Source organism: Actinacidiphila sp. bgisy145 (genome assembly GCF_057708125.1).
Map to the genome: position 1 here is coordinate 57,672 of NZ_JBYIRL010000009.1, position 54,535 is coordinate 112,206.

At 73.4% G+C, this 54,535-nt stretch carries 52 protein-coding genes and 7 tRNA genes (2 of these 59 only partly in view); 29 read left to right on the forward strand and 30 right to left on the reverse strand.

Translation table 11 applies throughout. The annotated features are described in order from the left end of the window. The 4 genes from AC3ERT_RS10300 to pgsA form a co-directional block, all read right to left on the reverse strand. Positions 1–370, reverse strand: the 5' portion of a protein-coding gene (locus AC3ERT_RS10300) for a LemA family protein (RefSeq protein WP_435173709.1). The gene continues 179 nt to the left of window position 1, outside the view; only the first 370 of its 549 coding nucleotides appear in the window; it begins with the start codon at positions 368–370; the stop codon falls past the left edge of the window. 62 nt (positions 371–432) lie between these two features. Continuing rightward, positions 433–1,572 (reverse strand): glycosyltransferase family 4 protein, encoded by a 1,140-nt coding sequence (locus tag AC3ERT_RS10305; protein ID WP_335975747.1) that lies wholly within the window; start codon positions 1,570–1,572, stop codon positions 433–435. Further along, positions 1,569–2,579 carry a phosphatidylinositol mannoside acyltransferase gene (locus AC3ERT_RS10310; RefSeq protein ID WP_435173710.1) on the reverse strand — a complete coding sequence of 337 codons (1,011 nt, stop codon included), beginning with the start codon at positions 2,577–2,579 and terminating at the stop codon, positions 1,569–1,571. The genes AC3ERT_RS10305 and AC3ERT_RS10310 overlap by 4 nt, the downstream gene beginning before the upstream one ends. Continuing rightward, a complete protein-coding gene (gene pgsA, locus AC3ERT_RS10315) occupies positions 2,576–3,253 on the reverse strand; it encodes a phosphatidylinositol phosphate synthase (RefSeq protein WP_335975738.1) in 678 nt (225 codons plus the stop codon). The genes AC3ERT_RS10310 and pgsA overlap by 4 nt, the downstream gene beginning before the upstream one ends. A gap of 185 nt (positions 3,254–3,438) precedes the next feature. On the opposite strand from pgsA, the gene AC3ERT_RS10320 reads away from it, so the two are divergent. Further along, positions 3,439–5,682 (forward strand): elongation factor G-like protein EF-G2, encoded by a 2,244-nt coding sequence (locus AC3ERT_RS10320; RefSeq protein ID WP_435173712.1) that lies wholly within the window; start codon positions 3,439–3,441, stop codon positions 5,680–5,682. Between the two features lie 57 nt (positions 5,683–5,739). Continuing rightward, entirely contained in the window at positions 5,740–7,449 is a 1,710-nt protein-coding gene (locus AC3ERT_RS10325) for a hypothetical protein (RefSeq protein ID WP_435173713.1), read from the forward strand. 212 nt (positions 7,450–7,661) lie between these two features. On the opposite strand, the gene AC3ERT_RS10330 is transcribed toward AC3ERT_RS10325, so the two are convergent. After that, positions 7,662–8,219: an HIT family protein gene (locus tag AC3ERT_RS10330; RefSeq protein WP_335975724.1), complete on the reverse strand. Its 558-nt coding sequence runs from the start codon at positions 8,217–8,219 to the stop codon at positions 7,662–7,664. 66 nt (positions 8,220–8,285) lie between these two features. Here AC3ERT_RS10330 and AC3ERT_RS10335 point away from each other — a divergent pair, with 66 nt between their 5' ends. Then, a complete protein-coding gene (locus AC3ERT_RS10335) occupies positions 8,286–8,945 on the forward strand; it encodes a potassium channel family protein (protein WP_435173715.1) in 660 nt (219 codons plus the stop codon). 43 nt (positions 8,946–8,988) lie between these two features. On the opposite strand, the gene thrS is transcribed toward AC3ERT_RS10335, so the two are convergent. Continuing rightward, entirely contained in the window at positions 8,989–10,971 is a 1,983-nt protein-coding gene (gene thrS / locus AC3ERT_RS10340) for a threonine--tRNA ligase (protein ID WP_435173716.1), read from the reverse strand. A gap of 277 nt (positions 10,972–11,248) precedes the next feature. Between thrS and AC3ERT_RS10345 the strand changes: the two genes are divergently transcribed. After that, positions 11,249–11,686, forward strand: coding sequence for a nuclear transport factor 2 family protein (locus tag AC3ERT_RS10345; protein ID WP_435173718.1), 438 nt, complete (start codon positions 11,249–11,251; stop codon positions 11,684–11,686). A 69-nt stretch (positions 11,687–11,755) separates the two neighbouring features. Here the strand turns inward: AC3ERT_RS10345 and AC3ERT_RS10350 are convergent, their stop codons facing one another. Beyond that, positions 11,756–12,358 (reverse strand): TetR/AcrR family transcriptional regulator, encoded by a 603-nt coding sequence (locus AC3ERT_RS10350; RefSeq protein WP_435173719.1) that lies wholly within the window; start codon positions 12,356–12,358, stop codon positions 11,756–11,758. A 144-nt stretch (positions 12,359–12,502) separates the two neighbouring features. On the opposite strand from AC3ERT_RS10350, the gene AC3ERT_RS10355 reads away from it, so the two are divergent. Further along, positions 12,503–13,216 (forward strand): SDR family NAD(P)-dependent oxidoreductase, encoded by a 714-nt coding sequence (locus tag AC3ERT_RS10355; protein ID WP_435173721.1) that lies wholly within the window; start codon positions 12,503–12,505, stop codon positions 13,214–13,216. A gap of 39 nt (positions 13,217–13,255) precedes the next feature. On the opposite strand, the gene AC3ERT_RS10360 is transcribed toward AC3ERT_RS10355, so the two are convergent. The 3 genes from AC3ERT_RS10360 to AC3ERT_RS10370 form a co-directional block, all read right to left on the reverse strand. Then, a complete protein-coding gene (locus tag AC3ERT_RS10360) occupies positions 13,256–13,876 on the reverse strand; it encodes a GNAT family N-acetyltransferase (RefSeq protein ID WP_435128193.1) in 621 nt (206 codons plus the stop codon). Between the two features lie 79 nt (positions 13,877–13,955). Beyond that, positions 13,956–14,177 (reverse strand): DUF397 domain-containing protein, encoded by a 222-nt coding sequence (locus AC3ERT_RS10365; protein ID WP_435173722.1) that lies wholly within the window; start codon positions 14,175–14,177, stop codon positions 13,956–13,958. Continuing rightward, positions 14,174–14,998 (reverse strand): helix-turn-helix domain-containing protein, encoded by an 825-nt coding sequence (locus tag AC3ERT_RS10370; RefSeq protein ID WP_435173723.1) that lies wholly within the window; start codon positions 14,996–14,998, stop codon positions 14,174–14,176. The genes AC3ERT_RS10365 and AC3ERT_RS10370 overlap by 4 nt, the downstream gene beginning before the upstream one ends. 127 nt (positions 14,999–15,125) lie before the next feature. Here AC3ERT_RS10370 and AC3ERT_RS10375 point away from each other — a divergent pair, with 127 nt between their 5' ends. Continuing rightward, the gene (locus AC3ERT_RS10375) at positions 15,126–15,809 is read left to right on the forward strand and encodes a hypothetical protein (RefSeq protein WP_435173724.1); all 684 of its coding nucleotides are present in this window, start codon (positions 15,126–15,128) and stop codon (positions 15,807–15,809) included. 35 nt (positions 15,810–15,844) lie between these two features. Here the strand turns inward: AC3ERT_RS10375 and AC3ERT_RS10380 are convergent, their stop codons facing one another. Further along, positions 15,845–16,444 carry a TetR/AcrR family transcriptional regulator gene (locus AC3ERT_RS10380; protein ID WP_335975680.1) on the reverse strand — a complete coding sequence of 200 codons (600 nt, stop codon included), beginning with the start codon at positions 16,442–16,444 and terminating at the stop codon, positions 15,845–15,847. A gap of 162 nt (positions 16,445–16,606) precedes the next feature. Here AC3ERT_RS10380 and AC3ERT_RS10385 point away from each other — a divergent pair, with 162 nt between their 5' ends. Continuing rightward, complete coding sequence (locus AC3ERT_RS10385; protein ID WP_435173725.1) at positions 16,607–17,770, forward strand: epoxide hydrolase family protein; 1,164 nt, start codon at positions 16,607–16,609, stop codon at positions 17,768–17,770. A gap of 97 nt (positions 17,771–17,867) precedes the next feature. On the opposite strand, the gene AC3ERT_RS10390 is transcribed toward AC3ERT_RS10385, so the two are convergent. Next, positions 17,868–19,397, reverse strand: a complete 1,530-nt coding sequence (locus AC3ERT_RS10390; RefSeq protein WP_435128204.1) for an MFS transporter — start codon at positions 19,395–19,397, stop codon at positions 17,868–17,870. 26 nt (positions 19,398–19,423) lie between these two features. Here AC3ERT_RS10390 and AC3ERT_RS10395 point away from each other — a divergent pair, with 26 nt between their 5' ends. The 6 genes from AC3ERT_RS10395 to AC3ERT_RS10420 all read left to right on the forward strand — a co-directional run bounded on the left by AC3ERT_RS10395 (position 19,424) and on the right by AC3ERT_RS10420 (position 25,682). Continuing rightward, positions 19,424–19,813 carry a winged helix-turn-helix transcriptional regulator gene (locus AC3ERT_RS10395; RefSeq protein ID WP_335975672.1) on the forward strand — a complete coding sequence of 130 codons (390 nt, stop codon included), beginning with the start codon at positions 19,424–19,426 and terminating at the stop codon, positions 19,811–19,813. Between the two features lie 76 nt (positions 19,814–19,889). Then, complete coding sequence (locus tag AC3ERT_RS10400) at positions 19,890–20,633, forward strand: class I SAM-dependent DNA methyltransferase (protein ID WP_435128207.1); 744 nt, start codon at positions 19,890–19,892, stop codon at positions 20,631–20,633. Positions 20,634–20,803: 170 nt separating this feature from the next. Continuing rightward, entirely contained in the window at positions 20,804–21,916 is a 1,113-nt protein-coding gene (locus AC3ERT_RS10405) for a patatin-like phospholipase family protein (RefSeq protein WP_435128209.1), read from the forward strand. Continuing rightward, entirely contained in the window at positions 21,903–24,266 is a 2,364-nt protein-coding gene (locus AC3ERT_RS10410; RefSeq protein ID WP_435128211.1) for a protein kinase family protein, read from the forward strand. The genes AC3ERT_RS10405 and AC3ERT_RS10410 overlap by 14 nt, the downstream gene beginning before the upstream one ends. Positions 24,267–24,410: 144 nt before the next feature. After that, positions 24,411–25,139, forward strand: coding sequence for an HAD family hydrolase (locus AC3ERT_RS10415; RefSeq protein ID WP_435173727.1), 729 nt, complete (start codon positions 24,411–24,413; stop codon positions 25,137–25,139). 126 nt (positions 25,140–25,265) lie between these two features. Then, positions 25,266–25,682 (forward strand): hypothetical protein, encoded by a 417-nt coding sequence (locus tag AC3ERT_RS10420; RefSeq protein WP_435173728.1) that lies wholly within the window; start codon positions 25,266–25,268, stop codon positions 25,680–25,682. A 54-nt stretch (positions 25,683–25,736) separates the two neighbouring features. Here AC3ERT_RS10420 and AC3ERT_RS10425 read toward each other — a convergent pair. The 3 genes from AC3ERT_RS10425 to AC3ERT_RS10435 all read right to left on the reverse strand — a co-directional run bounded on the left by AC3ERT_RS10425 (position 25,737) and on the right by AC3ERT_RS10435 (position 26,481). Continuing rightward, positions 25,737–25,808, reverse strand: a tRNA-Val gene (locus tag AC3ERT_RS10425). A gap of 37 nt (positions 25,809–25,845) precedes the next feature. Further along, positions 25,846–26,307 (reverse strand): SRPBCC family protein, encoded by a 462-nt coding sequence (locus tag AC3ERT_RS10430; RefSeq protein WP_435128213.1) that lies wholly within the window; start codon positions 26,305–26,307, stop codon positions 25,846–25,848. A 102-nt stretch (positions 26,308–26,409) separates the two neighbouring features. Beyond that, positions 26,410–26,481, reverse strand: a tRNA-Val gene (locus tag AC3ERT_RS10435). Positions 26,482–26,825: 344 nt separating this feature from the next. On the opposite strand from AC3ERT_RS10435, the gene AC3ERT_RS10440 reads away from it, so the two are divergent. Then, complete coding sequence (locus tag AC3ERT_RS10440; protein WP_003959770.1) at positions 26,826–27,239, forward strand: SsgA family sporulation/cell division regulator; 414 nt, start codon at positions 26,826–26,828, stop codon at positions 27,237–27,239. Between the two features lie 193 nt (positions 27,240–27,432). Beyond that, entirely contained in the window at positions 27,433–28,008 is a 576-nt protein-coding gene (locus tag AC3ERT_RS10445; RefSeq protein ID WP_435128215.1) for a CGNR zinc finger domain-containing protein, read from the forward strand. Positions 28,009–28,064: 56 nt separating this feature from the next. Here the strand turns inward: AC3ERT_RS10445 and AC3ERT_RS10450 are convergent, their stop codons facing one another. Next, positions 28,065–28,337 carry a hypothetical protein gene (locus AC3ERT_RS10450; protein ID WP_435173729.1) on the reverse strand — a complete coding sequence of 91 codons (273 nt, stop codon included), beginning with the start codon at positions 28,335–28,337 and terminating at the stop codon, positions 28,065–28,067. Between the two features lie 499 nt (positions 28,338–28,836). Beyond that, positions 28,837–29,319, reverse strand: coding sequence for a hypothetical protein (locus tag AC3ERT_RS10455; RefSeq protein ID WP_335975646.1), 483 nt, complete (start codon positions 29,317–29,319; stop codon positions 28,837–28,839). A gap of 184 nt (positions 29,320–29,503) precedes the next feature. On the opposite strand from AC3ERT_RS10455, the gene AC3ERT_RS10460 reads away from it, so the two are divergent. Then, on the forward strand, positions 29,504–30,004 hold the full coding sequence (locus AC3ERT_RS10460; RefSeq protein ID WP_435173730.1) for a DsbA family protein: 501 nt from the start codon (positions 29,504–29,506) through the stop codon (positions 30,002–30,004). Between the two features lie 50 nt (positions 30,005–30,054). On the opposite strand, the gene AC3ERT_RS10465 is transcribed toward AC3ERT_RS10460, so the two are convergent. The 3 genes from AC3ERT_RS10465 to AC3ERT_RS10475 all read right to left on the reverse strand — a co-directional run bounded on the left by AC3ERT_RS10465 (position 30,055) and on the right by AC3ERT_RS10475 (position 32,952). Continuing rightward, positions 30,055–30,891, reverse strand: a complete 837-nt coding sequence (locus tag AC3ERT_RS10465) for a GNAT family N-acetyltransferase (protein ID WP_435173731.1) — start codon at positions 30,889–30,891, stop codon at positions 30,055–30,057. Positions 30,892–30,908: 17 nt separating this feature from the next. Next, the gene (locus tag AC3ERT_RS10470; protein ID WP_435128223.1) at positions 30,909–31,730 is read right to left on the reverse strand and encodes an aminotransferase class IV; all 822 of its coding nucleotides are present in this window, start codon (positions 31,728–31,730) and stop codon (positions 30,909–30,911) included. An 82-nt stretch (positions 31,731–31,812) separates the two neighbouring features. Then, the gene (locus AC3ERT_RS10475) at positions 31,813–32,952 is read right to left on the reverse strand and encodes a chorismate-binding protein (protein WP_435128225.1); all 1,140 of its coding nucleotides are present in this window, start codon (positions 32,950–32,952) and stop codon (positions 31,813–31,815) included. Positions 32,953–33,175: 223 nt separating this feature from the next. Here AC3ERT_RS10475 and AC3ERT_RS10480 point away from each other — a divergent pair. The 5 genes from AC3ERT_RS10480 (at position 33,176) to AC3ERT_RS10500 (ending at position 33,633) form a co-directional block, all read left to right on the forward strand. Continuing rightward, positions 33,176–33,248 (forward strand) — tRNA-Gly (locus tag AC3ERT_RS10480). A 32-nt stretch (positions 33,249–33,280) separates the two neighbouring features. Beyond that, positions 33,281–33,354, forward strand: a tRNA-Cys gene (locus AC3ERT_RS10485). Position 33,355: 1 nt separating this feature from the next. Continuing rightward, positions 33,356–33,427, forward strand: a tRNA-Val gene (locus AC3ERT_RS10490). 42 nt (positions 33,428–33,469) lie between these two features. Continuing rightward, positions 33,470–33,541 (forward strand) — tRNA-Val (locus AC3ERT_RS10495). A gap of 20 nt (positions 33,542–33,561) precedes the next feature. Next, positions 33,562–33,633 (forward strand) — tRNA-Val (locus tag AC3ERT_RS10500). Positions 33,634–34,413: 780 nt separating this feature from the next. Here the strand turns inward: AC3ERT_RS10500 and AC3ERT_RS10505 are convergent. Beyond that, a complete protein-coding gene (locus tag AC3ERT_RS10505) occupies positions 34,414–34,662 on the reverse strand; it encodes a hypothetical protein (protein WP_335975628.1) in 249 nt (82 codons plus the stop codon). Positions 34,663–34,932: 270 nt separating this feature from the next. Here AC3ERT_RS10505 and AC3ERT_RS10510 point away from each other — a divergent pair, with 270 nt between their 5' ends. The 3 genes from AC3ERT_RS10510 to AC3ERT_RS10520 all read left to right on the forward strand — a co-directional run bounded on the left by AC3ERT_RS10510 (position 34,933) and on the right by AC3ERT_RS10520 (position 38,938). Then, a complete protein-coding gene (locus tag AC3ERT_RS10510; protein ID WP_435173732.1) occupies positions 34,933–36,150 on the forward strand; it encodes a serine/threonine-protein kinase in 1,218 nt (405 codons plus the stop codon). A gap of 338 nt (positions 36,151–36,488) precedes the next feature. After that, a complete protein-coding gene (locus tag AC3ERT_RS10515; RefSeq protein ID WP_335975620.1) occupies positions 36,489–37,706 on the forward strand; it encodes an acyl-CoA dehydrogenase family protein in 1,218 nt (405 codons plus the stop codon). Next, positions 37,685–38,938, forward strand: coding sequence for an acyl-CoA dehydrogenase family protein (locus AC3ERT_RS10520; protein ID WP_435173734.1), 1,254 nt, complete (start codon positions 37,685–37,687; stop codon positions 38,936–38,938). Before AC3ERT_RS10515 ends, AC3ERT_RS10520 begins: the two co-directional genes overlap by 22 nt. Before the next feature lie 55 nt (positions 38,939–38,993). On the opposite strand, the gene AC3ERT_RS10525 is transcribed toward AC3ERT_RS10520, so the two are convergent. Beyond that, positions 38,994–39,701: an SDR family oxidoreductase gene (locus AC3ERT_RS10525; RefSeq protein ID WP_435128233.1), complete on the reverse strand. Its 708-nt coding sequence runs from the start codon at positions 39,699–39,701 to the stop codon at positions 38,994–38,996. A 60-nt stretch (positions 39,702–39,761) separates the two neighbouring features. Between AC3ERT_RS10525 and AC3ERT_RS10530 the strand changes: the two genes are divergently transcribed. After that, a complete protein-coding gene (locus AC3ERT_RS10530) occupies positions 39,762–40,133 on the forward strand; it encodes a MerR family transcriptional regulator (RefSeq protein WP_435128235.1) in 372 nt (123 codons plus the stop codon). Positions 40,134–40,171: 38 nt separating this feature from the next. On the opposite strand, the gene AC3ERT_RS10535 is transcribed toward AC3ERT_RS10530, so the two are convergent. From AC3ERT_RS10535 to AC3ERT_RS10555, 5 genes are all read right to left on the reverse strand, one after another. Further along, positions 40,172–40,987, reverse strand: a complete 816-nt coding sequence (locus AC3ERT_RS10535) for a TrmH family RNA methyltransferase (protein WP_435173736.1) — start codon at positions 40,985–40,987, stop codon at positions 40,172–40,174. Beyond that, a complete protein-coding gene (gene cobA, locus AC3ERT_RS10540) occupies positions 40,980–42,308 on the reverse strand; it encodes a uroporphyrinogen-III C-methyltransferase (protein WP_435173738.1) in 1,329 nt (442 codons plus the stop codon). Before cobA ends, AC3ERT_RS10535 begins: the two co-directional genes overlap by 8 nt. Positions 42,309–42,501: 193 nt before the next feature. Next, complete coding sequence (gene cobT / locus AC3ERT_RS10545) at positions 42,502–46,281, reverse strand: nicotinate-nucleotide--dimethylbenzimidazole phosphoribosyltransferase (protein WP_435173739.1); 3,780 nt, start codon at positions 46,279–46,281, stop codon at positions 42,502–42,504. Positions 46,282–46,632: 351 nt separating this feature from the next. Further along, positions 46,633–47,859 (reverse strand): precorrin-6y C5,15-methyltransferase (decarboxylating) subunit CbiE, encoded by a 1,227-nt coding sequence (gene cbiE / locus AC3ERT_RS10550; RefSeq protein WP_435173741.1) that lies wholly within the window; start codon positions 47,857–47,859, stop codon positions 46,633–46,635. A gap of 103 nt (positions 47,860–47,962) precedes the next feature. Continuing rightward, positions 47,963–48,613 (reverse strand): GNAT family N-acetyltransferase, encoded by a 651-nt coding sequence (locus AC3ERT_RS10555; protein WP_335975585.1) that lies wholly within the window; start codon positions 48,611–48,613, stop codon positions 47,963–47,965. Positions 48,614–48,823: 210 nt separating this feature from the next. Between AC3ERT_RS10555 and AC3ERT_RS10560 the strand changes: the two genes are divergently transcribed. From AC3ERT_RS10560 to AC3ERT_RS10570, 3 genes are all read left to right on the forward strand, one after another. Then, positions 48,824–49,630 (forward strand): class I SAM-dependent methyltransferase, encoded by an 807-nt coding sequence (locus tag AC3ERT_RS10560; protein ID WP_335975579.1) that lies wholly within the window; start codon positions 48,824–48,826, stop codon positions 49,628–49,630. An 82-nt stretch (positions 49,631–49,712) separates the two neighbouring features. Then, a complete protein-coding gene (locus AC3ERT_RS10565) occupies positions 49,713–50,081 on the forward strand; it encodes a hypothetical protein (protein WP_435128244.1) in 369 nt (122 codons plus the stop codon). Beyond that, positions 50,074–50,571: a hypothetical protein gene (locus AC3ERT_RS10570; RefSeq protein WP_335975570.1), complete on the forward strand. Its 498-nt coding sequence runs from the start codon at positions 50,074–50,076 to the stop codon at positions 50,569–50,571. The genes AC3ERT_RS10565 and AC3ERT_RS10570 overlap by 8 nt, the downstream gene beginning before the upstream one ends. A 64-nt stretch (positions 50,572–50,635) precedes the next feature. Here the strand turns inward: AC3ERT_RS10570 and AC3ERT_RS10575 are convergent, their stop codons facing one another. Continuing rightward, a complete protein-coding gene (locus tag AC3ERT_RS10575) occupies positions 50,636–51,157 on the reverse strand; it encodes a GNAT family N-acetyltransferase (protein WP_335975565.1) in 522 nt (173 codons plus the stop codon). Positions 51,158–51,691: 534 nt separating this feature from the next. Between AC3ERT_RS10575 and AC3ERT_RS10580 the strand changes: the two genes are divergently transcribed. After that, positions 51,692–52,360, forward strand: a complete 669-nt coding sequence (locus AC3ERT_RS10580; protein WP_435173743.1) for a lysophospholipid acyltransferase family protein — start codon at positions 51,692–51,694, stop codon at positions 52,358–52,360. Positions 52,361–52,430: 70 nt separating this feature from the next. On the opposite strand, the gene argH is transcribed toward AC3ERT_RS10580, so the two are convergent. Together argH and AC3ERT_RS10590 are read right to left on the reverse strand one after the other, a co-directional pair. Further along, entirely contained in the window at positions 52,431–53,897 is a 1,467-nt protein-coding gene (argH, locus tag AC3ERT_RS10585) for an argininosuccinate lyase (protein ID WP_335975554.1), read from the reverse strand. Positions 53,898–54,043: 146 nt separating this feature from the next. Further along, positions 54,044–54,535: the 3' portion of an arginine repressor gene (locus AC3ERT_RS10590; RefSeq protein ID WP_335975549.1), read on the reverse strand. Its footprint extends 42 nt past the window's final position; only the last 492 of its 534 coding nucleotides appear in the window; its start codon lies off the right edge, out of view; its stop codon occupies positions 54,044–54,046.

Sequence of the window (54,535 nt, forward strand, 5' to 3'; positions counted from 1 at the left end):
GCACCGAGCGGGTCAGCTCGCCGACCGCCTCGGCGCCCCCGGGCGCCGCCTGGACCGCCGCGAGCGTGTCCGGCTCGGCGAACACCGCGCGCAGCGCCTGGCTCAGTTCGCTCTCGGCGACCTCCCGCCCGTCCGGCTCGGCCTGGCGGGCCGCGTGCGCGGCCTCGTACAGCACGATGGAGGCGGCCGGGTCCAGGACGCCCGCGGTCGCCAGTTCCTGCGCGACCGAGGCGCGGCGCAGCAGTTGCGCGTCGAGCGCGGCGCGGGCCGCGTCGATCCTGGCGTGCAGGCGGTCCAGGCGGCCCGCGGTCCAGCTGAGGTAGAGCCCGAGCAGGATCAGTGCGGCTACGACGCAAATCACGGTGGTCACCGCGGCACCCTATTCCCCCCGGGCGGCCGCGATCCGCCGCGACGGCGCCGTGCGGCGGGCGGTCAGGTGGCGGGGAAGCCCGGGCGGTCGGGGTGGACGGACTCCGTGCCGACCGTGACCGTTTCGTAGACCGAGAGGATCTCCGCGGCGACCACGGACCAGTCGAAGCGCCGTACGTGCGCCGAGGCGCGGCCGCGCAGCTCTTCGCGGCGGGCGTCGTCCCCGAGGAGGCGTACCGCGGCGTCCGCCAGCGCGGCGGCGTCGCCGTTGGGGAACAGTTCGCCCGCGCTGCCCTGTCCGAGCACCTGCGCGAAGGCGTCGAGGTCGGTGGCGAGGACCACCGCGCCCGCGGACATCGCCTCGACGAGGATGATCCCGAAGCTCTCGCCGCCGAGGTTGGGCGCCACGTACAGGTCGACGCTGCGCAGCAGCCGCGCCTTGTCCTCGTCGCTGACCATCCCCAGGAACTCGACGTGGCCGTGGAGTTCGGGCGGCAGCGGCTCCAGGGCCTCGCGCTGGTCGCCGCGCCCGGCCACCAGGAGGCGGGCGCCGGGGCGGCGCTCGATGATCCCGGGCAGCGCCCGCATCAGGACCTGGAGCCCCTTGCGGGGCTCGTCGATCCGCCCGATGAACCCGATGGTGTCGCCCTGCCAGTCGGGCCGGGGCCGCGCGGCGGCGAAGAAGCCGACGTCGACGCCGTTGGGGATGACGACCGCGTCGCCGCCGAGGTGCTCGACCAGGGTGCGGCGGGCGTACTCGCTGACCGCGATCCGCGCGCTGATCTTCTCCAGCGCGGGCTGGAGGATCGGGTAGGCCGCGATCATGGCGCGCGAGCGGGGGTTGGAGGTGTGGAAGGTCGCCACGATCGGGCCGCGGGCGGCCCAGCAGGCGAGCAGCCCGAGCGAGGGCGAGGTGGGTTCGTGGATGTGGATGACGTCGAACCCGCCGTCGTGCAGCCAGCGCCGGACCCGTGCGGCCGACAGGAAGCCGAAGTTCAGCCGCGCCACGGAGCCGTTGTACGGCACGGGCACCGCGCGGCCGGCGGAGACCGCGTACGGCGGCAGCGGCGTCTCGTCGTCGGCCGGGGCCAGCACGGACACGTGGTGCCCGAGCGTGATCAGGTGCTCGGCGAGGTCGCGGATGTGGAACTGGACGCCGCCTGGGACGTCCCAGGAGTACGGGCAGACGATCCCGATCCTCAAGGCCGCTCCGTCCCGGGGCTCTCGTCCGGCGCGGCGACGGCCGGGTCGGTGGCGGTGGCCGCGGCCGTCTCGACGGTGACCGTCCCGGCAGCGGGCTCGGCAGCGGGTTCGACGGCGGCGCGCTGCGGCAGGTCGCTCAGCCAGAGCCGTTGCAGCATGTGCCAGTCCTGGGGGTGCTCGGCGATCCCGGACTCGTAGGTGTTCGCCAGCACCTGGGTCATCACCGCGGTGCGGCTCGCCCGGTCGCCGTCGGCCGGGACCTCGACCGGCGGGTGCACCTTGCCCTGCATGACCGGCGACTGGTCGTACCAGAGGGTGACCGGCAGCAGCAGCGCGCCGGTCTGCTGGGCGAGCATCGCCGGCCCGGCGGGCATCCGGGTCTTCTCGCCGAAGAAGTCGACCTCGACCCCGCTCTTGGACAGGTCCCGGTCGGCGACGAGGCAGACCAGGCCGCCCGCGCGCAGCCGCCGCGCCAGGGTGCCGAACGCGGCGCCGCCGGTGTGCGGCAGGACCTCCATGCCCAGGCCCTCGCGGTAGGCGACGAACCGGTCGTAGAGGGTCTCGGGCTTGAGCCGTTCGGCGACGGTGGTGAACGGGGTCTCCAGCTTGGTGGTGACCCAGGCGCCGGCGAGGTCGTAGTTGCCCATGTGCGGCAGGGCGAGGATGACTCCGCGCCCGGCGGCGAGCCCGTCGGTGAGCCAGTGCACGTCCTGCGGGGCGAAGCCGGTGCGGATGCGGTCCTTGCTCCAGGCCGGCAGCCGGAAGGACTCCATCCAGTACCGCAGGTAGGAGCGCATGCCCTGGCGGGACAGCGCGCGCAGCCGCTCCGGGCCGGCGCCGGGCACCACGCGGGCGAGGTTCGCCTCCAGCCGCTGCACGCCCTTGCCGCGCTGCCGCCACGCGGCGTCGGCGACGGTCCGGCCGAGCGCGCGTGCCGCCGGCTCCGGCAGGGTCTTCACCGCGCTCCAGCCGAGCCCGTACAGGCCGTCGGTGAGGCGCTCCTTCACACGCTGCTCCCCTGGCTGACCGCCCGCTTCTCCGCCTCGGCGGCATCGGCCTCCGCGGCCTCGCGGTGCACGGTGACGACCCGCTGGATCAGCGTGACCAGGCTGCCGACGGCGACGACCCACAGGGCGATCGGCAGCACCCACTGGATGCCGGGCACCCCGAAGGTGCGGTGGAAGCCGGCGAAGCCGCACAGCACCAGGGTGATGACGAGCCGCTCGGAGCGCTCGACCAGGCCGTTGACCGCGACCTTCAGGCCGATCGCCTCGCCGCGCGCCTTGGTGTAGGAGACCACCTGGCCGCTGGCGAGGCAGAAGATGGTGACCGCGCACAGCACGAGGTTGTCGCCGCCGCCGGCGTACCAGAGCGCCAGGCCGCCGAAGACGGCGCCGTCGGCGACCCGGTCCAGGGTGGAGTCCAGGAACGCGCCCCAGCGGCTGGAGCGGCCCGCCTGGCGGGCCATGTTGCCGTCGACCAGGTCCGAGAAGACGAACAGGGTGATGACGACGGTGCCCCAGAAGAACTCGCCCCTGGGGTAGAAGGCCAGTGCGCCGGCGACGACACCCGCGGTGCCGATCAGGGTCACCGTGTCCGGCGACACCCCCTTGCGCAGGAGGAATCCGGCGAACGGCGTGAGAACACGCGTGAAGAACGCACGCGCGTACTTGTTCAGCATGGCCTTCCCGACAGGTCGGTGGAGTTCGGAACGGGGACGGGCTGCTCGACAGTCCCCGCACGCGGCGGCCAAAACGGCCGCCGGATGGCCCATCGTAGCCAGACAGGTCCCCTGGTGCCCGGACGGGCGTACCGTCGAAGGGGAACTGTACGCACCCGCGGAGTGAACCTCGGGAGGCGGGACGCATGAGCGGTGGCGGTAGGAAGGACGCGGCGCCTGGGGCCGCGGGAGGCGTAGCGGCGGCGGCTCCCGGCGGGAGCCGCCCGCGGCAGGTGCGCAATGTGGTGCTGGTCGGCCACAGCGGCGCGGGCAAGACCACCCTGGTGGAGGCGCTGGCCCTGGCGACGGGGGCGGTCGGCCGGGCCGGGCGGGTGGAGGACGGCGGGTCGCTCTCCGACCACGACGAGATCGAGCAGCGCCGGCAGCGCTCCGTCCAGCTCTCCCTGGTGCCGGTGGAGTGGGAGGGGGTCCGGATCAACGTCCTGGACACCCCCGGGTACGCCGACTTCGTCGGGGAGCTGAGGGCCGGTCTGCGCGCGGCGGACGCGGCCCTCTTCGTCGTCTCGGCGGCGCAGGACGGCGAGGGCGTCGGCGGCGCGACCCGGATGGTGTGGGAGGAGTGCGCCGCGGTCGGCATGCCGCGCGCGGTGGTGGTCACGCACCTGGAGTCGGCGCGGGCCGGGTTCGAGGAGACCGCCGCGCGGTGCGCGAGCGAGCTGGGCGGCGACGACCCGGACGCGCTGCTGCCGCTGTACCTGCCGGTGCACGGCCCGGCGGGCCCCGACGGGCACGCCCCGGTCACCGGCCTGGCCGGGCTGCTGACCGGCCGCGTCCACGACTACTCCGGCGGCGAGCGGGTCGAGGCCGACCCGGACCCGGCGCAGGCCGAGCGGATGGCGCGGGCCCGCGACCGGCTGATCGAGGGGATCATCGCCGAGAGCGAGGACGAGACGCTGATGGACCGCTACCTCGGCGGTGAGGACATCGACGTCGGCACCCTGATCGCGGACCTGGAGCGGGCCGTGGCCCGCGGCACCTTCCACCCGGTGCTGGCCGCCGCGCCCGCCGCCGGCGGCGCCCGGCAGGGCCTGGGCACCGTGGAACTCCTCGACCTGGTCACCCGGGGCTTCCCCACCCCGCCGGAGCGCGCCGTCCCGCCGGTCACCGACCCGGCCGGCCGTCCCCGCCCGCCGCTGGCCTGCGACCCGGACGGGCCGCTGGCCGCCGAGGTGGTCAAGACGACCTCCGACCCGTACGTGGGCCGGCTCAGCCTGGTGCGGGTCTTCTCCGGCACGCTGCGGCCCGACGCGGCCGTGCACGTCTCCGGGCACGGCCTGGGCGACCGCGGCCATGAGGACCACGACGTGGACGAGCGGGTGGGCGCGCTGTCGTCGCCGTTCGGGCGGCAGCAGCGCCCGGTGCCGTCGGCGGCCGCCGGCGACCTGGTGTGCGTGGCGCGGCTGACGCGGGCGGAGACCGGGGACACGCTCTCCGACCCGGACGACCCGCTGCTGATGGCGCCCTGGCAGCTGCCCGACCCGCTGCTGCCGGTGGCGATCGAGGCGCACGCCGACTCCGACGAGGACAAGCTCTCCCAGGGGCTGGCCCGGCTGGTCGCGGAGGACCCGACGATGCGGCTGGAGCAGAACCCGGACACCCACCAGGTGGTGCTGTGGTGCATGGGCGAGGCGCACGCCGAGGTGGCGTTGGAGCGGCTGCGCGGCCACTACGGGGTGCGGGTGGACGCGGTGGCGCACCGGGTGCCGCTGCGGGAGACCTTCGGGCGGGCCGCCAGTGCCCGCGGCCGGCACGTCAAGCAGTCCGGCGGGCACGGCCAGTTCGCGATCTGCGAGATCGAGGTGGAGCCGCTGCCGGTGGGTTCGGGGCTGGAGTTCGTCGACAAGGTGGTGGGCGGGGCGGTGCCGCGCCAGTTCGTGCCGTCGGTGGAGAAGGGCGTCCGCGCGCAGGCCGAGCGCGGGGTCACCGCCGGCTTCCCGCTGGTCGACGTGCGGGTCACGCTCTTCGACGGCAAGGCGCACTCGGTGGACTCCTCCGACGCCGCCTTCCAGACCGCGGGCGCGCTGGCGCTGCGCGAGGCCGCCGCCGGGTGCCCGATCCAGCTGCTGGAACCGGTCGACGAGGTCGGGGTGTCGGTGCCGGACGCCTACGTGGGTCCGGTGATGGGCGACCTGTCCGCGCGGCGCGGCCGCGTGCTGGGCTCGGAACCGGACGGTACGGGGCGGTCGTTGGTGCGTGCGGAGGTGCCCGAGATCGAGATCGGCCGGTACGCGGTGGAGCTGCGGTCGCTGTCGCACGGCACCGGCCGGTTCAGCCGCCACTACGCCCGCCATGAGCCGATGCCGGCGCAACTCGCGGCGAAAATGCACCACTTGGACCAGCCGGAACAGCAGACGGCGCGCGCGAGGTGACGCCCCGCCGGTAATGTGGTGACTGCTCCGAACGTGTGATGCGGCCTGTTACGGGGAATGGGCCGGTCGGAGCCGGTTGGCGCGCAGGGTGCGGTCGGATGGCGAGTGGGGGCTGCGGTGACAGACGGGTTCGACTTCAGCCCGGGGGCGCAGGTCCCGCTCCTGGGCACCGATGGCGAGACCGCGGCGACCCAGGCGCTCGCCTCGGCGGCGTACCGGGACTCCTCGATGGCGGCCCTGATCGAGATCAGCGACGGCGCGAAGGTGACACCGCCGCGGCTGTCGCTGTTCGAACCGAACCTCGGTGAGGCCTTCGCCCGGGCCGTGCAGGTCAGGATGCTCGGCGCGGCGCGCGGCGAACTGGTCCAGTCCTTCGGCATCGAGCCGCAGACCGTCGTCGAGCACTGCCTCGCGGCCAGCCGGATCAGGCAGGAGCGCGACGACAAGCTCAGCATCGTGATGGGCGTGTGCGGGGTGCTGTTCCTGCCGGGCACCCTGCTGTGGCTGGGCGCGTTCCAGCTGCGCAGGTCGCTGGCCACTTTGAAGGCGAAGGGCAAGCGGGCCGGCGCGCTGGGCGGCGCGGTGCTCGCGGTCGCCGCGCTGCTGGCCGTGCTGCTGGCGATCAGGCCGCCGCTCAGCGGGTTCTGGCAGCAGTACCTCCGCGTGATGATGATCGTGCCGGTGATCGGCTGGTTCCTCGCCCGCCGGATGTGCGAGCGCACCGCGAAGGACCTGCGGGCCCGCTGGGGCGACCTGGCCGGCGGCTCCGGGGTCGGTGCGAAGATCCCCGAGGCGGTGCCGCGCAACCCCAACCAGCTGCGGGCGGAGTCGCTGCGGCAGAGCCTGGCGAAGCTGTCCGCCGAGCAGAACAGCAACGTGGTCTTCTACGCCGGCCCCAAGGGGATACTCGGCATGGGCACCCGCTGGTGCAACTGGCAGATGGCCGAGGAGCTGGTCCCCCGCGAGGACATGAAGGAGATCAACCCGTTCCGCAGCTGGGACGTGGTGCGGGCGATCCACGACCGGCTGCGGATGCTGGAGCGCGGTCCCCTGCACACCGGCGGCTTCCCGAAGCCGTCGATACGGCACTGGGTGGTGGCGCCGATCAGCGCGGGCGCCGGCAGCATCTCCCGGCCCACCGGCACCGAGGTCGAGGCGTACACCGTCAAGGACTTCGAGGTGCAGCGGATCTGCAACACCCAGCAGTTCGGCAAGGGCAACCGGCACTACCTCGGCATCCAGTTCGTGCTGTGGGACGGCAACCTGGTACTGACCGTCATGGTCACCGTCACGGTGCTCGCGCAGACCCTCCGGGTCGAGATCACCGGCTACGCGCTCGGCCCGATCAAGGGGCTGTTCACCTCCAAGCCGTCGGCGCCGACCAAGACGGTCAGCAAGCAGGTGAAGTTCTGGGAGACCAGGACCATCTCGCTCCCGGTCGTCACCGCCGGCGAGGTCGTCCGGCTCACCGCCCGCGCCCCCTTCACCCGCTTCCCGGCGATCCTCGACCACCTCGGCGGCTCCCTGAAGCTCCCCGAGCCGTTCGGGCTGCGCCACACCTGGGCCGACCAGCCCTGGCAGCACCGCTTCATGGCCGACGACGCGCTGCGCGCCGTCACCCCCGTCGTCCGCGCCGTCCACGCCGCCGCGATCCAGGTCATGGACGAGAACGGGGTCGACGTCTCCCAGTTCACCAGCCGCTCCATGGCCCTCAGCGGCATGGTCCAGTCCGTCGAACCAAAGAAGGCGGACGCGTACGACGCCTAACGGGACCCTCCGGGGTGCCCCGTCCGCGGAGTTACGGGACCTTGCGGTCCGCTGTGGCTTGTCGCGCCGTTCCCCGCGCCCCTTGATAAGTGCGGCCACCACGCGGGCTCGCCCCGGACGAACCCGAGCACATACAGGGGCGCGGGGAACTGCGCGACCAGCCCCCACCGGCAGGTGGTCCCGGAGCCGACAGAACCACCCACCCCGGAGGGTCAGTGCGGCCAGGCGTCAGCCAGAAGCTTGCGGGTGTCCGCGAGAAGCTGCGGCAGCACCTTCGTGTTGCCGACGACCGGCATGAAGTTCACGTCGCCGCCCCAGCGGGGCACCACGTGCTGGTGCAGATGCGCCGCGATGCCGGCCCCGGCCACGCCCCCCTGGTTCATCCCGATGTTGAACCCCTGCGCCCCGGACGCGGCGCGCAGCGCCGTCATCGCCTGCTTCGTCAGCCGCGCGACCTCCGCCGTCTCGCCCTCGTCCAGCTCGGTGTAGTCCGCGACGTGCCGGTAGGGCACGAGCATGAGGTGCCCGCTGTTGTACGGGTAGAGGTTGAGCACCGCGTACGCCCGCTCCCCGCGCGCGACGACCAGCCCGTCCTCGTCGGTCTTCGACGGGATCACGCAGAAGGGGCACCCGTCCCCCGCGTCGGGCCCGCTCGGCTTGTTCTCGCCCTGGATGTACGCCATCCGGTGCGGAGTCCACAGCCGCTGGAACGCGTCCGGACCCCCCGCCCCGCCCCGCTGCTCCGGCTCACTCGTCATGCCGTTCAGCATATGGCCAACCCCCTGGTCCGCGTGTCGCCGGGGCCGGGGCGCATCGCCGCCCGCGATCCTGGCGGAATGGCCGCCGACCCCCGCCTGACCCGCTGGGAGGACCGCAGCGAGCTGCCCCTCTTCGCGGTGGCGCTGCTCTTCCTGACCGCGTACGCCGTGCACGTGCTGGCCCGCGGCATGCCTACGGCGGGGCACGAGGTGTGCCTCGGGGTGGTGTACGGGGCCTGGGCGGTGTTCCTCGTCGACTACGTGGTGCGCTGGCGGCTGGGCCCGTACGCCTCGCTGCTCGCGCATCTGCGCCACCACCTGCTGGACACCGCCGTGCTGGTGCTGCCGCTGCTGCGCCCGCTGCGTTTCGTGGACACCTACCAGGCGGTGCAGCAGCGCCGGGACGTGCCGAAGCTGAGCCTGTACGGGCGGGTGATCGCCTACACCGGGATCACCGCGGCGCTGCTGGGCTTCTCGGCGGCGCTCGCGGTCTACCAGGCGGAGCGGGGCGCGCACGGCGCGACGATCCGTACCTTCGGCGACGCGGTGTGGTGGATGTGCTCGACCATCACCACCGTCGGCTACGGGGACGTCACCCCCGTGACGGCGCTGGGCCGGACCGTGGCGGTGGGGCTGATGGTGTGCGGTGTGGCGCTGCTGGGCGCGGTGACGGGCGCGTTCTCGTCCTGGCTGTTCCAGGTCTTCGCGCGGGAGGACGAACGGCCCCCGGCCCGCTGACGTGGTGTCGGCGGGCCGGGGGACGGGGTACGGGTTGAGCGGCTCAGACCTGCACGCGGCGCTCCACGACGTCCACGAGCTTCGCGAGCGCGTCCTCGCGCGGGATGTTGTTCTCCTGCGAGCCGTCGCGGTAGCGGAAGGAGACCGTGCCCTGGGACATGTCGTCGTCGCCGACGATGATCATGAACGGCGGCTTCTGCCGCTGCCAGGTCCTGATCTTCTTCTGCATCCGGTCGGAGGAGGCGTCGACCTCCACCCGCAGCCCCTTGCGCTTGGCGTCGGCCGCGAACTCCTGGAGGTAGGGCACGTGGGCGTCGCCGACCGGGATGCCGACCGCCTGGACGGGGGCGAGCCAGGCCGGGAAGGCACCCGCGTAGTGCTCCAGCAGCACCGCGAAGAACCGCTCGATGGAGCCGAAGAGCGCCCGGTGGATCATCACCGGCTGCTGCCGGGTGCCGTCGGCCGCGGTGTACTCCAGCTTGAAGCGGGCCGGCTGCTGGAAGTCGACCTGGATCGTGGACATCTGCCAGGTCCGGCCGATCGCGTCGCGCGCCTGGACGGAGATCTTCGGGCCGTAGAAGGCGGCGCCGCCCGGGTCCATCACCAGTTCCAGGCCCTGCTTGCCGGCGGCCAGCCGCAGCTGCTCGGTGGCCTCGGCCCACTCCTCGTCGGTGCCGATGAACTTCTCGGAGTCGCCGCGGGTGGACAGCTCCAGGTAGAAGTCGCTCAGACCGTAGTCCCGCAGCAGGTTCAGCACGAAGGTGAGCAGCGAGTCCAGTTCGTCGGGCACCTGCTCCTTGGTGCAGTAGATGTGCGAGTCATCCTGGGTGAAGCCGCGGGCGCGGGTCAGGCCGTGCACGACGCCGGACTTCTCGTACCGGTACACGGTGCCGAACTCGAACAGCCGCAGCGGCAGTTCGCGGTAGGACCGGCCGCGGGCGTCGAAGATCAGGTTGTGCATCGGGCAGTTCATGGCCTTGAGGTAGTAGTCCTGCCCCTCGAACTCCATGGGGGGGAACATGCCCTCGGCGTAGTGCGGCAGGTGGCCGGAGGTCTCGTAGAGCTTCGCCTTGGTGATGTGCGGGGTGTTGACGAACTCGTACCCCGCCTCCTCGTGGCGGCGGCGCGAGTACTCCTCCATCTCCTTGCGGATCACCCCGCCCTTGGGGTGGAAGACCGCCAGGCCCGAGCCCAGCTCGTCGGGGAAGGAGAACAGGTCGAGTTCGGCGCCGAGCTTGCGGTGGTCGCGCTTCTCGGCCTCGGCGAGGAAGTCGAGGTGGGCCTTCAGCTCTTCCTTCGTGGGCCACGCGGTGCCGTAGATCCGCTGGAGCTGCGGGTTCTTCTCGCTGCCGCGCCAGTACGCGGCGGCGTTGCGCATCAGCTTGAAGGCCGGGATGGCGCGGGTGGTGGGCAGGTGCGGGCCGCGGCACAGGTCCTTCCAGCACAGCTCGCCGGTCTTCGCGTCGAGGTTGTCGTAGATGGTCAGCTCGCCGCCGCCCACCTCGACGTCCGCGCCGTCGTCGGCGCCGGCCGCGGCGCCCTTGAGCCCGATCAGCTCCAGCTTGTACGGCTCGTCGGACAGCTCCTCGCGGGCGGCGTCGTCGGTGACCGCGCGCCGGGAGAAGCGCTGGCCGCGCTTCTGGATCTCCTGCATCCGCTTCTCGATGGCCTTGAGGTCATCGGGGGTGAAGGGCTGCGGGACGTCGAAGTCGTAGTAGAAGCCGTCCTTGATCGGCGGGCCGATGCCGAGCTTGGCCAGCGGGAAGAGGTCCTGCACGGCCTGCGCCATCACGTGCGCGGTGGAGTGCCGCAGGATGTTCAGCCCGTCGGGGCTGGTGATCTCCACGGCCTCGACCTCGTCGCCGTCCGCGAGCGGGTACGCGAGGTCCTTGAGCACGCCGCCGACGCGGGCGGCGACCACGGAGCGCTCGCCCTCGAACAGATCGGCCGCGGTCGTGCCCGTCGTGACCAACCGCTCTTCCGGTTCGGCGGAATCGCGTCTGATGACCACACGGAGGTCTGACACCGGTCTGCTCCTGACTTGTCGCTTACGGGCGCGGGCGGGTCGTCCGCCGCCGCTGCGCTGAATCGTACCGAGCCGGGGCGGGCGGGCGCGAAGCCGCGGGTGTGTGGCGCCGGGGGCGGGGGGCAGGGGCGGTGGGCGCTCGGGGTCGACGCGGCCGACGGCCGTGCCGCATCCTACTCAGGACCGCGAGTACGCGATCCGATGCGTGCTCGATCCGATGAGTACTCCCCGCTGAGTACCCCCCGCCAGGGACCCCAGGACCAGGAGCGCCGCCGCCATGACGTCGACCGACACCGCAGTGGACCGTTTCCGTACCGCCGTCGAGCAGCGCGACCTCGGGGCGATGACCGACCTGTTCACCGAGGACGTGCGGCTCTACAGCCCGGTGAAGTTCCGCCCCTTCGAGGGCCGCGACCAGGTGCTGGGCCTGCTCGGGGTCCTGCTGCGGACGTTCGAGGACTTCCGGTACGTCGGCCGGCTCGACGGCTCCGCCCTCACCCTCACCGACGACGGAGACACCCCGGCCGCGGTGCTGCTCTTCCGCGCCACGATCAACGGGCGTGACATCAACGGGATCGACCTCATCCACCTCGACGACGCGGGCCGCATCCGCGAGTTCACCGTCATGGTCCGGCCGCAGTCCGCGGTCCACACCCTCGGTGAGGCCGTCCTCGCCGGCCTCACCGCCGCCGGCCTCACCCCGGCCCAGCCCTGACCGGGCCCTGACCCAGACCTCGACCCCGACCCCGACCGGCCCTGACTCCGCTGCCGCCCTGCACCCGCGTCAGGTGCGGACGGCGGTCAGGCATTCGTCGTAGAGGTCGATGATGTCGCCGCGGCCGTTGTCGGCGACCCAGGCCATCGAGGCGGCGTCCAGGCAGGCGAAGGCCGTGGCGATCACCGCGCGGGCCTTGGCGCCCTTGTTGCCGGCGCCCATCCGGGGCTCGATGAGGGGCAGCAGGTCCTCCTGGAACCGCAGCCCCTTTTCGAGCCAGCCGGCGCGCAGCGACGCCGTGTTGTGCAGCAGGCGGAAGCGCCGCAGAGCCTGTTCCCGGCTGTCGTGCAGCGCCAGGAGGGCGGCGATCCCCGCGCGCAGGACCTCCCAGGCGTCGGCGTCGGCGGGCTGCGCGCCGACCGCGGCCGTCAGGACCTGCCCGAACCGCTCCTGGCCGCCGCCGAGCAGGTCCTCCTTGGTGCCGAAGTAGCGGAAGAGGGTGCGCTGGGAGACGCCGGCCTCGCGGGCGATCTGGGCGATGGTCGTCTCGTCATACCCCTGCTCGGTGAACAGCCGCAGCGCCGTCTCGAGGATCTCCTGGGACGCCAACTGCCGCGTGCGGTCCCACAGCGTGGCCGGTGCGCCCGTCGCCGCCGGGCCCTCCTTCGTCATGGCACCAGCCTAGCCCAGCACTGCCACGTCGGCAGTCACCAGAGGTTTGGCAGTCGCTGCCAGACTGACGTACGCTGCCACACAGGCGCACCGCGCCCGTCCACCACACCCGTACGCAAAACCCGTACGCAAAAGGAGCGCATCATGCCCGCACCCGCGGCCTTCATCACCGGCGGAACCAGCGGCATCGGCAAGGCGACCGCCGAACTGCTCCACTCCCGCGGCTACCGCGTCATGGTCACCGGCCTCAGCAACGTCGCCGACGCGGGCCTCCCCCCGGGCATCACCGCCGTCCGGGCCGACGCACGCTCCCTGCCCGACATCGACCACGCGCTGGACCAGGCGCGCCGCGACCTCGGCTCCCTCGACCTGCTCTTCCTCAACGCGGGCATCTCCCGCCCGGGCCCGATCGAGTCGACCGACGAGGAGGCCTTCGACGCCCTCTTCGACACCAACGTCAAGGGCACCTTCTTCACCCTGCAAAAGGCGCTCCCCCTCCTCAACGAGGGCGCCTCGGTGGTCTTCACCGTGGGCGCCGGCGAAGGGGTCGGCGCCGCCGTGACCGCCGCCAAGGGCGCCCTGCTCCCCCTCATGCGGTCCGTCGCCCTCGAACTCGCCCCCCGCCGCATCCGCGTCAACGCCGTCAGCCCCGGCCTGATCGACACCCCCGCCTACGCCAAGATGGGCGTCCCCCGCGAGATGATCGACGCCTGGGCCCGCGACATCCCCCTCGGCCGCGCCGGCACCCCCGCGGACATCGCCGAAGCCGTCGCCTTCCTCGCATCCGACGCCGCCGCCTACCTCACCGGCGACAACCTCACCATCTCCGGCGGCCTGGGCATCCACGCCAACGCCTGAGCCCGACTCCGCCGCGTCGGCCCGTTCTCCGAGGGGCGGTCAGCGGGGGGAGGGGAGGCGGGACTCCAGGCGGGTGCGGCGGGCGGGCCACTCCTGGGCGGTGATGGAGAAGATCGCCGAGTCGCGGAGCTGTCCGTCCTCGCCGGGGGCCCAGGAACGGGACCAGTTGCGGAGTACGCCCTCGAAGGTGGCGCCGACGGCTTCGATGGCGGCGCGTGAACGGAGGTTGCGGGCATCGGTCTTGAGGTCCACCCGCGCCACGTGCCAGACCTCGAACGCGTGCCGGAACAGCAGGTACTTGGCCTCGGTGTTGACGCCGGTGCCCTGCGCGGAGCCCGCCAGCCAGGTGAACCCGATCTCGACCGCGGAGAGCGCGTCCGTGGTCAGCGCGAAGCGCGGGTCCCAGAAGGAGGTCGCGCCCACCGCGCGCCCGGTGGACCTGAGCACCTGCGCGTACGGCGCGAGCCGTCCGGACGCGGCGCGGGCGAGTTGCTCGTCGACGTAACGCCCGGCCTCATCGGCCCTGGGCACCCAGGTGAAACCGTACGACGAGCGGTCCTCCTCCGCGGCCACGGCCAGATCCGGGACGTGCTGGTGCCCCAACGGCTCCAGCCGCACCAACTCCCCCTCCAGCACGGGCCATTCCCACACGAACCCCATCCCCCCGCGTCCCCTTCCGAATTCCACGCGGTGCCCCGTCCGCGCCGAACAGGGCACCCTTGTCCGTCACTCCGCGAAACTACGCGTTGTCGAATGCACCCGAAGCGACGGCGCCCACGAACGAGGCCCACGCGTCCTGGGTGAACACCAGGGCCGGGCCGTTCGGGTTCTTGCTGTCGCGCGTAGCGACAAGATCTGCGATTTGCGCGAACTCGACGCAGTCGGCGTTTTCCGACCCGCTGTACGAGGACTTGCGCCACGAACTAATCGTGGACGCGTCGGATATGGGAAGAAGGGTCATTCGGCGTACCCTTTCAGGTAGCGGCGGATCACGTCGAGGGATTCACTTACCGGCAGGGCTTGCGAGCGGACCACGTCGAAACGCTGGACGAGTCCCACCACCCGACTCGGTGACTCGACGCCGCTCCCGGAAGCGAAGCTCTCCACCAGCGCTACGGTGCTGCCATCCCGTAGGGTCAGCAGCGTCAGGCTACCACCCATCATTGGGTGGAAACCTCGCGAAAAAGGCAGCACCTGCACCGTGATGTTCGGCCGCTCCGCCATCGCCAGCAGGTGCTCCAACTGCCGCGCCATCACCTCGCTGCTGGCGCTTCCCCGGTTGAGCGCCGCCTCGTCCATGATGGCCCAATACAGCGGCGGTTCGGGCTTCCCGAGCACACCGGCCCGGTTCTTGCGCACCTCGACCCTGGCGTCCAGTTCGGGCAGCGTCTCACCGGACAGGCCGACCTTGAACGACTCGCGCACGTACTCCTCGGTCTGCAACAGCCCGGGCACGATGCTGCTCGTGAAGACCTGGATACGTATGGCGTCGCCCTCCTTCGCGACGATCTTCCTGCTGTAGTCCGCGATCAGGCTGTCCTGGGCCATGGCGAGCAGCTCCGTGATGAGGCCGTCGGAACGGAAATACGTGTCGAACGCTTCCGCGAGGGCCTCCGAGGGCAACTGCTCGCCGCGTTCGACTCGGCTGATGTACGTGTGGGGATAGCCGACGACGTTCGCCAGCGCCCGTTGGGAAAGGCCGGACGCCTCCCGTAGGCGGCGGAGTCGACGGCCGAGCATCGCGCGCGGGGTGGCAGCGGTGTCCTCGTCATGGAGTTCCATTGCTCGAACGTATCGTCAATCGGCTGTCCACACGGGGGATTTGGTGACAGCCTTTCCATGGCACGGAATTAGGCGGGGCGGCAATGTGGTGGGCCCAGCAGAATTCGCGCCGCGAGGAGTTCGTTCCATGGCACCGACCCCTGCCGTACCGAGTCATGCCGTACCGACCCGTGCCGTACCACCCCATGCCCTGCCGACCCGTCCGCTCGGCTCCTTTCCGTTGCGCGGGGTGGTGCCGTACATCACCGCGTGGTCGTCGGAGGCGGAGCAGCCGGCCGCGCTCGTGGTGCGGCGCGGGCGGCTCGGGTACGCGGACGAACACCCGCTGGACCGGGACCGTTTCGGCATCCTGTGGCGCCGGATCGGGGCGAGCCCGGGGGTCGGGGCGCCGGAGTACGGCCGGGTGCACAGCCTGCGGCAGCGCCGTACGATGCTGCGCGCGCTGTGCCAGGTGTGCGGCGGGCCGGCCGACCGCGACCGCGACGGCGTGCTGTGGCTGATGGGCCGCGCGGAGTACGAACGCGAGCCCTGGCCCGCGCCGATCGAGTCCCCGCACCCGCCGGTCTGCACCCCGTGCGCCCGCAAGGCCGTACGGCTCTGCCCGCACCTGCGCGACCACTACGTCGCCGTGCGCGCCCGCCGCTTCCACCTGTCCGCCGTCCACGGCGCCCTCCACGTCCCCACTGTCGCCCGCCCGCGCGCCGTCGCCGTGGAGACCGTCCCCCTCTACAGCCCGCGGACCGTCTGGCTGCAGGCCGGCCAGTACATCACCCGCCTCGTGGACTACCGCACGGTGCGGCTGCCGGAGTAGCTGCGGCTGCCGCGGGTAGGCGCTCGCGCCGCGGGTCAGGGCCGGTCGTCGGCGAGGGCGAGGGCGCGCGCCTCAGGAACCCCCAGCATCAGCAGGCTCGTAATCGCCGCCGCTCGGGCGCCGAGCGTCCCGTTCGCCAGGTCGCTGTCCGCGACGGCGAAGACGACGCCGTAGGCGAGCTGGCTCAGCACGGCGGCGGGCAGGTGCCGTGCGAACACCTCGGCTTCCTGGCCGCGTTGTACGAGGGCGGCGAGGAGTTCGTCGAGCGGACCGAGCAGGCCGTGGATCGCCTCGCCGTACTCGCCGCGGCGCAGCGCGAGCAGCACGCGGTACCGGTGCGCCACCGGCCAGAGGCGGGCGACGAACGCCGCCCAGGCCGCGTCCGCCGCCGGCCCGGAGGCGTCGACCTCGGTGAGCACGGCCGTCATCTCGGTGACGGCCCGTTCCGTGAGGGTTTGGATCAGGTCCAGGCGCGAGGGGAAGTGGCCGTAGACGGTGCGCCGGACCACGCCCGCGGCGGCGGCGATGTCGCCCATGCCGGCGTCGGGGTTCTCCCCCAGCACGTCGAGGGAGACGTCGAGGATGCGGTCGCGGGTCTGCTGCGTCGCGCGGGCGCGGGAGGACTCGGTGGGCACGTGTCCATTGTTGCACACCGGTGTGCAACGGCGTAGATTGCACAGTGGTGTGCAACGAAGAGTTGCGCCGTACTGCGGGCCCGACCTGCGGGTTCGACCTGCGAGCCCGTACCACAAGCCCGTACCGCAAGCCCGTCCTGCGAAGCCCAGGAGATGAAGGCAATGACCGTACCCACGCCGCCGACCTCGGCCCCCGTCCGCCCGTTCACCGTCTCGATCCCGGACGCGGAGATCGACGACCTGAAGAAGCGGCTGGCCCGGACGCGGTGGCCCGACCCGGAAACGGTGGACGACTGGTCGCAGGGGGTCCGCGTGGAGCACGCCAGGTCCCTGGTCGCGTACTGGGAGCGCGGCTACGACTGGCGGCGCTTCGAGGCCGACCTCAACCGCTACCCCCAGTTCCTCACCGAGATCGACGGCCTGGACATCCACTTCCTCCACGTGCGGTCCGAGAACCCCGGCGCGATGCCGCTGATCCTCACCCACGGATGGCCCGGCTCGAACATCGACTTCCTGAAGCTGATCGGCCCGCTGACCGATCCGGTGGCGTTCGGCGGGGACGCCGCCGACTCCTTCGACGTCGTGGTCCCCTCGCTGCCCGGGTTCGGCTTCTCGCAGAAGCCCGAGGGCACCGGCTGGAACGCCGCGCGCATCGCCGGCGCGTGGGCGGAGCTGATGAAGCGGCTCGGCTACACCCGGTGGGCCGCCCAGGGCGGCGACTGGGGCGCCGTCGTCACGACCGCGCTGGGAGCCACGCAGCCGGAGGGGCTGCTCGGCATCCACCTGACCACCCCGTTCGCCTTCCCCGCGGACATCCCCGACACCCTGTCGCCGGAAGAGCGCTACGCCGTGGACTCCCTCGCCCTCTACACCGGCGACCTCGGCGGGTCGAACCACCTCCAGGGCACGAAGCCGCAGACCGTCGGATTCGCCCTGGCGGACTCGCCCGCGGGCCAGGCGGCCTGGATCTACGAGAAGTTCCAGTCCAAGACCGACAACCGCGGGCTCGCCGAGGACGCCCTGAGCAGGGACGACATGCTCGACGCGGTGTCGCTGTACTGGCTCACCAACAGCGCGGCGTCGTCCGGACGTATCTACTGGGAGAACAGGTCGGGCAGTTTCGCGGGCCCGAAGCTGACGCTCCCGGTCGCGGTGACCGTCTTCCCGAAGGACATCCCGCTCCTGCCGCGCACCTGGATCGAGGCCACCTACAGCGACCTGATCCACTACGGCGAGGCCGAGCGGGGCGGGCACTTCGCGGCCCTGGAGCAGCCCGGCATCCTGGTCGACGAGATCCGCGCCGGGCTGCGCGGCCTTCGGTCCTGACGGCGCCGGGGCCTGCGGGCGGGGTCGGCGGGCGGCGCCGTTGCCGTAGCGCCGTTGCCGTAGCGCTGGGGCCGTACCGCGAACCGTCGGACCGGCCCTACACGGCGACCGGCTTCTCCTCGTCCGCTCGGCGCCGTACCGCCGCGGGCGACCGCAGCAGGGCCGCGGCGAGGAGGAGCGCTCCTACGACGAGGGCGGCGGCGACTCGGAAGGCGAGCCGGTAGCCGGCCGTGAGCGCCGAGGCGGTGCCCGCTCCGCCGCCCAGCAGGGCGTCCGTGTGCGAGGCGGCGAGCGTGCTGAGGACCGCGAGGCCGAAGGCGCCGCCGACCTGCTGCATGGTGTTGAACAGGCCCGAGGCGATCCCCGAGTCCCGAGGTGTGGACGCCGACATCGCGAGCGTGGCGAGCGAGGGCATCGCCAGGCCGAAGCCGAGGCCGATCGGCAGCAGCGCGGGCAGCACGTCCACCGCGTAGTTCCCGCCCGCCGGTACTCGGCCGAGCGCGGCGAGCCCTGCCGCGATGAGCGCGAGTCCCGGCAGGAGCACGGCGCGGGGCCCGAAGCGGCCGATCAGCTTGGGCGAGGCGCCGAGGGACAGTGCGCCGATCGCGACCGGGACCGGGAAGATGGCGAGGCCGGTGCGTATCTCGTCCAGGCGCAGCACCTTCTGGAGGTAGAGCACGCACAGGAACTGGAAGCTGAACATCCCCGCCACCAGGAGGGCTTGGATGCCCATCGCCGCGGAGACGTCGCGGGCGCGGAGCACGCGCAGCGGCAGCAGCGGGTGGGCGGCGCGTGCCTGGCGGGCGACGAAGCCGAGGAGCAGGGCGAGGGCGGTGGCGCCGCAGCCGAGGGTCGGTAGGGAGTTCCAGCCGTGGTCGGCGGTCCCGACGATCGTGTAGACGCCGAGCATCAGTCCGGCGGTGACCAGGAGGGCGCCCGCGACGTCGGTGCCCTGGTCCAGGCCGTTGCCCGGCTCGGCGGTGAGCACGCGTGCGGCTGCCAGCGCGGCGGCGATGCCGATCGGGACGTTGACCAGGAAGATCCAGTGCCAGCCGACGGCCTGGGTCAGGGCGCCGCCCGCGAGCAGCCCGAGCGAGCCGCCCGCGGACTGGACGAAGCTGTAGACGCCGATGGCCTTCGCCCGCTCCCCCGGCCGCGGGAAGAGGGTGACGACCATGCCGAGCGTGACCGCGGAGGTCACCGCGCCGCCGATGCCCTGGACGAAGCGTGCGGCCAGCAGCGTCGCCGGGTCCTGGGACGCGCCGCACAGCAGCGAGGCGGCGGTGAAGAGGACCAGGCCCGCGGTGAAGACGCGTTTGCGGCCGACGAGGTCGCCGAGCCGCCCGGCGAGCAGCAGCAGGCCCCCGAAGGGGACCAGATAGGCGTTGACGACCCAGGCGAGGCCCGACGAGGAGAAGCCGAGGTCCTGCTGGATGGACGGCAGCGCCACGTTCACGACGGTGCCGTCGAGGATGACCATCAACTGCCCGGCACAGAGCACGGCCAGTGCCGTCCAGCGTGACGCCGTCGGTGCGTTTTCCCGCACGGGGACCCCTTCCTTGGAGTAACTTGCCTGCGCAACCTGCTTGGTGCACTGGTTGTTACAGCGGCCATCGTCTGTAACCATGGCGCGCGGCGGAAGGAGGCACTTTCATGTCACGCGGTCACACGGATGTGTCCGACCAGGTCAACAACGAGGCGTGCCCGCTCACCGAGGTCCTCGACCACGTCGCGGGCAAGTGGAGCATCGGCATCCTCGTCGCCGCAGCCCACGGCCCGGTCCGGTTCACGGAGTTGGAGCGGGCCATTCCGGGGATCAGCCGGCGCATGCTGACGCTGAACCTGCGCAAGCTGGAGCGGGACGGCCTGCTGGTGCGGACCGTCTACCCGACGGTGCCGCCGAAGGTGGAGTACCGGCTCACGCCCATGGCCCGCGAACTGCATGCGAGCCTGACGGGGCTGGTCGGCTGGGCGGAGCGGCACCGGGCGGACATCACGGCCGCCCGCGCCACCTACGACGAGGCGGCGGCGTCGGGTTCCTGACGGGCTTACGGGAGCCGGGGGCCGGCTGCGGTAATTGCGTCGACAACTCCCCCGCCCGGCGGCAGAGTGGCCGCCCATGACGAGCAGCGAGCTGTGGACGCGTGCGATGGCCGAGCGGTACGACACCGACGAAGCGGACAGCTCCACACCCGAGGCCCTCGAACCGCTCCTCGCCCTCCTCACCGAACTGGCGGGCGACGGACCGGCGTTGGAGTTCGCGATCGGCACCGGCCGGATCGGCGTGCCGCTCCGGGAGCGCGGCGTGCCCGTCACCGGCATCGAACTGTCCGCGCACATGGCGGCCGTCCTGCGGCGCAAGGTCGACGCGGACACGCTGCCCGTCGTCCTCGGGGACATGGCCACCACCCGCGTCCCCGGCGAGTTCTCCCTCGTCTACCTCGTCTACAACACTATCTCCAACCTGCTCACCCAGGAGGAGCAGGTCGAGTGCTTCCGCAACGCCGCCCGCCATCTGCGGCCCGGCGGCCGCTTCCTCGTCGAGCTGCTCGTACCCCCGCTCCAGCTCCTGCCGCCCGGGCAGGTCGCGGTGCCCTTCGACGTCTCCGACCACCACCTCGGCTTCGACACCTTCGACCTGGCCGAGCAGATGCTCACCTCGCACCACTTCACCCGCGACACCGACGACGGCCGCTACCGCCGCGTCAACACCCGCCACCGCTACGCCTGGCCGGCCGAACTCGACCTGATGGCCCGCCTCGCCGGCCTCCACCTCGACCGCCGCACCGCCGACTGGACCGGCACCCCCTTCACCGCGACCTCCCCCAAACACATCTCCATCTACCGCAACCCCACCACCTGATCCCGGCCCAGGCGGCGGCAAGGTCGGCGGCTGACCGCGATATCACCGCGTCGGGCGACGAATTACGGGGGAACCGGGACAGCGGGAGACCGCGTCTGGCACAGTGCAGCGACAGCCGGCGCGGCGGTGCAGCGCGGCGCCGGCCAGGCGGCCGATCCAGATGGGGGATCATGCGAAGCGGTGATGTCGGGAGTGCGGACGCGTACTGGGACTCCGCCCACCCGGTCCTGGAGGTCTTACGGGCCCGCCGGGCCGAGGGCAGCCTCCCGGGGCAGCGGAGCGACGGCGCGAAAGTGGCGCTCGCCATCGAGGGCGGCGGCATGCGCGGCGTCATCTCGGCGGCGATGCTCACCCAACTCGAGGACTACGGCTTCAAGAACGCCTTCGACGCGGTCTACGGCTGCTCGTCCGGCGGCATCAACGCCGCCTACTTCCTGGCCGGCGAGACCTGGTATCCGCTGTCCATCTACTACGACGACCTGACGACCAAGCACTTCGTCGACTTCGCGCGGGCCCTGCGGCGGCTGCCGATCCTCGGCCTGGACTACGCCTTCGACCACGTGATGGAGCAGTTGAAGCCGCTGGACTACGAGGCGGTGCTCCGTTCGGACATCCCGCTGGTCGTCCCGGTTACGGACGTCGACGCGCTCGAGACGGTGCCGTTGCGGGACTTCTCCACCCGCGCGGAGCTCAAGGCGGCGCTCCGCGCCTCCGCGTGGCTGCCGATCGCCCTTCCGGGCACGGTCACCATGGCCGACGGGCGGCGCGCGCTGGACGGCGGGGTGCTCACCGCGCTGCCGTTCCGGCTGGCGGTCCAGGACGGCTGCACCCACGTGCTCTCCCTCAGCACGCGCCCGATGCGCCCGGCGAGCACCGGCTTCTCGCTCCTGCACCGCTACACGTACCTGTACCTCGAGCGCATCAAGAAGGGCCTGGGCCGCGGCTACCTGCTCGCGATCCGCGAGAAGCACCGGGACCAGGACTGGCTTCACCGTATGCGGACCGCTCCCGCCCAGGACGCACCCCAGGTGCTCGACCTCGCGCCGCTGCCGTGGATGACCGAACTCAAGCGCCACGAACTGGACAAGCACCTCCTGCTGGAGAACGCCCGGACCGCCTACGAGGTGGCGTTCTGCGCGACGGAGGGGCGACCGGTCGAACTCATCCGCCAGGGAAGTGTCCGGGCCATGCCCAGATTGACGATAGTGGACTCCACCGATGACCACTCAGCACGTGACGCTGGATCAACTGATCCCAGCGCTAAGGGACTTGACGGAATATAGCGACGCGCAGACCGCGAACCCGGTCGCTCTGCTGGGCCTGGCCGACACCGGTCGGCCGGAGACGTCCCGGGACCGGACCCGGCGGCTTCGCTCCTGGCGGCGCCTGCTCCAGGAGATCCCGCTGGACGAGCGCTCGTTCGACGACCGTTTCGGGCTCGACGGCAGGGCGGCCCTCATCGCCGCCCTGTCGGCCTGGTGCCGCGGCTACCGTGCCGAGAGCGACGAGCGCCGGACGCGGTTGGCCGGCCTTTTCGGCTTCACCGGCCTGCTGCTGGTCACCCTGCTCAGCCTCGCCGAGTCCGAGGCGCAGCGCTCCGCTGCGCACGCCCCCGCCGCGCCCGCTCGGCAGGGCCGGGCCCTGACCCACGACTGCGCGGACACCTGCGGGGCCCTGGTCACCGAGCCCGCCGTGGCGAGGGCCATCGCGGAGGTCTACCGGCCGGACCCGCCGGCCGGAGGGCGCCGCTCCGCCACGGCGGGCGGGCCGGCGGAGCAGGAGTGGGCCGCCGTGGAGCAGGAACCGCTGAGCTTCCACCGCCACGGCAGCACCTCGCTGATCCTGCGCGGCGTGACCTCCCGGGCCGTCCACGGCAACCGCCTGCCGTTCGCGCTGAAGCTGATCATCTACCCGTTCACCAAGTTCCCGATCATCGCGCACGCCACCCGGGAGTACGCGCAGCGCTACGGCAACCCGGCCACCGGCGCCCGGCACCTCGTGCACGTGTGGGCCAGCTTCGACAGCTGGATACTGATGGACTTCGTGGCGGGAAAGACCCTCGCGGAGACCGTCAACGAGGAGCGCGCGCGGGAGGCGGCGGGCGGCGAGGAGTCGCGGTCGCTGCGGCTGGACCGGCTCGGGGACAGAGGCCGCCGCCTGTTCGAGGCGCTGGAGGAGCTCCAGACCGTCGCCCGGGCCGGCCCCTCGCCCGGCCCCTCGCCCGACCGTTTCCCCGGCGTGCACGCGGACCTGTCACCGTCCAACATCATCGTGTCCGACGTCGACGGCTCCTTCCAGCTCATCGACCTGGGGCGCAACTACCTCTACACCCACACCGTCACCGGGACGACGGGCACGGACGCCGCGTACATCGCGCCGGAGGTCAGGGCGGGCGACAGCGAGATCGGGCGGGCCGACCTGTACTCGGTCGGCCAACTGCTCGTACTGATCGGCTGCGGCCGGACGAGCACCGACGGCGTCGTGCCGGACATCTTCTACATGCGGGCGATGCTGCTGGCGCGCTTCGTCGAGGACCTGGTCGACGCCGACCCCGGGCGCCGATTACTCATCTTCCCCGCGGGGGCGGGGCCGGACTTCTCGTTCACCGAGCTGAAGAACAGCTTCCTGGCTGAACTGGAGATGACGCAGGCCGCCGAGCGGGGGGCGGACGTCCTGCGGGTGGAGACGGGGCTGCGGGCCTCCCGCGAGTTGCTCCGGCCGCTGGCCGGCGACCCGGGCCGGGAGTGGCGGCTGTGGCGGATGCGCAGGCAGCAGAGCCTCCGGCCCGCCGCCAACCGGGGACTGCTCGCCAACTGGCTGCTCGCCTGGTCGTTCGTGGCCGCGGCTGTCTGGGCGGTCACCAACACGGTCGTCATCACCTGGCTGCTGCGCGACCTGAACCTGGGCTGGGGGAACCGCACGGTCGAGTTGGTCCAGCACCTCACCCACGACCCCACGGGGCTGCCCGTCATCGACGCGTGGCGGCGCGGGGACTACCACGTGCCCGACTGGCAGGCGAACCTTCCGGCGCGGATCGTCGGCTTCTCCTACGCGCTGGCCGCGCCGAAGTACTACGAGATCATCTCCTCCGGCCTGACGCCCCTGGTCGTCGGCCGCCGCGTCGGCGCCATGAGCTGGCTGGCGCTGGCGACCGAGGCGGTGATGCGCATGATGGCCCTGCTGCCGTGCGCACTCGTGCTGGCGGTCACGCTGGTGGAACCGCGGTGGTGGCCGGTCAACTCGGCGATCGGCCAGGTGTCCCTGTGCCTGACGAACTACATGACGCTCTTCTTCGCGCGTACGGCGATCGCCCGCTCCCGGCGCCTCGGGCTCAGTACCGTCCCCGCCGACGACAGCAAGATCACCGGGCTGTCCTCCTTCGCCCAGTGGGCGCCCACCTCGCTCTTCTACGCCGCGGCGGTGCTCACCATCGGGGTCCTGCTCTACACGCACGTCCTGGAGGACACCTACGTCTACGCGCTCGGCGCCGCGGCGACCAACATCTTCGTCTTCTACGTGATCAAGACCGGCATCGGCGGCCCGATGATCCGCGTGGTGATCGTCCGCTCCCACCTGGCCGCCGAACGCGTGGCCCGGGCCAGCGCCCTGCCGCCCCCACCGCCCCGCCCCTGAGCCCTCCCCAACCCCGGCCCCCCGACCGCAGTTGCCCGCCCCCGACCGCCGCCCCGCGCCCGAAAGGGCCGCCCTCCCGGGCACCCCTTGAAGAATGCCCACTGGGCGCAAACGGCAGCGAGCCAACGCCCTACGCTGTCCCTCATGTCTACGGCCCCCACCTCCGGTGCGCCCTCGCCGGCGAGCCGTCTCATCCTCTGGGACATCGACCACACACTGGTCCGGATAGGCGGGGGCGTCAGCCGCAGCATGTACGAACGGGCCTTCCAGCAGGTGACCGGCAGGCCGCTTGGCGAGCTTGCGGACATGTCCGGCCGTACTGATCAGGCGATCACGACGGAGACGCTGCGCCTGAACGGCGTCGATGAGCCGGAAGCGCTGCTCGCCGACTTCTACGCGGCCTTGGCAGCAGCCGCCGAACAGTTCACCGACCGCATGCGCGAGGTGGGCACCGTTCTTCCTGGGGCGCGGGAAGCCATCGCCTCCTGCACCACCCGTGGCGCTGTCCAGACAGCCGTCACCGGCAACATACGTCGCATTGCCGAGGCCAAGCTCGCTGCGCTCGGCTTGGGTGACGGCCTCGACCTCTCGGTCGGCGGCTACGGCGACGACGGCAGTGATCGGGCCGACCTCGTCCGGCAGGCGAGGAAGCGGGCGTCGCAGAAGTACGGTCACGACTTCGCCGGCGCCCACGCCGTGGTCATCGGTGATACACCCCACGATGTTCGCGGCGCACTCGACGCCGATGCCTTGGCCGTAGGCGTCGCCAGTGGCAAGAACACTTCCGACGAGTTGCGCGAGGCCGGAGCGCACATCGTGCTGGCAAGCCTCACCGAATTCGCCGACCGCTGTGGCGAAGCACTCGCCTGGTAGCTTCTACGCGACGTCCGCCGTCACCAGCCGGAACAGCTCCTTGAACTCCTGGACGTAGGAGAGCTGTCCGTACGGTGCCAGGGCCATGTCCAGCTCCAACCCGAAGTCACCATGCGGCGGGGCCGCTTGGCCTACCTCAACGAGCGACCGTGGGACCGCGACAGCAACGGCATCCTCTGGCGGCGCATGCCGAGCCGGCCGGGCAAGGGCAAGCCCCAGTACGGCAAAGTGCACTTCCTCCGCCAGCGGCAGGCCATGGACGCGCTGCTCTGCCAGGTGTGCGGGCGGCCCGCCGGGAAAGACGCCACCGCCGACGGCCTGCTGTGGCTGCTGGGGGAAAATCCCGACGACCTCACCAACTGGCCGGCCGAGATGGTGACCGGACACCCGCCGGTCTGCCTGTCCTGCGCCTGGCTGTCAGTGGGTGCCTGCCCGCATCTGCGGAAGCAGTACGCCGCGGTGCGAGTGCGCCGCTTCTCTCTGATCGGCGTCCACGGCGTGCTCTACCGCCCCGGTCACCCCAAGCCGGTGCCGGACGACTAGCGCCGCCGCACGGCAAAAGGGGCCGCCTTGGTGGGCGGCCCCTTTTGGGTGGGGTGGGCGATACTGGGATCGAACCAGTGACCCCTTCGGTGTGAACGAAGTGCTCTCCCGCTGAGCTAATCGCCCCGACGACGTGAACAATACAGGGCGGGCCGGGGGTGGTTCAAACGCGATGGGGCGTGGCGGCGAGGTGGGCGCGCAGGCCGCGGCGGCAAGAGCGCATCATGGCGGCGTGGTTGGCGCGGAAGAGGGGGCGGCAGGGCAGGGCGAGCCGTCGCATGAGGGGCTTGCGGACGGTGACGTCCTGCTCGAAGAGGAGGTGGGTGGCGCCACCGGGGGCGGGGTGGAGGGTCCAGCGGACCCAGCCGTCGAGGTCTCCGGACAGGGCGGCTTCGAGGACGCGGGCGCGGGGGTCCTGGCGAGTGGCGCGGGCGGTGACGGTGAGGTCGTAGGGCAGGGCGGAGCGGAAGCGGAGGAGGCCGGTGGTCTCGGACGTACGGTGGACCGCGCGGACCTGGGGCCACCAGTCGGGGTAGGCGTCGGGGCGTTCGAGGACGCGGTAGACGGCGTCGGGGCCGGCGTCCAGGCGCCAGGAGCTGCGGAATCGGTAGTGGCTCCAGTCCATGGGCCCAGTGTGCGCCGGGAGTTGGGCGGCGGAGCACATACAAGCGGAGCACATACAAAAGGTCCCGGGCCGTCGGATGGACGGCCCGGGACCTTTTCCGGGTGGGCGATACTGGGATCGAACCAGTGACCCCTTCGGTGTGAACGAAGTGCTCTCCCGCTGAGCTAATCGCCCCGGTGCGTGCCCAACATTACCGCACCCGGCGGACCGCTTCGGACCACCCGCGCCACCGCGGATGATCTTCCCGGAGAACGGCGCCCCGGCAGGGCGGTTCCGAGTCCGCACACACGAGCGGACCGCGCCCCGAAAACGTCACTCCATGTAGCGATTGCGCGACTCCCCCGGACTGGCCAAACCGTCCTGAAACGGCTCCGTACGGGTCGTACCGCTGCGCCGGACGAGGTACCGCAAGCCCCACAAACACCTCAGAGGGGTTTACAACGTCGCCGCAGGTGGCATGTCGATTTCGCCGACGTGCGAATCCCCGAGCGCACACTGAGCGAAAGGCCCTGGCGCTTATGAACACCACGGTCAGCTGCGAGCTGCACCTGCGCCTCGTTGTGTCGAGCGAATCCTCACTGCCCGTGCCCGCGGGCTTGCGGTACGACACGGCCGATCCGTATGCCGTGCACGCCACCTTCCACACCGGAGCCGAAGAGACGGTCGAATGGGTGTTCGCCCGCGACCTGCTCGCCGAGGGGCTGCACCGCCCCACCGGCACCGGCGACGTCAGAGTCTGGCCGTCCCGCAGCCACGGTCAGGGCGTCGTGTGCATCGCCCTCAGCTCCCCGGAGGGCGAAGCCCTGCTCGAAGCCCCGGCGCGGGCCCTGGAGTCCTTCCTGAAGCGGACGGACGCCGCGGTCCCGCCGGGCACCGAGCACCGCCATTTCGATCTGGACACGGAGCTCTCGCACATCCTCGCGGAGAGCTGAGCCCCGTATCCCATACCGTCCGCGGCCGTCCTACTCGGGGGGACGCCCGGACACCACCCGCGCCGGACCACCACCAGCGGACCGGCGCCGCAGGCAACGGAGCCGCCGTCCGTGGGAAGCAGACCCCCACGGCGGCGGCTCCCGCGCTAGAGTCCTGGGATTCAGCCGCCGGCCAGCGGGCAGGAGCGATCCCGTGCTCATCAACCACGACACCAGGTGCGCGCTCGACTGCGTGGTGGACCTGGTCAACTCCACACCGCGGACCGAGGGCCGCGAGGGCCTGGCGGACGTCGCCGACCTGCGGGCCTTCGTCGAGCGCAACAAGGTCAGCGACGTGGCCGTCCTCGACGTCGAGGACATCGCCGCCGTGCACGCCGTCCGCGACCGGTTCGCGCAGGTGTTCGCCGCGCCCGACGACGCCAGTGCCGTGGCCCTGCTCAACGCGATGATCGCCGAGGCTGGCACCACCCCCCGGCTCACCGACCACGACGGGTACGACTGGCACGTGCACTACTTCTCGCCCGGCGCCTCCCTGGCCACGCACGTCGCCGCGGACTGCGGGATGGCGATCGCGTTCCTGGTGCTCGCCGGGGAGCGCGAGCGGCTGCGGCGCTGCGAGGCCCCCTCCTGCGGCCGCGCCTTCGTGGACCTGTCCCGCAACCGCTCCCGCCGCTACTGCGACAGCCGCACCTGCGGGAACCGGCTGCACGTCGCCGCGTACCGGGCCCGCCGGCGGGAGGCGGAGGACGCCGGCCCGGTGCAGGCCTGAGGCCCGGCCGGGCGGGGTCGGCCACGTAAACGCGTACGGGCGCCGTACGAGAGCTGCTACAGGGTCAGCAGGTCCCACCCGGCTCCGGCGCCGATGAGCCCGCCCACCACGCACAGGAAGAGCATCAGAGGCGGCTGGGAGAGGGCGTACAGGCACCCCTGGGGCTCCACGAACTCCCCGCGCCGCCGGGCCGCACGCCGCGCGGCGCGCCAGGACTGCGGCTTCTGCGCAGGGGCCGCGGGGGCCGGCACGGCCGCGGGTACGGCCTCAGGCGCGGGTACGGCCGCGGGCACGGGCCCGGGTACGCCCGCGGGCACGGCAGGCGCCACGGGGACGGCTGGTACGACGGACGGTACGACCGTACGGCCCGGTGCTTCCGACACGCCCGGGATGCCCGGCCGCACCGGAAATCCGGGCCGGACCGGGAAACCCGGGTGGACAGAACGGCCGGGTGCAACCGTACGAACCGGTTTCCGGCCACTCACCGCCGGCTCGGCCGGCACTGCGAGCGCGGCCCGCCGCGGCGCCGGCGGCAGCGCCGCCCGTACCGGCGCGGCGGGCAGCACCGGCACCGGCCGGACGACGAGGAGCGGGCGCGCCGGCTCGGCGGCGGCGAGGGTGACGAGGGCAGTGAGGGCGGCGAGGGCGGAAACGGGCGGTTCAGCACGGTCCGGCCGCGGAGGGGCGATGACGTCCCCGTGGGTGGGCAGCACACCGCGATGATCGCGCAGCGCCGCACGCCGCGCGGCCCAACACGCGGACTTTACAAGGGCGTTTACCAGCGTCTCGGATGCCGGGACCGACTTGCGCGCAGGGCCGGAAAACCCCTCAGATCCCGCGCCGCTTCAAGATCTCCTCGATGTCCGCGAACTCCGACAGGCCGCTGTCTCCGGCACCGCCCGAGCGCCGCCGGCCCCCGCTCAGCGCGGGCGCGCCAGCGCCCGGCACGGCGGCGGGCGACGACGCGCCGGCCGAGGAGGCGGCACCCGCGGCGCCCGCGGCACCGGCCCCGCCGCGCCGCCCGCGCCGGCCGGACACCAGCCGCGTGATCCCGAACAGCACCGCGGAACAGGCGATGACGCCGAAGCCGAGCCACACCGACGGCTTGAAGACGAGGTCCACCGCCCAGTCGCCGGTGGCGGTGCCGACCTTGCGGCCCAGGGTCACCAGCCCGGCCAGCGCGAGACCGACCGGCAGCAGGGAGATCGCGGCGATCCGCGTCGCCGCCAGGAACCGGCGGCGGTAGGCGGTCACGATCGCGATGGCCAGGCCGCCCGCGGACAGGGCGGCGCACAGCGTGTCGGTCAGCATCCGGCGGCTCCTGCGGCTGCGGTTCGGCCCGGGGGCCGGCCGGGGCCCCGCGAGCGTGGTCCCTCCCATCCTGCCTCGCCCGAGCCCCCCGGGGCCATGACGGGGCGCCCCCCGCCCCGGAATATGGGGGGCATCTCCGGGTTCGGCTGTCGGGCGCCTCCTCCGCAGGTGGGAGACTTGTCGTATGACCGACACCCCCTCCCCCGCCGTGCTCGACGTCTGGTGCGAGTTGCAGTGCCCGGACTGCCACAGCGCCCTGGCCGACCTGCGGGCGCTGCGCGAGCGGTACGGCGCCGCGCTCGACATCCGCTTCCGGCACTTCCCGCTGGCCAAGCACCAGCACGCGCAGGCGGCCGCGCAGGCGTACGAGGAGGCGTTCGCGCAGGGCAGCGGCTGGCTGTACGCGGAGGCGGTGCTCGGGCGGGTGGCGGAGCTGGCCGACCGCGGTGAGCCGGTGCTCGTGGAGGCGGCCGGCGAACTCGGCCTGGACGCCGAGGAGGTGGAGACCGCGCTGATCGACGGCCGGCACCTGCTGGTGGTGGACGCCGACGTGGCAGAGGGCAAGGCGATCGGCGTCACCGGTACCCCGACGTACGAGATCGGCGGCGAACTCCTGGACGGCTCCAGGTCGCAGGAGGGGCTGCGCGAGCGGATCGAGCAGATCGCGGACCGCCTGCTCGGCTGAACCGCGACGGCCGCAGCCGCGGCGGGAGGAGTTGCCGCGGAAGCGCCCGGCTACAGCAGCGGTTTGCTGAAGTGGTGGTTGGTGGTGCGGTAGCCGAGCGACTCGTAGAGCCGGCGCGCGGGGGTGTTCGCGGTGAAGACGTTGAGCCCGAGGGTGGTGGCGCCGCCCTCTCGGGTCAGGCCCTCCGCCACGCGCATCAGGGCACGGCCCAAGCCGCGTCCGCGGTGCTCAGGGGCGACCTCCACGGAGCTGACCCAGGACGGGTCGGCGAGGCGTATCCAGGCCAGGTGGCCGGCGGGCGCGCCGTCCCGTTCGAGGACCAGCACCAGGGCGCCGGGCGAGTCCAGTCCCTCGGGGAAGGCGCTGTCGAAGCCGGCCGCCTCCTCCCGCTCGGCCTGGTCGTGCGGCACCCCGGTGCCGGTGAGGACGGCGATGTAGCCGTCGCGTTCGCGGGCGCGCCAGGCGGCGTACTCGTCTTCGCGCATCAGGCGCAGCGAGGTGTCCGGCGGCAGCACCGGGCTGTCCTGGGCGGGCGGTTGGGGCAGCGTGAGCAGCATGGTGCGGTTGCGCTCGGTGTAGCCGAGGGACGCGGCCATCCGCAGGGCGTACGCCATGTCCGCGCCGACCGTGGTCTCCACGCGGGTGCAGCCCCACTGCCGCAGCACCTCCTCGGCGGCGAGCGCGGCCACGGTGCCGCGCCCGCGGTGGCGGTCCGGCTCGTCGATCCGCAGCGCGTCGATCCGGCCGACCGTCGGGCCGTAGCGCCGGTCGGTGCCGACCAGGACGGCGCCGACCGGGCGGCTGTTGACGCAGACGGTGTAGGTGGCGGAGCGCGAGCCGTCGGCCCCGGTGCGGACCGGGTCCGCCGGGCGCAGGGTGGTGGTCACCGCGGTGCTCCTGAGGATCAAGGATTGGGGTGGGCGGCGGCGCGTTCGGCGAAGACGCGCATCGCCTTGGCGGTGACCGGCCCGGGGGCGCCGGGCAGTGTCCGGTCGTCGACGCGGTGCACGGCCTGGATGTCGCGCAGGCTGGAGGTCAGGAAGACCTCGTCGGCCTCCGCGAGGACGCTCAGCGGCAGTTCGGCCTCCTCGGCGCCGGCCCACTCCACCACGAGCGCGCGGGTGATGCCGGCCAGGCAGCCGGAGGCCAGCGGCGGGGTGAGCAGCCGCCCGCCGACCGCGACGAAGACGTTGGAGCCGGTGCCCTCGCACAACTGCCCCTGGGTGTTGGCGAAGAGCGCCTCGGAGGCCCCGGCGGCGTGCGCGCGGGCCAGCGCGACCACGTTCTCGCCGTAGGAGGTGGTCTTCAGGCCGGTCAGCGCGCCCTTCTCGTTGCGGGTCCAGGGCACGGTGACCACGGCGGTGGTGTCGGGGCGGGCGGTGGCCGGGCCGAGCGCGACCACGAGGGTGGGGCCGGCGTCGCCGCGGTCGGAGCCGAGCGGGGACAGGCCGCCGGTGTAGGTGATGCGCAGCCGGCCCATCGGCATCGGGTTGGCCTCCAGCACCGCCGCGCAGGCGCGGGCGACCTCGTCGAGGTCGGGCTCGGGCAGGCCGAGGCCGGCGGCGGACCGGGCCAGCCGGTGCAGGTGGCGGGTGGTCGCGAAGGCCCGGCCGTGCTCGGCCTTGAGCGTCTCGAAGACGCCGTCGCCGACCGTAAGTCCGTGGTCGAACACCGACACCGTGGCGTCGGCCGCGTCCCGCAGCCCGCCGTCCACCCAGATCCTCACCGCACTGTCCTTTCACCGCCGTGTGCCGCGCCCGGGCCGGGCGCCGCGTCCTCGAAGGCCGCTGAAGGGCCCGCCGTGCCCTTCATACCCCGCGGGTGCCGCTTGTCCCGTGTATGCCGCCGCTGGGCTGCGCCGGTGCCTCGCGCGCCGCGGGGTACACCTCCGACGCTACCGCCAGCAGCCGCTCGGCCTTCAATGCGGTCTCGGCCCACTCGCCGCCCGGGTCGGAGCCCCAGGTGATGCCCGCGCCCGCGCCGAACCGCAGCACGGGCCCGCCCGGCACGTCCCGGTCGATCCAGAACGTGCGGATGCCGACGGCGAGTTCGGCGGTGCGCCGGTCGGCGTCCACCCAGCCGATCCCGCCGCAGTACGGGCCGCGCGGGGCGGTCTCCAGCTCGGCGATGATCCGCAGCGCGCTCGACTTGGGCGCGCCGCTGACCGAGCCGGGCGGGAAGGCGGCGCCGAAGAGCTCCGGCCAGCCCGCGCCGGGCCGCAGCCGGCCGCGGACGGTGGAGACCAGGTGCACCAGGCCGGGGTGCGGCTCGACCGCGCACAGGGCGGGCACGGTGACGGTGCCGGGGGCGCAGATCCGGCCGAGGTCGTTGCGCACCAGGTCCACGATCATCACGTTCTCCGCGTGGTCCTTGGCGAGGAAGTCCGCGGCGGTGCGGGCGGTGCCCTTGATCGGGCCGGACTCCACCGTGTCGCCCCGGCGGCGCAGGAAGAGCTCGGGGGACGCGGTGGCGATCTCCACGCCGTGGGCGGGCAGCCGGATGACGCCCGCGTACGGTGCCGGGTTGCCGTGGGCGAGGACCGCGCCGAGCGCGTCGATGTCGCCGTACGGCGCGGGGAGCGGCGCGGTCAGCACGCGGCAGAGGTTGACCTGGTAGACCTCGCCGGTGGCGATCCTGGCCCGGATCTCGCGGACGCCCTGTTCGTATCCGGCCCGGTCCATGGAGGAGGTCCAGCTCCGCGGGTCGGGGCCGCGCCAGCCGGTGCGCGCGGCGACGTCGGCGGGGGTGGCGGCGGGCGGCGGCGCGGGCCGGGGGGCGTGCCGGACGTCGCCGAAGCGGGCGCAGACCGTACGGCCGTCGAAGTCCGCGGCGACGGCCCAGAAGCCGGACGAGTCCAGCGCGGCCACGTCGTCGGTGACATCGCGCAGGTCGGTGGCCAGCAGCGGGCCGAAGCGGGCGATGGGGGGCGGTTCGCAGGAGGCGTGCACGGGATTCCCGGGGGTCGGGCGGAGTGCCGGGGACGGGCCGGACCGCGCAGGTGAGCGGCCTGCGGGGCGCTCCGCGGAGGCGGCCGCGGGGCTCCCGCGACCGGCCGCTTCGCCGTCGACAGCTTGTCATTGCCCCGGCACGCTGCGGAAACCGGTTTTTGAGCTGGACCGGGAATCCGCTAGAGTTCAACTCGTCGCCGAGCAGTCCACGGTGGCGGCACCTGCGGACGTGGCTCAGTTGGTAGAGCATCACCTTGCCAAGGTGAGGGTCGCGAGTTCGAATCTCGTCGTCCGCTCGATGTGGGGGATCATCCCGAACCCCCGCTGTGGTGGAGTGGCCGAGAGGCGAGGCAACGGCCTGCAAAGCCGTCTACACGGGTTCAAATCCCGTCTCCACCTCCAAGGACGATTAGCTCAGCGGGAGAGCGCTTCCCTGACACGGAAGAGGTCACTGGTTCAATCCCAGTATCGTCCACTGGCCCCCGACCGGGGCCGCTGCTCCACCGTTCCACCCCCCGCGCGATTAGCTCAGCGGGAGAGCGCTTCCCTGACACGGAAGAGGTCACTGGTTCAATCCCAGTATCGCGCACGCACCGCCGGCACCATCCCGGACGATTAGCTCAGCGGGAGAGCGCTTCCCTGACACGGAAGAGGTCACTGGTTCAATCCCAGTATCGTCCACCCTATTACCGCGTGGCCGCGGCTGCGGTCACCTTTACTGGCCCACGGCCGAGATGACGGCAACAGGCGCGCGGAAACCGCCGTCGGGGCGCCGCCCCGCTCCCCCGGTCCTGAACGAGCCGATGTGACAGCCGGGTTGGCGTGCACTCCTCGAATAAGGTGCCGAAAATCTCGTCATCACGACATGAGGGCCGGTGTTCCCACAGGGTTACCGGCCCTCACGTTTGCTGCCGAGCCGAGTACCGGTCGGGGCGGGTTCGTCGGAAGGCGCGGAAGCGCCGAACCCGCCCCGCATGGCCCGGCCGCGTGGGCGTCCGTACGCGGAAACAGCGCTGTGCCCGGGTATCGGCTGATACCCGGGCAACCGCTGCCGTCCGTCCTACCCCCGTCCCCACGGGGTTGACCGGTGAGTCCCGACCCGGACCGCTCTTCCGGGCCTGAAGCGTGGTGTGACGCCCCAACAGGCCGATCACGGACGACGTCTGTGCGATCCCGCCGCGGGTGCGGCGGTGACCGAAATCCGTGTGCACTTCGTGGAGCGGCGGGCGCTTGACCTCGGGGGACGAGTACCCGCCCGCCGCTCGACTCCTAATCTACGGTCCGGGCCGGGCCGGGTCGTCATGCCTCCGGACAGCTTTCCGGCCTCCCGCAGGATGACGTCCCGACGGCTGCCTACTCCCCTGGGTGGACACCGTCTCCGCGGCTCTCAGGGGTGTCCCGGAGGCCGTCCGGGCGCGGTCGGGCCCGCGGGCCGCGGACAGCCGGGCCCACGGGACGGGCTCACGGGGCCGGGGCGGGTGCCGGGGCCGGGTCCTCCCTGGGGACGGGGTGCTCGACGAGCGCGAGCACCCGGGTGGCCATGAAACGGGCGGTCCGCACCGGCGTACCGCTGCGGGTGACCTCGCTCACCTCGACCACACCGCGCCGCACCGCCGTCTCGACCCGGCGGCCGGCGCGGGTCGCGCTCACCTCATACGTGCGGGTGCTGTCTCCCGCGTCGACGACTATCTCCACACGATCACCCTTCACGGCGTCACTCCCCCTTGGTGGACTGCCCGTTGGCGACTGCACGGGAAGGGGCGCAAGGCGGTGCCCGAGGCCGCCGCTCCCGGCCCCGGCCTGCCGCTTCCGTCATCTCCCGCATCTTCAGAATGCCACCGGGCACTGACAATTCACGGCCCGTCGCCTGCGAGGCATCACCGCACACGGGGACTTGAGTACGTAAGCTGTGGACGGCCGACCGGCCAGCGAAGCGGAGCGGGGGCCTGGCCACCACCGCCGGAGGTAGGGGACACACACATGGCGATGATGCGGCTACGGCGCGAGGACCCGCGGGTCGTCGGCTCGTTCCGGCTGCATCGGCGGCTCGGCGCGGGCGGCATGGGCGTGGTGTACCTGGGCGCGGACAAGCGCGGGCAGCGGGTGGCACTCAAGGTGATCCGGCCCGAGCTGGCGGAGGACCAGGAGTTCCGGTCCCGGTTCGCCCGCGAGGTGTCGGCAGCCCGGCGGATCAGGGGCGGGTGCACCGCGCGGCTGGTCGCCGCGGACCTGGAGGCCGAGCGGCCCTGGTTCGCGACGCAGTACGTGCCCGGGCCGTCGCTGCACGACAAGGTCGCCGAGGCGGGCATCCTGCCGGCCGCCGAGGTCGCCTCGATCGGGGCGGCGCTGGCGGAGGGGCTGGTGGCCGTGCACGAGGCCGGGGTGGTGCACCGCGACCTCAAGCCGTCGAACATCCTGCTGTCGCCCAAGGGGCCGCGCATCATCGACTTCGGGATCGCGTGGGCGACCGGGGCGAGCACGCTGACCCACGTGGGGACGGCGGTCGGCTCGCCCGGGTTCCTCGCGCCCGAGCAGGTGCGCGGTGCGGCGGTCACCCCGGCCACGGACGTGTTCGCCTTCGGGGCGACGCTGGCGTACGCGGCGACCGCGGACTCGCCGTTCGGGCAGGGCAGTTCCGAGGTGATGCTCTACCGGGTGGTGCACGAGGAGCCCGACCTCGTCGGGGTGCCCGACGCGCTGGCGCCGCTGGTCCACGCGTGCCTGGCGAAGGACCCCGAGGAGCGGCCGAGCACCGTGCAGTTGTCGGAGCGGCTGGCGGAGATCGCGACGCGCGAGGCGCGGGGGCTGTCCGCGGTGCGGCCGCCCCGGCCGGAGCGGCCCACCGGGCGGCGGGCCGAGGAGTACGCGCAGCAGCGGACCGAGCGCGGTGCCGCGGTGGCGCCCGCGGGCCGCCCCTCCGGGGCGCGGACTCCCGCGGCGCGGCCGTCCGGCGGCTTCCCGGCCCCCGGTACTCCCGCGGCCCGGCCCGCGCCGCGCACTCCCGCGGGCCGCACGCCCGCCGGGCGGACCCCCGCGGGCCGCACCCCCACCGGCCGTACTCCGGCGAACCGCACGCCCGCGCCGCGCCGTCCCGGCGCGCCCGACTCCCGTCGGCGGCTGCTGCGCCAGCGGGTGTTCGTCTTCGTCATCGTCACCCTCATCGCCGCGGCCTGCATCGCGGTCCTCCAGGCGGTGTAGCTCCCCCGACCCCGCGGGTCTCCCTGGTCCCGGGGCTCCTTCGCGGTCCCCGGGTTCCCCCGGTCCTTGGGTCCCCCGCTTCCCCGGCTCCCCCGGCTTCCCCAGCCTCCCCCGCTTCCCCGGCGCAACGGCATCCGGGCCCCTGTGCTGGTGGGCGCCCTGCCGCGCCGCGCGGTGCCCGCGCGGGCCCGGGCGATGCGCCGGGGCGGGGCTCCGGCCGGCCGCGGCCCTTCGCCGTATGCGCTCACCGCTACCCATGGGGGTAGGCAGCGGCGCCCGGGTCGGGTAGCTTTCCAAGCGCTTGCTTAGAGTGGTGGTGACGGAAGGGCGGCTGCGCGATGGGTCAGGGCAAGGAGGCAGGGGACGGCACCGTGGACGCCGCGGCGCTGCGCGCCAAGGTGGCGGCGCTGCTGGCCGCGCACCCGCCGGAGGCCGTACCGCCCGGGGAGTTCCTGCGGGCGCGGTTCGACGCGGGGCTGGCGTGGGTGCACTTCCCGCCGGGCCTGGGCGGGCTGGGCGCCCCGCGGTCGCTGCAAGCCGTGGTCGACGCCGAACTCGCGGCCGCCGGGGCGCCCTCCAACGACCCGCGCCGCATAGGCATCGGCCTGGGCATGGCCGCGCCGACCATCCTCCGCTACGGCACCGAGGAGCAGAAACAGCGCTTCCTGCGGCCGCTGTGGACCGGCGAGGAGGTGTGGTGCCAGCTGTTCTCGGAGCCCGGCGCCGGTTCGGACCTCGCGGGGCTCGGCACCCGGGCGGTCCGGGAACCGGACGGCGGCGACTGGATCGTGGACGGCCAGAAGGTGTGGACCTCCAGCGCCCACAACGCGCGCTGGGCGATCCTCATCGCCCGTACCGACCCCGAAGCGCCCAAGCACCAGGGCATCACGTACTTCCTGTGCGACATGACCGACCCCGGTGTCGAGGTCAGGCCGCTGCGCCAGATCACCGGCGAGGCCGAGTTCAACGAAGTCTTCCTGACCGGGGTGCGCATACCCGACGCCCACCGGCTCGGCGAGGTCGGCGACGGCTGGCGGGTCGCGCAGGCCACGCTGGCGAACGAGCGGGTGGCCATCGGCGGCACGGTGCTGCCCCGCGAGGCGGGCATGATCGCCGGGCCCGCGGCGGCGTGGCGGGAGCGGCCGGAGCTGCGTACGTCCGAGCTGCACGACCGGCTGCTGTCCGCGTGGGTGGACGCGGAGGTGGCGCGGCTGTCCGCGGAGCGCGTCCGGCAGCAGCTCGCGGCGGGCTCCCCCGGGCCGGAGGGCGCGGGCCTGAAGCTGGCCTTCGCGCGGCTGAACCAGCAGATCAGCGGGCTGGAGGTGGAGCTGCTGGGCGAGGACGGGCTGCGCTACTCGGACTGGACGATGGTCCGCCCGAAGAGCGTCGACTTCTACGGCCGCGACGCCGGCTACCGCTATCTGCGGGCGAAGGGCAACTCGATCGAGGGCGGCACCTCGGAGATCCTGCGCAACATCATCGCCGAACGGGTGCTGCGGCTGCCCTCGGAACCGCGGACCGACAAGGACGTCGCATGGAAGGACCTGCCCCGATGACCGCCGCCCCCGCCCGCCCCGCGCCCGCCGGCTCGCCCGACCTGCTCTACTCCGACATCGAGGACGACCTGCGCGGCACCGTCCGCGCGCTGCTCGCCGACCGCTGCCCGCCCGAGGCGGTGCTCGCCCGGGTGGAGAGTCCGCAGCCGTACGACCCCGAGCTGTGGCGGCTGCTCGCGGCCGAACTGGGGCTCGCCGGGCTGCTGGTGCCCGAGGCTCTGGGCGGGCAGGGGGCGGGTGCGCGTGAAGTGGCCGTCGTCCTGGAGGAGTTGGGCGCGGCGGTGGCGCCGGTGCCGTTCCTGGGCAGTGCGGTGCTGGCCACCTCGGCGCTGCTGGCGTGCGACGAGGCGGCCGGCGGTGCGGCGGGCGTGGCCGGCGGTGCGGCGGGCGTGGCCGGCGGTGCGGCGGGCGTGGCCGGCGGTGCGGCGGGCGGTACGGTCGCGGCGCTGCTGCGGCGGCTCGCCGCGGGCGAGGTGCGCGCCACCCTGGCCGTGCCGCTGGCCGCGGCGCCCGGCGGCGGCTTCCCCGCCACCGTACGGGCCGACGCCGAGGGGCGCCTGACCGGGCGGGTGACCAGCGTCGCGGACACCCCCGGCGCGGACGTCCTGGTGGTCCCCGCGGTGGGCCCGGACGGCCCCGGGCTGTACGAGGTGGCCGCCGCGGACGCCTCGGTCGCGCCCTTCACCTCGCTCGACCTGACCCGGCCGCTGGCCGACGTCTCCTTCGACGGTGCCGCGGCCCGCCCGCTGCCCGCCGCCGATCCTGCCGCCGCGCTGGAGGCGGCGCTGCTGGCCGGCGCGGGCCTGCTCGCCTCCGAGCAACTGGGCCTGGCGCAGTGGTGCCTTGACGAAACGGTTCACCACCTCGGGCAGCGGCACCAGTTCGGCCGGGTGGTCGGTTCCTTCCAGTCCCTCAAGCACCGGCTGGCCGACCTGTGGCTGGAGGTCGTCTCCGTACGGGCCGCCGCCCGCGCGGCCGCCGACGCCCTCGCGACCGGCTCGCCCGACGCCCCCGTGGCCGTCGCGGTCGCCCAGTCCTACGCGGCCCGTGTCGCCGTCCACGCCGCCGAGGAAGCGGTCCAGCTCCACGGCGGCATCGGGATGACCTGGGAGCATCCCCTCCACCTCCGCCTCAAGCGCGCCAAGGCCGACGAGATCGCTCTGGGCACTCCAGGCCGCCACCGCGCCGCCCTGGCGCCCCTCCTCCACCTGCCCCCGCCGCCTCCGCAGTGAGCCTTTGCCGACCTGCGGAATGACGGTCGCGGCCGGGTGGCGTCCCGGACCGCGGTCAGGGGTTCAGCAGTTGGTGCAGCTGCTCGTCGAACTCCCTCGGGTCGCGGCTCAATGACGCCTTGACCAATTCGGTGAACTCGTCGACCACCACCTCGACGGCGCCGGCCTCGACGCCGTCGAGGGTGATGCGGGCGACATCGGCCGGGTCCATCTTGGGCACGTCGTAGCCCTTCATCATGTCGGTGTCGGCCGCCCCGAGATGTACCGAGGTGACGAGCGTGCCCTGACCGGCCAACTCCTGGCGCAGCGCCCGGGTCATGCTCCAGACCGCTGCCTTCGAGACCGCGTAGGCGCTGCTGCCGGGGAAGACGAACCATGACGCCGAGGAAGCCATGTTCACCATCGCGCCCCCGCCGTTCGCCGCGAGGACCGGTGCGAAGGCGCGGGCCATCGACAGCGTGCCCCAGAAGTTGACGTCCAGGGCGGCACGGACCGCCTCCAGGTCGCCGAGCAGGGCGCCGCCTCCGGTGCCGGCGTTGTTGACGAGCAGGTTCACGTCGCCCGCCGCTCGGGCTGCGGCGGTGACGGCGTCCGGGTCGGAGATGTCCAGGGCGAGGACCTCGACGCCGTCGAGGTCGACGGACTCGGGACGACGGGCGGTCGCGTAGACTTTCGCGCCTCGCTCGAGGAGTTGGGCGGCGAGGTGGCGGCCGATGCCGCGGTTGGCTCCGGTGACGAGCGCGGTGGCTCCGTTGATGTTCATACGGCGTACGCTAGAACCTCACGTCAACGTGAGGATCAAGTCCGGAGCGACGGAGGTGCCATGCGGATCGGAAAGGTGGCCGAACGCGCGGGAGTCAGCGTCCGCGCGCTGAGGTACTACGAAGAGCAGGGGCTGGTCGTCGCCGACCGCAGCCCCAGCGGCCACCGGCAGTACCCCGAGTCCGCCGTCGCGCGGGTGAAGTTCATCCAGCTCCTCTACGCCGCCGGCCTGGCCAGCAAGGCGATCCGGCAGATCCTTCCGTTCCTGGACACGCTCGTCGCGACCCCGCAGATGACGCGCCGGCTCATGGACGAGCGCGCCCGCATCAGGTCCCAGATCGACGCCCTGACCAGGTCCCACGATCAACTCGACGAGCTGATCCGCCTCTCCGCCGCCTACGAGGACACCCCGGCCACCTGCTCAGCGGCCTAGCCCCGCCGGCCGGCTGCGCTGAGCGGGGGGTGAGGGGGTCAGGGGCGGGTGGCGTAGAAGGCGACGGCTGAGGCGGCGGCGACGTTGAGGGAGTCGACGCCCGCGGCCATGGGGATGGTGACGCGGGTGTCGGCGGCCCGCAGAGCCGCGGGGGTGAGCCCGTCCCCTTCGGTGCCGAGCAGGAGGGCGAGCCGGGCGGGGCGGCGGGCGGCGAGGTCGTCGAGCGGGACGGCGTCGTCGGCCAGGCAGAGCGCGGCGAGCGTGAAGCCGTGCGCGCGCAGGAGTTCGAGGTCGTACGGCCAGTTGTCCAGCCGGGTCCACGGCACGGAGAAGACGGCGCCCATGGAGACCTTGACCGCCCGCCGGTAGAACGGGTCGGCGCAGCGCGGGCTGAGCAGGACCGCGTCCACCCCGAGCGCGGCGGCGGAGCGGAAGGCGGCCCCGAGGTTGGCGTGGTCGACGGTGTCCTCGAATACGGCGACACGGCGCGGCCCCGGCCCGAGCCCGGCCAGCAGCTCGTCCACGGTCCGCAGCGGGGTGCGGGCCATCGAGGCGAGCGCACCGCGGTGCACGTGGTAACCGGTGACCTGCTCGGCGAGCTGCGGCGTGACCTCGTACACCGGCGCGGTGGCCGCGGCGATCACGTCGCGCATCGGACCGAGCCACTTCGCCGACAGCAGCATCGAGCGCATCGGGTAACCGGCGGCCAGGGCGCGCCGGATCACCTTCTCGCCCTCGGCGATGAACAGGCCCTCGGCCGGTTCGCGGCGGCGCCGCAGCTCGACGTCGGTGAGGGAGGTGTAGTCGGTCAGCCGCGGGTCGGCCGGGTCCGCGACGGGGACCGGTTCAGCCACGCGCCCCGCCGCCCGTATCGGAACCGGAGGAACCCGACGCGCTGGGCGCGGGGGACCCCTCGCCCCCGGGCCCGTACGTACCCGCCGCCCGCGCCGCGTCCGCGACCGCCCCGCCCACGGCCACCACCTCGCCGATCACGATCACCGCCGGCGGCCGCACCCCGGCCGCCACGACCCGCTGCCCGACGTCCCCGAGCGTCGCGTCCACCCGGCGCTGCGCCGCGGTCGTACCCTCCTGGATCACGGCGACCGGGGTGTCCGCGGGCCGTCCCTCGGCGACCAGCGCCGCCGCGATGGACGCGATCCGCTCCACCGCCATCAGCAGCACCAGCGTGCCGCGCAGCTTGGCCAGCGCCGCCCAGTCCACCAGCGACCGCGGGTCCTCCGGCGCGACATGCCCGCTGACCACGGTGAACTCGTGCGCGACCCCCCGGTGCGTGACCGGGACCCCCGCGGCGGCGGGCACGCTGATCGCGCTGGAGATGCCGGGCACCACCGTCACCGGGATGCCCTCCCGGGCCAGCGCCTCGGCCTCCTCCATGCCGCGCCCGAAGACGTACGGGTCGCCGCCCTTGAGCCGCACCACGGCCTTGCCCGCCTTCGCGTGCTCGACCAGCGCCGCGTTGATCGCCTCCTGCGCCATCGCCCGGCCGTACGGGATCTTCGCCGCGTCGATCACCTCGACGTGCGGCCCGAGTTCGTCGAGCAGGTCGCGCGGGCCGAGCCGGTCGGCGACCACCACGTCCGCCTCGGCCAGCAGCCGCCGTCCGCGGACCGTGATCAGGTCCGGGTCGCCCGGGCCGCCGCCGACCAGCGCGACCCCGCCGGTGCGGGCGCGGTGGTGCGGCGCCCCCAGCGTGCCGTCGCGCAGCCCGGCGACGACCGCGTCCCGCACCGCCGCCGAGCGACGCGGGTCGTGCCCGGTCAGCACCGCGACGGTGACGCCCGAACTGCGGCCGGTCGCCGGGGTCCACGCGGTCGCCGCGTCCGCGTCGTCGCTGCGTACGCACCACACGCGGCGCTCCTCCGCCTCGGCGCTCGCCGCGGCGTTTGCGGCCGGGTCGGTGCTCGCCACCAGGACGTACCAGGCGTCCGCGAGGTCGCCCGCACGGTAGGTGCGGCGCTCCCAGCGCAGTTCGCCGGCCGTCGCCATCGCCTCGACCGAGGGGGTCGCCGACGGCGAGACCAGCAGGATGTCGGCGCCCGCCGAGACCAGGGCGGGCAGCCGCCGCTGGGCCACCTGGCCGCCCCCGATCACCACGACCCGCCTCCCGGCGAGCCGCAACCCTACGGGGTACGCGGGGGCGTCGTCGTGCGGCATGAGGGCTCCTTGATCGTGCAGGGGTTCATAACTCTACGGCGCGGCGCCGCGGCGGTCGTACGGCACAGCGCCGCCCGGTGGCGCGGGCGGCCGCGCCCCGGTACGGCAGAGCGGTAAGGCGCCTCGCTGCCGTACCGGGGCGCGGCTCACTGCGGTGTGCCGCAACCGGACCCGGCGCGGGCCCGGTTGCCGGCTACCCCTTCTCCGTGACGCCCGCGGCGTCGAACGTGGCGACCTCGTGCATGGCCCGCGCAGCGCTCTGCACCAGCGGGAGCGCGAGCAGCGCCCCCGTGCCCTCGCCGAGCCGCAGGTCCAGGTCGACCAGCGGCCGCAGCCCGAGCGTGGTGAGCGCGGCGACGTGCCCGGGCTCGGCGCTGCGGTGCCCGGCGATGCAGGCGGCCAGCACCTCCGGGGCGATCGCGCGGGCGACCAGGGCGGCGGCGCCGGCGCTGACGCCGTCGAGCACGACCGGGGTGCGCAGCGCTGCGGCCCCGAGCATCAGCCCCACCATCGCGGCGTGTTCGAGCCCGCCGATCGCGGTGAGGACGCCGATCGGGTCGTCGGGCTCGGGCCGGTGGAGTTCGAGCGCGCGCCGGACGACGTCGATCTTGCGGGCGTGCATCTCGTCGTTGATGCCGGTGCCGCGGCCGGTGACCTCGGCGGGGTCGGCGCCGGTGTAGACGGCGACGATCGCCGCGGACGACGTCGTGTTGGCGATGCCCATCTCACCGGTGAGGAGCGCCTTGTTGCCCGCGGAGACCAGGTCGCGCGCGGTCTCGATGCCGACCTCGATCGCCTTGAGGACGTCCTCGCGGCTCATGGCGGGCCCGGCGGTGAAGTCCGCGGTGCCCGGGCGCACCTTGCGCGGCAGCAGCCCCGGGGTGGCGGGCAGTTCGGCGGCCACCCCGACGTCGATGACGCAGACCTCGGCGCCGACCTGGTTGGCGAACGCGTTGCAGACCGCGCCGCCGCCGAGGATGTTGGCCACCATCTGGCCGGTGACCTCCTGCGGCCAGGCGGTGACGCCCTGGGCGTGCACGCCGTGGTCCCCGGCGAACACCGCGACCGCGGCCGGCTCGGGGATCGGCGGCGGGCACTGCCGGGACAGCCCGCTGAGCTGCGCGGAGATGATCTCCAGCATGCCCAGCGCACCGGCCGGCTTGGTCATCCGCTTCTGCCGCTCCCACGCCTCGCCGAGCGCCTTGGCGTCCAGCGGGCGGATGCCCCGCAGGGTCTCCTCCAGCAGGTCGTGCGGCTCCTCGCCGGGCAGCGCGCGGTTGCCGTACTCCTCGTCGTGGACGACCCAGGACAGCGGGCGGCGCTGCGACCAGCCCGCCTGCATCAGCTCGGGGTCCTCGGGGAACTCGTCGACGTACCCGACGCACAGGTAGGCGACGACCTCCAGGTGCTCGGGCAGGCCGAGTTCGGCGACCATCTGGCGCTCGTCGAAGAAGCTGACCCAGCCGACGCCGATCCCCTCCGCGCGGGCGGCGATCCACAGGTTCTCCACGGCGAGCGCGGAGGAGTACGGCGCCATCTGCGGCTGGGTGTGCCGGCCGAGGGTGTGCCGGCCGCCCCGGGTCGGGTCCGCGGTGACCACGATGTTCACCGGGGTGTCGAGGATCGCCTCGATCTTCAGCTCGCGGAACTGCCGGGCCCGCGCCTTGGGCAGCGACTTGGCGTACGCGTCGCGCTGCGCCATCGCCAGTTCGTGCATCTTCTCGCGGGTCTTCTGCGAGCGGATCACCACGAAGTCCCACGGCTGGGAGTGGCCGACGCTCGGCGCGGTGTGCGCCGCCTCCAGCACCCGCAGCAGCACGTCGTGCGGGATCGGGTCGGGGCGGAAGCCGTTGCGGATGTCGCGCCGCTCGCGGATCACCCGGTGCACGGCGTCGCGCACGGCCGGCTCGTAGGGTTCCGCGGCCGGCTTCCTCGCCGCCGCGGGCTGCGCGGCGGCCGGCTGCTCCTGCTGCTCGGGCTCCTCGTGGTCCGAGGCGTCCTGCTCCTGCTCCTGCTGTGCCGCTTCCTGGTCTTCCTGGTCTTCCGGCACTTCCGACGGTGCCGCGTCGGCTGCCTCGTCCGGCGCTGCGGCGGGCTGGTCCGCGGGCGCTTCGGCGACGGGCTGCTCGGCCGCGGGCTCGGCCGCCGCTACGGCAACGGGCTCGGTCTCGGGCTCGGGCGCCGCGGGCTGCTGGGCCGGCTGGGCGGCCCGGCGCTTGCCGCGGCGCCCGCGGGCGGCGGGGACCGGTTCGGCGGGTGCCTGCTCCGGCGCGGCGGCCTCGGCCTGGGGTTCGACGGGGGCCGGGGCCTCCGCGACTTCCGCCGGTACAGGGGCCGGTACGGCTTCGGGCGCGACGTCGGCCGCTGCCGCCACGACGGGCTCGGGCGCCTGCTCCGGCGCCTGCTCCGGGGCCGCCTCGGGTTCGGCCGGCTCCGGCTGGGCCGGTGCCTGCGGCGGCTGGAGCACCGTGAACCCGGCGCCCTGGGACGCCTCGGGACCGCTGCCCTGCGGGGGCACGACCGGTTCGGGCGCGGCCACTTGCTCCGCGGGGACGGGAGCGGGGGCCGGCGCGGGGGCGGGCGCCGCCGCCTCGGGCGGTACGGCCGCGGCCTGGGCGACCGGCGCTGCCGCCTGGGGTGGCACCTGCTCGCTCACCTGCGGCTGGACCTCGGCCGGAGCGTCGGGTCGGCCCTCGGGCCGCGGTGCGGCCGGGGGCTGGGCCTGCGGTGCGGCCTCGGCCTGCGGCTGGGCGGGCGCGGCGGCCACCGGCTCCGGCTCGACCGGCACCTCGGGCCGCGCCACGTCCGCCGGCGCCGCCTCGGCCTGCTGAACCTGCTCCTGCTGGACGGGCTGGACCTGCTGAACCTGCTCCTGCTGGACCGGCTGAACCTGCTCCTGCGGCACCTCGGGCGCTTCCACGGCGCCGGCTGCTTCGGGCGCCTGCGCTGCCGCCGGGGGCACCGGTGCGGCCTGCTCGGCCGGGCGCGGCACGCTGTCCGCGTGCGGGATCAGCGACTGCTGCGAGGCACCGCCGGGCGCGGCGGGCCACGGGTTGCCCGGGGTGACGACCGCGGCCGCGTCGGGCTCGCCGGTCTGCTGGGCCGGGATGGCGTTCAGGTCGTCGCGCGGCACGTCGAGGTACTCCGGTCCCGACGTCGCGGGGCCGGGCACCGTGACCGCGGGGCCGCGGTCGGCCAGGGACCGTACGGAGACGCCGCCGCTGGGGGTGTCGGTCACGGGCGGGCCCATGTGCAGGGGGCGGCGGGGCGGGGCGGGCTGCTGGAGCGCGGGCGCCGGCTCGGCCGGTGCCGTCCACCCGGGAGCGGCGGGCTGCGGCTGCGGCGCGGCCGCAGTGTCGGCGGCGTCGGCCTGCGCGACCGGGTACGCGGCCGCGTCCGGCACCGCGCCGGGCTGCGGCGCCTGCACCGGCTGGTCCTGCACCGGCTGGTCCGGCAGCGGCTGCGGCTGCCCGGGCTGGAGTTGGGTCGGGTCCTGCTGGGGTTGCTGCGGCTGCTGGGCGACGAACACCTGCGCGCCCTGGCCGATCACCGGCTGCGCCACCGTCTCCAACGGCACCTCGAGCGGCACCTCCACGGAGATCGGCCGGTCCGCCGCGGGCTGCTGCAAGGACACCGGCTGCTGCACGGCGTGCGCGACCTGCGGAACCTGCTGCTGCACCGGCGCGGGCGCGGGCGGCGGCACCGGCTGCGGGTCGCTCCAGGAGCCCTGCGTCCCGGGCATCAGCAGCACGTCGTCCTCGTCGTCGAGCCCCTCACCGGGCGGCGCCGGGTGGTCGAGGTAGGCGTATCCGGGCGCGGGCTGCTCGCCCGCGGGTGCGGCGGCCCAATCGGCCTGCTGCGGCGCGCCGTTGCCGGGGAAGGCCGTGTGCGGCGGGAGAAGCGCTTCGGCGCCTGTGTCCGCGCCAGCGTTCTCCGGCAGCCCCTCGCCGGGGATCTGACCGGTGTCCGTCATGCGTGCCCCTCGCCCATCGGTTTCGCTCCTTCCAGCCGCTGCGCCCTGCATGACCCGACCCCCTACGACGTCTAACGAGCGGGTCCGGCATGCGGCACGTCGGACCCGGCCCCCCGGAGCGCCGGGTGACCCGTCAACGTGTGATGACGGCACAACAGTCGGTCAGCCTACCCCGGGTCCGACCGCGTTCAGGCCCTTGGTCCGCACGGCGGGACGTATCTCACACCGACCTGCAAAGTACCGCTGCCACCAGCGGAAACGTGCAGCGCACCCGTCCCGTTGGCCTTCCGGGGAAGGCAACGGCGGGGCCTTGTCAGGGGAGTCGGGCGATCACCGCGGCGGGGCCCGCGGTCAGCGCCGGGAGCCACACAGCGCGAAGTTCACCGCTCGCTCACGCTCGGCCCAGTCGCTGTCCAGTTCGACCGTCTGGAGCACGGAGCGCTCGACGTCGTAACCGCCGTCGGTCAGCGCCCGGGTGATCGCCTCGGCCTCGTCCCGGTTGCCTGCGGCGGCGACGATCCGGGCCGGCCGCCGGGCCGCGCAGGCGGCGGCCACCGCCGGGTCCGCGGTGCCGAGCCGGACGACGTCCGGCTCGGGCAGGTCGTCCAGCGCGGCCGGCGCAGTGCCCTGGACCACCTGGATTTGGACGCCCACGCGGCGCGCCGTCGCGGTGATCCAGTCGCACGCGTCGGCGTCCTGGTCCACCGCGATGACCGCGGCGCCAAAACCGGCCGCCTCCACCGCGACGGACCCGTCGGCGGCGCCGATGTCCCAGACCAGGTCCCCGGACCGGGGGCCGAGCCGGGCGAGTTGGAAGGCCCGCAGCTGCGCCGGGAGCCGGCCGCCGTACTCCGCCGCGGGCAGCGCCCAGCCGCGCGTGTCGCCGGGGAAGCCCGGGTCGCGCCCGGCGATCCAGCTGCCGCCGGAGTGGGTGACGGGGGCGCCGAGCGCGGCGATGCCCTGGCCGCGGGAGCCGAGCCCGCCGACGACCAGCACCACGTTCGGGTCGCGCCATATGTGGTCGGCGACCTTGTCGGAGGTGAGGACCGTCACCTCTTCCCGCTCGGTGCCCAACTCCTCGCAGATCACAAAGGTGCGGTGGACTCCGGTGAGCAGCAGGGCGAGTTCGGCGGGTCCGGCGCCCGGCGCGGTGAGCACGGCGACCTTGGTGTTGGCGCGGCAGACGTTGACCGCCCGGCGCAGGGTGCGGGTGGTGGCGACCACCACGCGGGCGTCGTCCCAGGGCATGCCCGCCCTGGCGAAGGCCCGGGCGACCGCCGACACGGCCGGTACGACCTCGACCTCCAGGCCGAGTTCGGGGGCCCGCAGCGCACGCACCACCCCGAAGAAGCCGGGGTCGCCGTCGGCGAGGACCACCGCGGTGCCGCGGTGTCCGGCGATCCGCCGTGCCGCGATGTCGATGCTGCCCAGCACGATCTGCTCGGCGCCCTTGGGGACGTCCGACAGCGCGAGGTGGTGGCGGGTGCCGGCCACGAGGGTGGCCGCGTCGAGCGCTGCCCGGGCGGCCCCGGGCAGCGGAGTGCCGTCCCATCCGATCACGGTGACCCTGTCGGCCATCGCCACCCGCCTCCAAGCCGTCATGAGGGTCCCCGGAAAACTCTAACCCGGGCCCTGACCGCCCGGGGCGGTCCGTTCTTCCGCGGTGGGAACCGCGGGGTGTTCAGCGCCAGTCGGCGTAGCTCAGCTCGTCGGGGCGGACCTCGTCGCCCGGGGTGCCGGGCTCCTCCAGGTCCTCCCGCAGCAGGCTCCACACGAGCAGGTCGGTGCGGACCTCGTCCCACGCCCCGGCCGGGTCGGCGTCGGGGCGGGCCCGGACGATCCCGGCGCTGCGCAGCACTCCTTCGCTGACGCACCCGATCTTCTGCGCGACCTGCTGGGAGGCGGTGTTGTCGGCCGCGGTGCGCAGCTCGACGCGTTCGAAGCCCTGGTCGCGGAAGAGCCAGCGGCACATGGTGAGGACGGACTCGCAGGCGTAGCCCTCGCCGCGGGCCCAGCTGGCGGTGAGGTAGCCGGCCTCGGTGCCGCGGATGCGCCAGTCGGTGTTCTGGAGGGTGACGGTGCCGACCAGGCGCTGGGTGAGCATCTCGGTGACGGCGAGCACGAGTCCGCGGCCCTGCACGCGTTCGGCGGGGGCGCTCCGGGTGACGAACTCCAGGGCGTCGGCCGCGGTGTAGGGCTGGGGCACGTTCGTCCACGCCGCGATCAGCTCGTCGTTCATCATCTCCACGAGTGCGGGGATGTCGTCCTCGTCGTACGGGCGCAGCACCAGCCGGTCCGTACTGAGTGAGATGTCCGGAAAGGTGGAGGTCATTCGTGCTCCGTAACCAGGGCATGGGTGGATGGCACAGCATGCAGCATCACGCCCGGCGGGCGCCGGGCAGGGTCCGCGCGGCGGGCCCGGCGCGGCGGGCCGGGGGTGAACTGGCTTCCAGGGTAGGGGGGATGGGCGGGTAGAAGGGGTGTCTCGCCGTTCGGTCGGGGTATCCGTGAACGTCATCCGATCCTGCTACCGTCAGCCCGCGTGAGAGTGCACCACGCAGCAGGAGTCGGCTATCAGCGGGCCGCGGGGGTCTATGAGCGCTCCCGGCCCTCCTATCCGCTCGCGGCGCTCGCGGACCTCGCGGACGCGCTGCCGCTGGAGCGGGGCCGTACGGTGGTCGACCTGGGGGCCGGCACCGGCAAGTTCACCAGGCTGCTGGCGCTGACCGGGGCCGAGGTGCTCGCGGTGGAGCCGGTCGCGGAGATGCGTGAGCGGCTGGCGGAGCTGCTGCCGGGGGTGGCGGTGTCGGCGGGGACCGCGGAGGACACCGGGCTGCGCGGGGGCTGCGCGGACGCGGTGGTGGCGGCGCAGTCCTGGCACTGGTTCGAGGCGGACCGGGCGCTGGCGGAGGTGGAGCGGCTGCTGCGGCCGGGCGGCGCGCTGGTGCTGGTGTGGAACACCTACGACACGTCGGTGCCGTGGGTGCGGGACTACCAGGACATCTACTTCCGGCTGGCGCCGAGCGACCTGCCCAGTCCGCCGCTGGCCGCGGGCCCCGGGCCGCACGCGCCGGGCGAGCTGGCCCGCGCCTGGCGGGAGACGTTCGCCGCGCGGGCGGGCTGGGGGGTGATCGAGGAGCGGCACTGGCCGAACCCGCACTCGACGACGGTCGCCGACGTGGTGGACCGGATGATGTCCTCCAGCCACATAGCCGTGCTCGGTCCGGACCGGCAGGAGCGGGTGCGGGCGGAGCTGGAGGAGGTGCTCGGCTCGCATGACGCGACGCGGGGCAGCGGGGCGATCGAGATGCCGTACACCACGGACGTGTACTGGGTGCGGCACGGCTGAGCGGCACGACCGCGCGGCAAGGGCGGTGCGGTGCGGTGGCCCGGCGGTCGGGGGGACCTCGCGCCCGTAATACAGTCGTCGCATGCTCGATGGGGTCATCTGGACGGTCGCGGTGCTGGCGCTGCTGCTCGCGGCGTGGTGCGGGTGGGCCGCGTACCGCGACTCGGCGACGAAGGACTGGCACTTCGCCGGGATGGCGGTGGTCACCCTCGCGGTGCTGGTGCAGCTCGTGGTCGCGGTGGTCCAGCTCACCCGGGGCGACCGGCCGGCGCACGGCCTGGCGGTGTTCGTGCCGTACCTGGCCGGCGCGGTGTGCGTGGTGCCGGCGGCGGCGTTCATGTCGCTCGCGGAGCGCACCCGTTGGGGCTCGGCGATCGTGGCCGCCGGCGGGGTGGTGCTGGCGGTGCTGGAGCTGCGGTTGGACCAGATCTGGGGAGCGGGACATGGCTGAGAGCGGGAGCACCACAGTGGAAGGCGGCAGCGACGTGACGTCACCCCATCCGGCGGCGGCCAGGGCGAGGATCGGCACGGGCCCGGGCCGGCTGCTGCTGTCGGTCTACGCGGTCTTCACGGTGGCCGCGCTGTCCCGTTCGATCGTGCAGCTCAGCACGAAGTACCACGAGGCGCCGCTGGCGTACGTCCTGTCCGGCGTCGCCGGGATCGTCTACGCGGTGATCACCGTCGCGCTGTGGCGGGGCGGTGACGCGGCCCGCCGGGTGGCGCTGGCCTCCTGCTCGGCGGAGCTGGTCGGCGTGGTCACGGTCGGCATCCTGACCGTCGTCGACTCCTCGGCCTTCCCCGACGCGACGGTGTGGTCGGACTTCGGCGTCGGCTACGTCTTCCTGCCGGTGGTGCTGCCGGTCGCCGGTCTGCTGTGGCTGCGCCGCTCCGCCCGGCAGGACGCGGAGGCGGCGCCGACCGACGCGGGCGACGGCGAGTGATCCGGGGGACCGCAGCGCGATGGCCCGCGAACCGGACGGTTCGCGGGCCGTCGCGCGGTACGGGTCAGGCCGTGGCCGCGTAGCTCCCGGCGGGGGCCGGCGGGCGGGCCGCGGACTTCTCCATGTGCACCAGGCTGAGCCGGCGGTTGACCGGCTCCGCGGCGCCCACCTGCTCGTAACCGAGCTTGCGGTACATCCGCTGCTGGACCTGGCTGCGGTGCCCGGTGAAGAGGCGGTAGCGCTTGGCCTCGGCTTCGGCGGCGAGGCGGTCTTCGAGTGCGGCGAGCAGGCGCCCGCCGAGCCCGTGCCGTTGCAGGCGCGGGTGGACGATCAGCTTGCCGATACGGGCGGTGCCGTCGTCGTCGACGGCGCCGCGGACGGAACCGACGACCTCCTCGCCGAGCCGCGCCACGAGGACGGTGCTCCCGGCGAGTTCGGCGCGCAGTTCCTCGAGGGTCTGGGTGAGCGGCTCGATCGTGTAGTCGCCGTACAGCTCTGCTTCGCCCTGATAGCACAGGTACTGGAGTTTCAGGATCTTCTCGGCGTCGCCGCTGTTCGCCGTAGAGATGGTCACGCTCATGCCCATGTCGCGCGGGCCTCCCCTTCGAAATCCGTCCGGGCGGGATTGAGGGTGTGGTGCACGCCCGGAACGTGTGCCTGTGCGGAGTTGATACGAATGTGCGCTCGATGTCGCCTCCGCTGGCGCCGATGATCGCACAGACGAACCGGTCGGGTACCGCTGCCGCGGTCTCCGGCACAGCGCCGCCGAGACGTGCCGCGAGCACGTCCGGACGTCGGCTGTTTACCGTGCATTACCCCGTCCCACCGGGGATTCAACCCTCCGATTCACGACCGGAACGGGCGAGTTCGCGCCCCGTGCGGGCGACCTGGGCGGCACCGGCCTGTGATATTCCCAACTCCCCTGCCGCGCGGGGCCGGTCGGCCGTGCGGCGGCGCCGTCCCCGGCACCCGGTGCGGCCTGCGCGGACGTCTGTTCCCCGGTGCGTGAACCCGGCGTGCGCGGGCGGGGGCCGCGCAAGTATCGTCGGGGGCCTACGGGCCGGTAGGGTCGGTCCGCAGGTTGACGTCCGTACGAGCCCGGAGGGGTCCGTTGTCCCGCATGTCCCGCAGCGTGCTGAAGGCGATCCTGCTGGTGCTGATGCGTGTGCTGTACCGCCCGGTCGTGGAGGGCGTGGAGCACATCCCGTCCGAGGGCGCGGTGATCCTGGCGGGCAACCACGTCACCTTCATCGACTCCCTGTTCCTGTCGCTGGTGGTGGACCGGCAGGTCTACTTCATCGGCAAGGACGAGTACGTCACCGGCAAGGGGCTCAAGGGCCGCCTGATGGCCTGGTTCTTCACCACCTGCGGCATGATCCCGGTGGACCGCGACGGCGGCCACGGCGGGGTGGCGGCGCTGATGACCGGGCGCCGGGTACTGGAGGAGGGCAAGATCTTCGGGATCTACCCCGAGGGCACCCGCTCCCCCGACGGCCGGCTCTACCGCGGCCGCACCGGCATCGCCCGGCTGGCGCTGATGACCGGCGCCCCCGTGGTCCCGTTCGCGATGATCGGCACCGACAAGGTGCAGCCCGGCGGCACCGGGATGCCCCGCATCGCCCCGGTGAAGGTCCGCTTCGGCACCCCGCTGGACTTCTCCCGCTACGACGGCATGGACCGCGACCGCTACGTGCTGCGCGCCGTCACCGACGAGGTGATGTCCGAGGTGATGCACCTCGGCGGCCAGGAGTACGTCGACATCTACGCGACCAAGGCGAAGGCGGCGTAGGAACAGGCTGAAACGGCTGGGGGCGGGCAGTCTTCGTGCCCGCCCCCAGCCGTTCGTGCGGCGGCCCGGCTTACGCGGAGGGCCCGGCAGCGGCGCTCTGTTTGGCCGTCGCCCAGGCGTGCTGGGTGGCGAGGTCCGCCTTGACCTCGGCGAGTTGGACGGCGACGGCCGACGGCGCGGTGCCGCCGCGGCCGTTGCGTGCGGCGAGGGCGCCGGGCACGTTGAGCACCTCACGCACCTGCGGGGCCAGGTGCGGGGAGATCTTCGCGAACTGCTCGTCGGTGAGCTGGTCGAGCTCGATGCCCTCGGCCTCGCACACCTTGACGCACTCCCCGGCCACCTCGTGCGCGACCCGGAACGGCACGCCCTGCCGGACCAGCCACTCGGCGATGTCGGTGGCCAGCGAGAAACCGGCCGGGGCCAGCGCCGCCATCCGCTCCTCGTGCACCGTGAGGGTGGCCATCATGCCGGTGAACGCCGGGAGCAGCACCTCCAGTTGGTCGCAGGAGTCGAAGACCGGCTCCTTGTCCTCCTGGAGGTCCCGGTTGTAGGCCAGCGGCAGCGCCTTGAGGGTGGCCATCAGCCCGGTGAGGTTGCCGATCAGCCGGCCGGACTTGCCCCGGGCCAGCTCGGCGATGTCCGGGTTCTTCTTCTGCGGCATGATCGAGGAGCCGGTGGAGAAGGCGTCGTGCAGGGTGACGAAGGAGAACTCCTTCGTGTTCCAGATGATGATCTCCTCGGCGATCCGGGAGACGTTGATCCCGATCATCGCGGTGATGAACGCGAACTCCGCGACGAAGTCCCGCGAGGCGGTGCCGTCGATGGAGTTGCCGGCGCTGCCGTGCTCGAAGCCGAGGTCGCGGGCGACCGCCTCCGGGTCCAGGCCGAGCGAGGAGCCGGCGAGCGCGCCCGAGCCGTACGGCGAGACCGCGGTGCGCTCGTCCCACTGCCGCAGCCGCTCCGCGTCCCGGGACAGCGCCTGCGCGTGGGCGAGCACGTGGTGGGCGAAGAGCACCGGCTGCGCGTGCTGGAGGTGGGTGCGGCCGGGCATCGCCGCGTCCGGGTGCGCCTCCGCGAGGCCGACCAGCGCGTCCTGGAGGTCGGCGACCAGACCGCCGATGATCCGGGCGTGGTCGCGCAGGTACATCCGGAAGAGCGTGGCGACCTGGTCGTTCCGCGACCTCCCGGCCCGCAGCTTCCCGCCGAGATCCGGGCCGACCCGCTCCAGCAGGCCCCGCTCCAGCGCGGTGTGCACGTCCTCGTCGGCGATCGTCCCGCGGAACGTGCCCGCGGCCACGTCCGCCTCCAGCGCGTCCAGCCCGGCGATCATCCGGTCCAGCTCGTCCGCGGTCAGCAGCTCGGCCCGGTACAGCACCCGCGCGTGCGCGCGAGACCCCGCGATGTCGTACGGCGCGAGCCGGAAGTCGAAGTGCACGGACGCCGACAGCTTCTCCAACGCGGCGGACGGCCCGTCGGCGAACCGCCCGCCCCACAGCTTCAGATCCTGGCCGCCGGCCGCGTTCTTCTCAGCACTCATGAGCATAATTATGCACTCCCCCGCATGATTCACCAAAGCCCCAGCTCGTCAAAGGTGAGAGCCGCACATACCAAGGGGCGCGAGGAACTGCGCGAGCAACCGGCCACCGGGCGGCAGCCGGCTACGAAACCGCAACCACGACGGCGCTACGCCTCCCCCTGCGCAAGCCTCAGCAAGTGATCCGCCAGCTTCTGCCCCCCGGAGGGGTCCCGCGAGATCAGCACCACCGTGTCATCCCCGGCGATCGTCCCGAGGATGTCGTACACCTCGGCCTGGTCCATCGCCGACGCGAGGAACTGCGCCGCCCCCGGCGGCGTCCGCACCACCACGAGGTTCGCCGAAGCCTCCGCGGAGATCAGCAGCTCCGCGGCGAGCCGCCGCATCCGCTCCTCCTTGACCGACTCCCCCAGCGGCGCCTGCGGCGTGCGGAACCCCCCTTCCGAGGGCACCGCGTAGATCAACTCCCCGTCGTTCGTACGGATCTTGACCGCGCCGAGTTCGTCGAGGTCCCGGCTGAGCGTCGCCTGGGTGACGCTCAGCCCGTCGTCGGCGAGCAGCTTCGCCAGTTGGCTCTGGGAGCGCACCGGCTGCCGCCCCAGCAGGTCGACGATCCTGCGGTGGCGGGCGGTACGGGTCTG

What these genes read in the sequence shown, in the direction of transcription:
- pgsA (WP_335975738.1), bottom strand. Translation starts at nt 3,253, where the DNA reads ATGCTGAACAAGTACGCGCGTGCGTTCTTCACGCGTGTTCTCACGCCG.
- AC3ERT_RS10320 (WP_435173712.1), top strand. Translation starts at nt 3,439, where the DNA reads ATGAGCGGTGGCGGTAGGAAGGACGCGGCGCCTGGGGCCGCGGGAGGC.
- AC3ERT_RS10325 (WP_435173713.1), top strand. Translation starts at nt 5,740, where the DNA reads ATGGGCCGGTCGGAGCCGGTTGGCGCGCAGGGTGCGGTCGGATGGCGA.
- AC3ERT_RS10330 (WP_335975724.1), bottom strand. Translation starts at nt 8,219, where the DNA reads ATGCTGAACGGCATGACGAGTGAGCCGGAGCAGCGGGGCGGGGCGGGG.
- AC3ERT_RS10335 (WP_435173715.1), top strand. Translation starts at nt 8,286, where the DNA reads ATGGCCGCCGACCCCCGCCTGACCCGCTGGGAGGACCGCAGCGAGCTG.
- AC3ERT_RS10345 (WP_435173718.1), top strand. Translation starts at nt 11,249, where the DNA reads ATGACGTCGACCGACACCGCAGTGGACCGTTTCCGTACCGCCGTCGAG.
- AC3ERT_RS10350 (WP_435173719.1), bottom strand. Translation starts at nt 12,358, where the DNA reads ATGACGAAGGAGGGCCCGGCGGCGACGGGCGCACCGGCCACGCTGTGG.
- AC3ERT_RS10355 (WP_435173721.1), top strand. Translation starts at nt 12,503, where the DNA reads ATGCCCGCACCCGCGGCCTTCATCACCGGCGGAACCAGCGGCATCGGC.
- AC3ERT_RS10360 (WP_435128193.1), bottom strand. Translation starts at nt 13,876, where the DNA reads ATGGGGTTCGTGTGGGAATGGCCCGTGCTGGAGGGGGAGTTGGTGCGG.
- AC3ERT_RS10365 (WP_435173722.1), bottom strand. Translation starts at nt 14,177, where the DNA reads ATGACCCTTCTTCCCATATCCGACGCGTCCACGATTAGTTCGTGGCGC.
- AC3ERT_RS10370 (WP_435173723.1), bottom strand. Translation starts at nt 14,998, where the DNA reads ATGGAACTCCATGACGAGGACACCGCTGCCACCCCGCGCGCGATGCTC.
- AC3ERT_RS10375 (WP_435173724.1), top strand. Translation starts at nt 15,126, where the DNA reads ATGGCACCGACCCCTGCCGTACCGAGTCATGCCGTACCGACCCGTGCC.
- AC3ERT_RS10385 (WP_435173725.1), top strand. Translation starts at nt 16,607, where the DNA reads ATGACCGTACCCACGCCGCCGACCTCGGCCCCCGTCCGCCCGTTCACC.
- AC3ERT_RS10390 (WP_435128204.1), bottom strand. Translation starts at nt 19,397, where the DNA reads ATGGTTACAGACGATGGCCGCTGTAACAACCAGTGCACCAAGCAGGTT.
- AC3ERT_RS10395 (WP_335975672.1), top strand. Translation starts at nt 19,424, where the DNA reads ATGTCACGCGGTCACACGGATGTGTCCGACCAGGTCAACAACGAGGCG.
- AC3ERT_RS10400 (WP_435128207.1), top strand. Translation starts at nt 19,890, where the DNA reads ATGACGAGCAGCGAGCTGTGGACGCGTGCGATGGCCGAGCGGTACGAC.
- AC3ERT_RS10405 (WP_435128209.1), top strand. Translation starts at nt 20,804, where the DNA reads ATGCGAAGCGGTGATGTCGGGAGTGCGGACGCGTACTGGGACTCCGCC.
- AC3ERT_RS10415 (WP_435173727.1), top strand. Translation starts at nt 24,411, where the DNA reads ATGTCTACGGCCCCCACCTCCGGTGCGCCCTCGCCGGCGAGCCGTCTC.
- AC3ERT_RS10430 (WP_435128213.1), bottom strand. Translation starts at nt 26,307, where the DNA reads ATGGACTGGAGCCACTACCGATTCCGCAGCTCCTGGCGCCTGGACGCC.
- AC3ERT_RS10440 (WP_003959770.1), top strand. Translation starts at nt 26,826, where the DNA reads ATGAACACCACGGTCAGCTGCGAGCTGCACCTGCGCCTCGTTGTGTCG.
- AC3ERT_RS10455 (WP_335975646.1), bottom strand. Translation starts at nt 29,319, where the DNA reads ATGCTGACCGACACGCTGTGCGCCGCCCTGTCCGCGGGCGGCCTGGCC.
- AC3ERT_RS10460 (WP_435173730.1), top strand. Translation starts at nt 29,504, where the DNA reads ATGACCGACACCCCCTCCCCCGCCGTGCTCGACGTCTGGTGCGAGTTG.
- AC3ERT_RS10510 (WP_435173732.1), top strand. Translation starts at nt 34,933, where the DNA reads ATGGCGATGATGCGGCTACGGCGCGAGGACCCGCGGGTCGTCGGCTCG.
- AC3ERT_RS10515 (WP_335975620.1), top strand. Translation starts at nt 36,489, where the DNA reads ATGGGTCAGGGCAAGGAGGCAGGGGACGGCACCGTGGACGCCGCGGCG.
- AC3ERT_RS10520 (WP_435173734.1), top strand. Translation starts at nt 37,685, where the DNA reads ATGGAAGGACCTGCCCCGATGACCGCCGCCCCCGCCCGCCCCGCGCCC.
- AC3ERT_RS10525 (WP_435128233.1), bottom strand. Translation starts at nt 39,701, where the DNA reads ATGAACATCAACGGAGCCACCGCGCTCGTCACCGGAGCCAACCGCGGC.
- AC3ERT_RS10530 (WP_435128235.1), top strand. Translation starts at nt 39,762, where the DNA reads ATGCGGATCGGAAAGGTGGCCGAACGCGCGGGAGTCAGCGTCCGCGCG.
- cobA (WP_435173738.1), bottom strand. Translation starts at nt 42,308, where the DNA reads ATGCCGCACGACGACGCCCCCGCGTACCCCGTAGGGTTGCGGCTCGCC.
- cobT (WP_435173739.1), bottom strand. Translation starts at nt 46,281, where the DNA reads ATGACGGACACCGGTCAGATCCCCGGCGAGGGGCTGCCGGAGAACGCT.
- cbiE (WP_435173741.1), bottom strand. Translation starts at nt 47,859, where the DNA reads ATGGCCGACAGGGTCACCGTGATCGGATGGGACGGCACTCCGCTGCCC.
- AC3ERT_RS10555 (WP_335975585.1), bottom strand. Translation starts at nt 48,613, where the DNA reads ATGACCTCCACCTTTCCGGACATCTCACTCAGTACGGACCGGCTGGTG.
- AC3ERT_RS10565 (WP_435128244.1), top strand. Translation starts at nt 49,713, where the DNA reads ATGCTCGATGGGGTCATCTGGACGGTCGCGGTGCTGGCGCTGCTGCTC.
- AC3ERT_RS10570 (WP_335975570.1), top strand. Translation starts at nt 50,074, where the DNA reads ATGGCTGAGAGCGGGAGCACCACAGTGGAAGGCGGCAGCGACGTGACG.
- AC3ERT_RS10575 (WP_335975565.1), bottom strand. Translation starts at nt 51,157, where the DNA reads ATGGGCATGAGCGTGACCATCTCTACGGCGAACAGCGGCGACGCCGAG.
- AC3ERT_RS10580 (WP_435173743.1), top strand. Translation starts at nt 51,692, where the DNA reads ATGTCCCGCAGCGTGCTGAAGGCGATCCTGCTGGTGCTGATGCGTGTG.
- argH (WP_335975554.1), bottom strand. Translation starts at nt 53,897, where the DNA reads ATGAGTGCTGAGAAGAACGCGGCCGGCGGCCAGGATCTGAAGCTGTGG.